The sequence below is a fragment of the Rhizobium sp. EC-SD404 genome, from assembly GCF_902498825.1.
Classification (GTDB): Bacteria; Pseudomonadota; Alphaproteobacteria; order Rhizobiales; family Rhizobiaceae; genus Georhizobium.
Genome location: NZ_LR701459.1, coordinates 1086489 through 1141695 on the forward strand (window position 1 = coordinate 1086489; position 55207 = coordinate 1141695).

The window sequence follows — 55207 nt, forward strand, 5'->3', positions numbered from 1 at the left end:
CACCCTTCACAAACCGCGCCTGCGCAGGACCGTCTGGCTGCCGCGCGGCAGCATCCGGATGCTCTGCATCTGGGTGCTGATAGTCCTGTTCGTCACCGTTCCGCTCGCTCTGGCGACACCGGGGGAAGTGGCAGGCGAAGGCGGGTCGACCGCCTCGCCTGCCGCGCGCTACGGCGACCTGTCGCAAACCGAGCGGATCCAGGCCATTCGTGGCTTCATCGAGCGGGGGGACCTCGATACGGCGCAACTGCTTCTCGCCAACTCCCGTTTCGATGAGGGCGACCTCGGCTATCAGGCGGCTTTCCTTCAAACCGTCGTGCTTGAGCGGCGGGGCGAACTGGCCGAAGCAGAACGGCTGTCCCGTGCGATCCTTGCCGAAAGACCGGATTTCGATCTCGTCCGGGTCCACCTCGCACGCATTCTTGCCCGGCAGGGAAATTCGACCGGCGCCACCTATCATCTGCGCCTGCTTGCCGAATCCAGCAGCGACCGCACATCTCGCGAACGGTTCGAAAGCTTCATCGATGCGCTGGATGCGAGCCGGCCTTTCACGGTCGGCGGTTTCATCTCCTTTGCGCCGAGCACCAACGTTAACAATGGCAGTTCGGGCACGCAGGTCATGCTCGGTGGTCTGCCGTTCACGATCGACGAGGGCGGGCGGGCGCAGTCCGGCATGGGCGTCCGCGCCGGTCTGAACGCCGGCTATTCGCATGCGCTGAACGAACAGTTCACGCTCTACACCGCCGGCTCGGCCGTGTTTTCGGATTATTCCGGCAAGGATTTCGATACGCTGGTCGGCGACCTGCGCGTCGGCATGCGCTACCGCACGGCAAGCAGGATGCTGAGCGCAGAGTTCATCGCCGACCGGCGGTGGTTTTCGACCACGCCGTCGGACTACGGCATCGGCGGACGCATTTTCGGCAGCCAGGCGCTGATGCCGAAGCTCATCGCCTCCGGCGAGCTGCTCTTCATCGATCGGACCTATGACGACATTCGTCGGCGGCAGCCGAGACGGTCCGGGCAAGCGGAAGGCTGAGCTACTATCCGAGCGCCGCGTCGTCCGTCTTTGCGGGGGCCGGCGGCGAATGGGAAGATGTGGACGGCCGGCGCCACAACGCCTTCGACGGCGCCTTCGTCGAAATCGGAGCGACCCGGCAGTTCGCCTACGGCATCACCGCATCCCTGCAGGCCAAGGTCGGCAAGCGGGACTACGAGGCGGATTTTCCCGGCTTGACCGAGCCGCGCAAGGACGACTATTTCGAGCTGCGCAGCGGCTTCGTGAAGCGGGACTGGCAGTTCCACGGCTTCACGCCGCAATTGGCCGTCAGCTACTACGACCAGTCAAGCAACGTCGTCTTCTACGACTACGACAAGCTCGGCTTCGACATCACGTTGACCAAGGAATTTTGAGGTCGATCAAAATCCTGTTGAGTGGATGCAAGAATTGGCACAGAGTTTCCGCATGGGGTTGTATTGGGGGCGGTGCCGGGGCGCCGTATTTCGCCTGTGACGCTGGTTCAGCGCTTTTCACTGGCCTTGACGATCGTCGCGCTGGTGACAGCGCTGACGATGCTTGTCGCCATGCGCAATCCGTATCTCGGGTTGCTGCTCGAATTGGATGGCGACGCCGGCACCGTGTTGGTTGCAGGCTCCGGCAATCCAGCCGCAGTTGCAGGCATCACACCCGGTTCGCGGCTGATCTCGATCGCACCCGTCGACGATCCGGCGGCCGCGATCCTGCTCGAGCCGCTTGACCTGATCGATGAGCCCGACACCCTCGATTATGCGACCTATGATCGCTTCGTCGATCGGCAGGGTGCACTGCATGGCGTGCTGTCCGCGGGACCGGTTGCCATAACGGTTGCCGAGCCGGATCAGGATCAGCGGTCGATCGCAGTTCAGGCAACCGCATGGCGACCGATATCGGCCTTGCCTTTCGCTTTCTGGTACCAGATCGCCTGCGCCGTCATCATTTGCGTCATCGGAGCCTGGGTCCAGTGCCTCAGCCCGAGAGATGGCAAAGTCCGCTTCTTCGCCTTCGCCGGATATGGGGTCGGTCTGGCTGTCTTCAGCGCGGCCGCCTATTCGACCCGTGAAATCGCGCTGTCCGAACCGGTCTTTCGCAGCCTGACCATCCTGAACAACATCGGCGCGATGTCCTTCGGCATCGGCATGATCGGACTTTTCGCCCGCTATTTGGTCGATCTGAAAATCGCGCGTCTCACCAACGGCCTGATCGGCCTCTTCGTTCTGTGGATCTTCGCGACCCATCTGCGGATTTTCTACGACGTCGGCCTCGGCACGGTCGGCTACCTCGGTATCCTGTGCGAGATGATCGCAATCATCGTTCTGACCGGCGCGCAATATGTCGCGACGCGGCGCGATCTGCCGGCCCGCCGTGCGCTCACATGGCTGGGCGTCAGTGTCATCCTGGGCGCGGGTGCCTTCGTCCTGCTCGTCGCGGTGCCGTTGCTGGTGGGACTGAACGTTGTCCTCCCGCAGGGCTATGCATTCGGCTTTTTCGTTCTGATCTATCTCGGTGTCGCGCTCGGGCTGACGCGGTACCGGCTTTTCGAGCTCGATCGCTGGGCGTTTTCGATCTTCACCTATGTACTCGCCGCGTTTCTGTTCGCTGCCATCGACTTCACCCTGATAGGCATGCTGGCGCTGACACCGGCGGTATCGCTCGGCATCACGGCGGTGCTCGTCGGACTGCTTTACCTGCCCGTGCGCAATTTCCTGATGGCCAGGTATATGGCCCGCAAGGAACTGGATCCGCTGGCGCTCTATCGTGCCTCGACGGAAATCGCGCTGCAAACCTCGGGCGAAGCCCGTGCCGAGCGGTGGCGCCAAGCACTGGTCGACTATTTCGAGCCTTTGCACGCAGATGTGCCGGAGGGTTTCGCGCAACGTCCCGCCATTCGCGATGACGGCGCGACGCTCATCCTTCCGGCCTATGACTGGTCGCCTCCGTTGCGGCTGCGGCATCCCAAGCGCGGCCGCGCTCTGTTCGGAACGCCGCATCTCGCCATCGTCGAGGACTTCGCGCGGCTCGTGGCGGCTGCGGAAGAACAGCGCGATGCCTATGACCGGGGCGTCAAGGAGGAGCGCGGGCGCAGCGGCCGCGACCTGCACGACAGCGTTGGCGCGCGGCTTCTGTCGAGCTTGCGCGCCACCGACGACACGGATGCTCGGCAGATGGTGCGCAATGCGCTCGGAGACATTCGGGAGATTGTCGGCGGCCTGTCGGACCGCCGCGAGACGCTGGCGAACATCATCGCCGAATTGCGTGCCGAGACGATGGAGCGGCTGGATGACGGCACGGCCGAGTGGCCGCTGTCCGATGCCGACCGCTCGGGGATCGTGCTGCCATATCTGGTGTTCCGCAATTTCACCTCGGCGCATCGCGAGCTGGTGACCAACGTCATCAAGCACGCGCCGGGCGCGGATATCACGGTGACGACGCAGCTTGTCGGCGATCGCCTTGTCCACACGGTGGAGAATGCGCTGCCGGGCGCGGCATCGCAGGCGAACCGCCGGGCCTTTTCCGGCAATGGGCTTGAAAACATTGCCGCGCGGGCTCGCCAGACCGGCGGTCATTTCGATTATGAAGTCACGCCCAATGCGTTCATCGCGACGATCAGCCTACCGGTCGCCATGGGAGCCGTCGCCGCATGAAGGTGGAACGCGTTCTTGTGATCGAGGACAATGCGCGCGCCCGGCAGTGGATGGTGGACTGTGTCGCTGTCGGATTTCCGGGAGCGCAGGTCAGCGAGGCGTCCTGCCTGGAAGATGCGCGGCGCTGCCTGCGCAATGCCGCGGTCTGGGCGCGGGCGCACGGTCTTCCCAGTGCGTTCGATCTGGTCCTGATCGACATCGGCCTGCCGGATGGGTCGGGTATCGATCTCATCGAGGAGATCAATACGAGCGACAGTCATTGCGCGCCTGTCATCACCACGATTTTCGATGATGCGCAGCAGATATTCGACGCGATTTCCGCCGGCGCGCGCGGCTACCTTTTGAAGCACCATGACACCGACCGGTTCATCCAGCTGATGAAGCGCATCATCGACGACGAGCCGCCGCTGTCACCCGCCGTCGCGCGCCACGTCATGACGGCGCTGCAATCCCTGAACGCGCGCATGGTGCCGGATGCCGCGCTGACGGCGCGTGAGGAGGAGGTGCTTACCCTGCTGGGCCGGGGCTTTCAGCTGAGCGCGGTGGCGAAGACTTTGACGATCTCGCAGAACACCGCCTCCACCCACGTGAAGTCCATCTACCGCAAGCTCAACATCAAGACGCGCGCCGAGGCTGCCCTTGCGGCTCGCGATCGCGGGCTGCTTCAGCGCGAACACTGACCGAAGGTAGCGCCAGCCCGAGGGTTGACGCGCGCGGCCAGCCGGCCAACATGCCGGTCTTTCGGAGAGATGTGCGCAATGCGATGGATCGTCGGGGCCGCTGTGGCCATTCTTTTGGCAACACCGTTTCTAAGCTTACCGGCGGCAGCCGATTTTCGTGGCCATGGCGGGCCGATCCGGGCTCTGGCCGTATCTTCCGATGGGTTGCAGATCCTGTCCGGCTCTTTCGATACGACCGCCATTCTATGGAACCGCGACACCGGCGCCGCAATGTCCGTGCTGCGCAGCCACGACGAATCGGTCAACACCGTCGCACTTCTGCCTGACGGCGGAATGGTCACCGGCGGCCAGGATGGCCGTATCGTCGTCTGGAGCGCCGCTGGCGAGCCGCGTGAGCTCGGCCGGCATGATGGCCCAGTGGCGAGCCTCGCCCTGTCGGCGGACAATGCCACCGTCGCCTCGGCCTCGTGGGATGGGACAGCACGGATTACCCCTATCGACGGCAGCGACTATCGCACGCTGAGCGGCCACCAGGGCAACGTGAATGCGGTCGCGTTCCTGCCGGACGGTCGGGCAGTGACGGCGGGATACGACGCAACGCTGCGCATCTGGCCGCTGGCAGATGGTCCTGCGCAGGTGGTCCCGGTCAATGCACCGCTGAATGCACTCGCAATCCTACGTGACGGAACGATCGTCGCTGCTGGTGTCGATGGCCGGCTGCGGATCCGCGCCGGCGATGGGGCGCTGAGCGAAATCGAGACGGCGCCCGTTCCGGTGACGGCGCTTGCCATCTCACCAGACGAGGCGACGATCGCCTCCGCCGCGATCGATGGCTCGATCTGGCTGGTGGACCGCGCAAGCGGCACGGTTCGCCTGACGCTCCAGGGCGCAGACAGTCCGGTCTGGTCGCTCGCATTCGATCCCGACGACGGCAGCCTTTTTGCCGGCGGGGGCGATCGCGTGATCCGCCAATGGGACGCGGCAACCGGCGAACGGCTGAACCGGGATGACCAAAGCGAGACGACAGAAGAGTTCGGCGACAGCCGAGGCGCTCAGGTCTTTGCCGCCTGCCAGGCCTGCCACACATTGTCGGAGGATGCCGGCAATCGCGCCGGCCCGACGCTGCACGGCATTTTCGGCCGCCGCATCGCGACTGCGCCTGGCTACAATTATTCCGAAGCGCTCCAGGGCATGGATATCGTCTGGACCCCGGAAACGGTCTCCGAACTCTTCGACGTTGGCCCCAACCACTATACGCCCGGCACCAAGATGCCCGAGCAGCGCATCACCGACCCTGCCGATCGCGCCGCCCTCATGGAATTCCTCGAGGAGCGGACTCGGTAGGCTTCTGGGATTTTTGCGATCGGTCTAGTGCCGGCTCTGGTTTCGTTCTTCGCGCTCGCGCAGATAGTCGTCCGTCGTGCGGATCGTGCGTGTCTCGGCCTGATGCGGATCGAAGCTTTCCTTGACGACGACGGCGACGCGGCAGTCCTCGCACATTTCCAGAACCCGCCGGCGCTGTTCGCCCTCCGGCCCTGAGAACATCCAGTGGCTTTCGAGCTTTTCGATCACGCGATTGATCGTCGAGCGCGTGCCGAACGCCTTGCCGCATTCGATGCACTCATGCGGCTCTTCTTCCTTCAGCAGGCGCTTGGGCTCCGCCCAGGCCGTGAAATCCAGCCGCGGCTGCAGCGTGATGACATCTTCCGGGCATGTCGCTTCGCAAAGCCCGCACTGCACGCAGAGGCTTTCCGAAAAGCGCAGCGTCGGACGATCTGGGTTGTCGGTGATGGCATTGGCGGGGCAGGCGGAAACGCAAGCCAGGCAGAGCGTGCAACCAGCCACGTCTACCTCGATGCCCCCGAATGGCGCACCACGTTCGAGCGCGATCACGTCGACCGGCGACGGCGCTGCGCGATGCAATTCGCGGAAAGCCAGTTCGAGGAGCCCGCGCTTGTCCGGCGGCGGAAGGAACCCGGCAGGCGCCGCGGCCCTGGCCGGCATCGCGCCGGGCGCGGCAAGCGCTGCACCAAGCTGGTCGGGATCGTCCGTCTCGACCAATTGGACCAGATCATTGCCATAGCCGAGCTCTGCGAAAATGCGGTTGGTCATCGCGAGGATGCTCGTCAGGCCCGACACGTCATGCTTCGCTCTTGCGCGGGACGCGATAAAAATCCGGTCCGCGCCATAGGAGACGGCAGCGGCCAGGAGTTCTGGACCGGTCTGCGTGATCTCGTTGAGCAGCAGCGGCATTACCCGCGCCGGCAGGCCCTGGCCGAAGCGCGCGAGCGCATCGATGAGCGGTGCGCCGTGGTCGCCGTCATGCAGCAGGATTGCGGGCCTCGTGCCGCCGGCCTTGAAATAGGCCGAGAGCATGACGCGCAGTCGCTCGGTGACGGCATCGACCGGCGGCAGCGCGTAGGAAACGGCACCGGTCGGGCAGGCGCCGGCGCACTGGCCGCATCCGGCGCAGATTGCTGCGTCGATCGCGACATGGTCGCCGGCCGGCGTGATCGCGCCGGTCGGGCAGAGATCGAGGCAGCGTGTGCATCCGGTGATCGTCGAGCGCGAATGGGCGCAGATCGACGCATCGAAATTCACGTAACGCGGCTTGTCGAAAATACCGACAAGGCCGGATGCTTTGAGGATCAGTCGTTCGATGGCCGCCCCGTCGCGCGGATCGACGCGGAGATAGCCGTCACGCAGGTCGTCGGCCGAAAAGAGAGGCTGGTCGCCCGTCAGGTCGATGATCAGGTCGCAGGTGGATTCCGCGCCGTTGCGGGCCGACCCGAAGATCAGCTTCGAGCGCGATGAGGGTGATGGAAGCGCATAATCGTCGATGGTCAGCTCGAACGCACCAAGATGACCCGAGGCATTTCGAACCCGGCCCTTGAGCACCGGAAACACCGTTTTAGCCGGCGGCGTCACGTCCTGAGGATCGACGAGGAGCACGGTGATGTCGAGATGATCGGCAAGCCGTGCCGCGACCTCGATCGCCGTTTCGTCGCGACCGAGCACGAGCGTTACGCCCTGCGATTCGAGCGATACCGTCGAGATGGGGGGCATGCTGACCGAAGCTGCGGCCAGAAGCGCTGCCATCTTCGGGCCCGCCTCGCGCCCTTCGGCCGACCAGCCGGCCTGTTCGCGGATGTTGATGAAGGAAAGCGTGCCGGTGAAGCCCGCATCCTCGGCCATTTCGGCGAAGAGCGGCTCTTCCTGCGTGCAGGCGACGGTGATCGGGCCGGTTTCCTGCAAGGCTGCTGCAAAGCGCGTGCTCTCGTGGCGGCACAGCTGATCTGCGCGTTCGAAGGTGCCTGCGCAGCCGCGCGCGATCGAGCCCTCGTCGAGCGCCATTGTCTTTTCGCACGAGCAGATGAATACACGGCGCTCGGAAGCGCGGCGCCTTGTCTCGGTCATTCCGTCAAACCTCCAGGCCAGTCCGTCGGCGTGCGATGACGCCAAGTCCGGCCTTGCATTGCCCTATCGGGCACCCTTACTTTTGAGCGGTTCTAACTTAGCCCCAGAGGAATGTCACGAATGCTGAGTGCAGCCGGGGAGGGCCCATTGGTCCTGCCGCCGCTTTTTGAAGCCGTTTTCATCGCCGATCCCAGCGACGTGCACGCCCATGCGTGCCGAATTGCCGCGCAATCGGGGGCCGGAACGCTGGTTTACGCGATTTCGGATGAAACGGTGGCGCTCGCCATCGTGCTGGAGCCGGATAAGCCTCTGGTCGCTGCGCGCCTCGCCTTTTTCGCCGGCATGGCGGCGATGGGCGATTCGCTGGCCTTCCATTGCGTGCCCGAACGGCAGGTCGCTTTCGCCTGGCCCGACGAATTCCTCTTCGACCTTGCCCGGTTGGGCGGAGCCCGGCTCGCCTGGCCCGAAGGCATCGGCGAAGAGGACGTCCCGGAGTGGATGGTCTTTTCCGTCGAGCTCATTCACGAACGACCGAGCCTTGACGATCCGGGGTCGCATCCGGGGTCGACGTCGCTGATCGAGGAAGAGTTCGATCCGCCGGAAGCGATCATCGAGAGCTTCACCCGACACCTGATGCGCGCCTTCGACGCCTGGGCCACGGAAGGCATTTCGGCCGTTACCGCGGCCTATCTGGAACGCCTGCAGGCCAATACCGACCGCGACTGGATGATCGATGGGCGCGGCGATCTCCTGCAGCGCGGCGAACCCGGCGCCGCCCCGATCCGGCAAAGTCTCTCGAGCGGCTTGGCTGCCAGCCGCTGGTATGATCCCGTCCGCAAGGCGCCGCTCCTGTGAACGCATTGGTGAAGCTGCCGCGCACGATCCGCATGGATCCGTCCGATACATTCGTGTTTGCAAAGGCGGCCGAGCCCGGCGAATGGGCGGTCGCGGGGACGTTTCTTTTCCATGGTGCGAAGATCGCCGATCTCGGCCCCAAGCAGCGAACCGCCTTTCGGGCGGGATTTCTGGGGATCGAGAGCTTTGGCCATTCAACGCTTGCCGTCGTTTCGGAGGTCGTCGACAACGAGCTGGAAGAGGCGACCCACAGCCTTGCCGCGCAACTCGTCAGCCAATGCGGGGCGCCGAGCCTGGACGTGGCGTTGCCGGCGGCGCGGGAAGAAATCGCTTTCGCGGCCGATCTCTGCCGTGACCATGCGATCGGCACATTGCTGGCGCTTCACCGCGCAGAAGAGGACGGCCAGATCCGCGAGCGGTTTCGCACCTTGCGTCCGCGCGCCGAAACGACGATGGCAGGGCCGGGGTTGAAGGGGCTTGATCGCGCCTTCCTGGTGATCGAAACGGATGACGACGAAGACCAGCCGGAAGAGCAAGTCGATCTTCTGTCGCTTGGAAAGGAATAGAGCGCGTGCGGGAATTTTGGGTATCGAGCGGCCATCACATGGTGCGTCGCCGCGACGATGGACGGCTTTCGGTGACCGACGAGTTGCTGCTGACCTATCTGGCGCGTCCTGAGATCGTGCCGCCGCAAGACGCGTGCGTGGTGGAGCGGGCGCTCTATCAACAACTGAAGGCATCGCCGCGGGCTGCGGTGGACGCCGCAACGATCGCCTCCATCGCGGATCCCGATGCGCGCGAGAACTGGCAGTTCCTCATCGCCTACCGCGATCTCCTCATTCGTGAACAGACGATCGAGGGCGCCTATCTGGCCATCGTCAGGGAGCGGATGGCCGTGCCGCCGCTTTTCCTGAACCAGCTGGTGCATCTCATCCTGCGCAATGCGCTCGAAGGCTGCAGCGATCCCTTCGTGCTGCGCGCCGCTGAACTGATGTTCAGGCCACAGCGTGCGTCCGTCTCGGAAGGCGCTCTGTTGCTCGCCGATCAGGAGCTGGTCGAAGAGCGGGAGCGCGAGCAGCACGACAAGCCCCTGGCCGCGATGTTTGCCGGCGAGCCGGGAAGCGAGCTCGACGTGCTCGATGACGACAACGCCTGGACCTATTGGAGCCGATCGGACGCGCATTCCATGGCGCTCAATTTCGGCGGTGATCCAAAAAGCCGCACCGGTCTGGCCGTGGCCTTGACCGTCTTCATCCACCATCTGCTCGGAACGAAGGTGACGATCGAGCCTCTGGTCGACGTCAAGGAAGTGGATTTCCGCTGGTTCGTGGGTCTTGATCAGGACGCAACGACGCTCGGAAATCGCCTTTGGCGCGGCGAACAGGTACCATCCGATCTGACGGAGCGACTGATCGGCCTGTTTCGGCTCGACTTCGCCGAGGACGACGGGGAGCAGAAACAGTCTGAAGGGCCGGTCTATCTTTTGATGACGATGAGCCCGGACAAGACCGTGCGCCTGAAGCCGCAAAATCTCGTTACGGGCCTGCCGCTCGCCGAGGACCGACCGGCCGCGTGAACACGGGCAGCGATCAAGCGCTGTCGGAAAGGACGATCCATGCCCAAGCTCTTCTGCCGTCTCGGTATCGTCACCGTGTCGAGAAAGCCGGTGACGCGATGGGGCAGGCGCGGCTTTGCCCCGCACTCGGTTCTTCCCGACGTGCCGGCGACGCCTGCGGGTGAACGCTTGAGCCCGCCCGGCGATGTCGAGCTCTATTACGCCGGCGATTTTCAGCTGATGCTCTATTCGGGCGAAGCGGCGCATTATCGCGACAATCTCTTGGCGAAGCCGACCTTGTGGGTGGCCATGCGCCCCGACGACCCGAAGGGTGTCGTCATGCTGACCGCCGATCCATACGAGGGCGAGGCCCGGGCAGGCGACGAAGCCCTTGTCGTTGCCGGCTTGCCGATGCCGCCGAGCGTCGCCCAGTGGGTGGAGGGCTTCATGGCGCTTCACTACAAGGAAGAGGTCTTCGTGAAGCGCAAGCGCAAACGCGCCGATCCCGATGCGCTCACACGCGGTGCCAAGCGTGTGCTCGACAAGGACGAGTTTTTGCCATGACCGGGAGCCAGAGGCGATGAGCGGCAAGGACGAGGACGACGGCTTCCTGTCACGCTGGTCGCGTCGCAAACGCGCCGCAGCCGCCGAGGAAGAGCCAGCCGCCAATCTTGAGATCGAGCCCGAGGACGCCACTTTCGCCGAGGCCAACGATACGATTGCCCTGAGCCCGGCTGAAAACCAGGATATCGGTGCACTCGCCGGCGAGCCCGATCCCGATGAGACGCTGAGCGCGGAAGAGATCGAGGCGCTTCCACCGCTGGACACGGTCACGTCGCGCGAGGAACTGCAGCTCTTCCTGCGCAAGGGCGTGCCGAAAGACCTGCGGCAGGCGGCTTTGCGTAAGGTCTGGATGATGAACCCGAAGATTTCCGGCTATCTCGATGTCGCCCGTGACTATGCGTACGACTGGAATGTCGCAGGTGGCGTGCCAGGCAACTCCGGTACGCTGTCGCCAGGCGAAGCACTGCGGATGGTCGACAAGTTTTTGCAGAGAAAGCCCGAAGAGACGAACGATCTTCCGGAAAGCGACAGCCCGCCTGCGATAGCCGAAACTTCGGCCGAAGAGATGGAAACGACCGCCGAATTTTCACAGCCCGATATCGACGCGGACACTGTCACCGATAATCCACAGGATACGACTTTGGTCGCAGACCTTGGTCAGGGCGAGACGGATGGAACAGCATCGACCGATCTTGCCGCCCCAATAAAGCGGCACGGGGGTGCGATTCCCCGCTAGTTTCGCCGCTGTGCGATTTGGTGGAATTATGCGTTCTAGCCTGAGATGACGGTGGATACCCGATCTTCGGAATTCATGCATGATAATGCATTCTTTTGCGTCTGACGCGCTGTGCGTGGCGCCGATGTCTTCGAGGAAATGTAGTCTCAAATCATCAGGTTTTATACTCCGGTCGCGTGCCGCATTTCGGTTGCGCTCATCGTTGCGTTCCCTCATCTTTTGTAACAACAAGAAACGGTTGGGATCGAATCCCGATCTACTAGGGCAGTGGGAGCATGGCGCTTTGAGCGCAACTGAGCGGACACGGACAAGCGATTTGGCCGACGAAGTCGATTTTCTGCGTGCGCAGGAATACCGGCTGCTCGCGGCGCTTCTGCGTGGCGCACCAGGCGCTGATCTGCTTGCGGATCTGTCGATTCTGCGTGGCGACGAGACGCCGCTTGGTTCGGCCCACACCGCGCTCGCCTCGGCAGCCGCCAAGGCTGACCCTCTCGCAGTCGACCGCGAGTTCTTTTCGCTCTTCGTCGGTGTCGGTCGCGGCGAGCTTCTGCCCTACGGGTCGTTCTACCTGACCGGTTTCCTGAACGAGCGGCCGCTCGCTGCCGTTCGCCACGACATGGCGAAGCTCGGACTGGAGCGGGCGGAGGGGCAGTTCGATCCTGAAGACCATATCGCGATGCTGTGCGACGTGATGGCGGCGCTGGCTTCGGGCGAAGTCTCCTCGCAAGCCGTCAGCGAAGCCGATTTCTTCCGCTGGCATCTGGCACCGTGGGTCGACCAATTTTTTACGGATCTGAAGACGGCACCTTCAGCATTTTTTTACCGGCACGTGGCGGAAGTCGGGTCTGTCTTCATGGCTGTGGAGCGTGAAGCGTTCGCCATGGATGCCGCCTGAATCAATACCGGTCGCGCAAGTGGCCCAAGAGACTGAACTCGAAGTGTGGGGCCAAAGCCCCGATGGGAGATTGAGATGACGATCCAGGATGACCAGAAGGGTCTCGGGCGCCGCGGTTTCCTCGGCGCATTCGCCGGCGTGGGTGCCGCTGCGGCCGCCGTTGCCGTTGGAACCGGTGGCGTGCAGGAAGCCGCTGCCCAGGAAACGGACGATGAGAAGCGCAAGGCGCGCTATCAGGAGACCGACCACGTCAAGGCTTTCTACCGCACCAACCGCTACTGAGGGGAGGGCGTCATGCTCGTCAAACGTAAAGCCGGCGCAGCTTCGCGCAGCAAACTGCAATCCGTCGTCGCCGGGCTCGCTTCCGCCGCGCTCGACCGCCGCTCGTTCCTGAAGCGCTCTGGCATCGCTGTCGGCGGCCTTGCTGCTATTGGATCGCTCGGCGCGGGCTCGATCCGCAAGGCTGAAGCCGGTCCGACGATGGAAGGCGTGGAAATCGAGATCCGCAAAAACGTCTGCACCCACTGCTCGGTCGGCTGCACGGTCACCGCGGAAGTGCAGAATGGCGTTTGGACCGGCCAGGAGCCGTCCTGGGCAAGCCCGATCAACCGCGGCACCCATTGCGCCAAGGGCGCATCGGTGCGCGAAATCGTCCATGGCGACCGCCGCCTCAAATACCCGATGAAGAAGCAGAACGGCGAATGGGTGCGCATCACCTGGGATGACGCCTTCTCTGAAATCGGTGCGAAGCTCGGCGAGATCCGCGACGAGTCCGGTGCCGATTCCGTCTACTGGCTCGGCTCGGCCAAGTTCTCCAACGAGGGCTCCTATCTCTGCCGCAAGCTTGCAGCCTTCTGGGGCACCAACTCGGTCGACCACCAGGCACGCATCTGTCACTCCACCACTGTCGCAGGTGTCGCGAACACCTGGGGCTACGGCGCGATGACGAACTCCTACAACGACATCCGCAACTCCAAGACTGTCATCTTCATGGGGTCCAACGCGGCCGAGGCGCACCCTGTCTCGCTGCAGCACATCCTGTCGGGCAAAGAGCAGCAGCGCGCGAACGTGATCGTTCTCGATCCGCGCTTCACACGCACCGCCGCCCATGCCACGGAATATGTACGCATGCGTTCCGGCACCGACATCGCGGTGATCTGGGGCATCATGCACCACATCTTCGCCAATGGTTGGGAAGACCAGGACTTCATCGATGCCCGCGTCTACGGCATGGATCAGATCCGCGCCGAATGCGACAAGTGGACACCGGACGTCGTCGAACGCGTCACGGGCATCCCGGGCGAGCAGCTGCGCCGTGTTGCCGAAACCTTCGCGACACAGAAGCCCTCCACCTTCATCTGGTGCATGGGTGGCACGCAGCACACGGTTGGAACGGCCAACGTGCGCGCCTATTGCAATCTGCTTCTGGCAACGGGCAATGTCGGCGGCAACGGCATGGGCGCCAACATCTTCCGCGGCCACTGCAACGTACAGGGCGCGACCGATCTCGGCCTCGATATCACCAACCTGCCGCTCTACTACGGTCTGGCCGAGGGCGGCTGGCGTCACTGGTCGCGCGTCTGGGACGTGCCGTACGAGTACTTCGTCTCGCGCTTCGATGAAGTTCCGGCAAAGGATGGCCGCGAGGGCCGCACGCGCGAGCAGAACATGCAGACGCCGGGCATCCCTTCGACCCGCTGGTTCGATGCAGCGACGATCGATCCCGAGCAGATCGACCAGCGCGACAATATCCGCGCCATGATGGTTCTGGGCCACGGCGGCAACACCGTGCCGCGCCAGGCTGAAGTGAAGGCCGGCCTCGAAGCACTCGACCTCCTCGTTGTCGTCGATCCGCACCCGACCTCGTTCGCTTCGCTGCATGCGCGCCCGGACAACACCTACCTGTTGCCGGCAGCGACGCAGTTCGAATGCTCAGGCTCGCGCACCTGCTCGAACCGCTCGATCCAGTGGTACGAAAAGGTCGTGGATCCGATCTTCGAATCCGCCAACGATTACTGGATTCTCTACCGCTTGGCCCAGGAACTCGGCTTTGCCGACGAGATGTTCAAGAACATCGACCTGGTCGAGGGCAAGTTCGGCCCCGAGCCGCAGCCAGAATCAGTCATGCGCGAAATCAACCGCGGTGGCTGGTCGACCGGCTATTGCGGCCAGTCGCCCGAGCGGCTCAAGGCGCACATGGCCAACCAGGACAAGTTCGACCTGGTGACGCTGCGTGCACCGGCCGACGACCCGGAAGTCGGCGGCGACTATTACGGTCTGCCCTGGCCATGCTGGGGTACCCCGGAAGTGCGTCACCCCGGCACGCATATCCTCTACAACACCAACCTCCATGTGATGGACGGCGGCGGCAATTTCCGTCCGCGTTTCGGACTTGAGTACGAAGGCGAGACGCTGCTGGCAGAGGGCATTTCGTCGGTCGGCGCCGAGCTCGATGACGGCTATCCGGAATTCACGATGGCCGTGCTGAGGGAACTCGGCTGGGATGCCGACCTGACAGCCGCTGAACTGGCGCAGATCGAGCGCCAGGGCGGCGCCAATGTCGACACCGTTTCCTGGTCGACCGATCTTTCGGGCGGCATCCAGCGAGTGGCCATGCTGCATGGCTGCGTGCCCTTCGGCAACGGCAAGGCCCGCGCGGTTGCGTGGAATCTGCCCGATCCGGTCCCGCAGCACCGCGAGCCGATCTACACGTCCCGGCCGGATCTCGTCGCCGAGTTCCCGACTCGCGACGACGCCCGCGAATTCCGTGTGCCGAACATCGGCCGCACGCTTCAGCAGGCGGCAGTCGATCGCAACATCGCGCAGGCCTTCCCGATCGTCCTCACCTCCGGCCGTCTGGTCGAGTACGAAGGCGGCGGCGAGGAAACCCGCTCGAACCGTTGGCTGGCCGAACTGCAACAGGACATGTTCGTCGAGATCAACCCGGCAGACGCTTCCGATCGCGGCATTGCCGACGGCAGCTGGGTCTGGGTGAAGGGGCCTGAAAACGACAGCCGCGCCCGAATGAAGGCATTGGTCACGGAGCGCGTCGGCAAGGGCGTTGCCTTCATGCCGTTCCACTTCGCCGGCTGGTTCCAGGGCGAAGATCAGCGCGGCAACTACCCGCAAGGGGCCGATCCGATCGTGCTCGGCGAAAGCGTGAACACCATAACGACTTACGGTTACGACCCGGTCACCGGCATGCACGAAGGCAAGGCCACGCTTTGCCAGATCGAAGCCGCGTAAGGGGAGGATGAGCAAATGGCACGAATGAAATTTCTCTGCGACGCGGACCGCTGCATCGAATGCAACGCCTGCGTTACCGCCTGCAAAAACGAACACGAAGTGCCGTGGGGCATCAACCGCCGCCGCGTCGTGACCATCAATGACGGCCTGCCGGGCGAGCGCTCGGTATCGATGGCCTGCATGCACTGCACGGATGCGCCCTGTGCCTCGGTCTGCCCGGTGGATTGCTTCTATACGACTGCGGATGCCGTGGTTCTGCACTCCAAGGATCTTTGCATTGGCTGCGGCTATTGCTTTTACGCCTGCCCGTTCGGCGCGCCGCAATATCCCAAGGTCGGCAATTTTGGTTCGCGCGGTAAGATGGACAAATGCACCTATTGTGCCGGCGGTCCGGAAGCCGACATGACGATGGCCGAGTATGAAAAATACGGCGCCAACCGTCTGGCGGAAGGCAAGTTGCCGCTCTGCGCCGAGATGTGCTCCACCAAGGCGCTTCTCGCAGGCGACGGCGACATCATCGCCGAAATCTACCGCGAGCGCGTGACCACACGCGGTTACGGATCGGGCGCCTGGGGCTGGCAGACAGCCTACCAGGAAAGCATCAACGTTTAAGGCGCGTGCGTGCCGGCCGCGTGGGTGCGCGACCGGCCAACAGGCAAGGCTGTAAGGAGACCGGAAATGGTCGCTCAATCTTATCTCGCCCGCATGACGCTCGCGCTTGCGATGCTGATTGCGGTAATGTTCGTGGCGCCGGTCGCCGGCGCGCAGGAACCGATCAACCCGACCGCAAGCTCCGTGCAGGAGCAGCAGCTCCTCGAGGCGCTTCAGGGTGGCGATGCCATCTCCGGTCGTGTGTCCATTCCCGATCAACGCTCCGCCGAACTGATCAAGCCGGAAGGCCGCGACTGGTCCGGCACGCATAACAGCACGGTCTACTGGGTATCTGCTGCGGTCATTCTCGGCATGCTTGCTCTCCTGGCCGTGTTCTATTTCGTGCGCGGACGCATCAAGCTGGAGCATGGTTTTGCCGGCCGCACGATCAAGCGCTTCAATTCGTTTGAGCGCTTCGCCCACTGGCTGACGGCAGTCTGCTTCATCCTCTTGGCTCTGACAGGCCTGAACCTGATCTTCGGCCGCTATGTGCTGATCCCGCTTTTCGGCGCCGATGCATTTGCGACGGCGACTCAGCTCGGCAAGGTCGTTCACAACTACATTGCCTGGCCCTTCATGCTCGGCATCGCGATCATGCTGATCGTCTGGATCAAGGACAACATTCCAGGCCGCATCGACCTTGACTGGATCAAAGCCGGCGGCGGTATGCTGAAGGGTGGTGGCCATCCGCCTGCCAAGCGCTTCAATGCCGGTCAGAAGATCATCTTCTGGTCCGTCATTCTCGGCGGGGCAGCACTCTCCTTCACCGGCGTCCTGCTCCTCTTCCCGGCGCTTGCAGGCGAACCTGGCAACTGGCAGCTGGCGCAGTTGGCGCACGCGATTATCGCCGCCGTCATGACCGCCGTCATTCTGGCGCACATCTATATCGGTACGCTCGGCATGGAAGGCGCGTTCGATGCCATGGGCACTGGCCAGGTCGATGTGAACTGGGCGCGCGAACACCACTCTCTCTGGGTGGCGGACCGTGACGGCACCGTCGAAGGCGAGCCGCGCGGCCATGTCGCTCCGGCCGAATAGCGCGTCGTCGACCAAGGGCGTATGATAAGGGGAGGGCTGTCGTGAGACGGTCCTCCTTGTGAATGTATCAGTTGCGCGTTGCGACACTGATCTATCTGGGGGTCCGCTCGGATGCGCCACCGCGGCATCTGAGCGTGAAGGGAGAAAAAGACGATGAAAACGTTCCTTGTATCGGCCGTCACTGCTGGGGTTCTGGCGTACGGAGCCTATTTCATTCTCAACAGCAACTGGCAGGCAACGTCCGCGACCGCCTATACGACGTCCGGCGCACGCGTCGGCGATCCGGGTGGAAATCTGATGGGGACGGACTGGCCGGCCGCAGCTGAATCCGAACAGGACAGCTGATCAATTCGATTCACGCTCGCACCGCAATTTGCGGCGGTGTGAGCGGTGACGCGCCTGGACGTGCAGGAAACTGTGCGCAACGAACAGACGCAATCATATGGACTGTCGAGTAACACTCCGGTCGATATTACCCCGCCCAAGAAAAGATCCATTCAATGAAGTCGCTTCAATCGTTTGAATCAAACGATTGGCGGTCACTCATTTATTGTGCACTGCAGCGATCTTTGTCTTTAGATCTACGACTTTGGTTGCACTGCGTTTGCTTCGGAAAATGTGGCGAAAATAGTTGATTGATCGGGGGTGATGGCTATGATCCCCGCCAACAACAAGAACAACGAGAACAGCTTGTTTGCTTCAATGGGAGAGAGAAATGACTTCAACAGATTCAAAGACCGTATCGCGTCGTAGGTTCCTCAAAGGCACTGCAGTCATCGGTGGTGCAGCTGCCGGCTCTACGCTCGCCGCGCCGGCCGTACTGGCTCAGGCACCGCTGGTCGTGCGCATGCAGAGCTCCTGGCCAGCTTCCGACGTTTGGCAGGAAATGGCGCAGCATTACTGCGATCGCGTGGAAGCCATGTCGGGTGGCCGCATCTCGATGGAACTGCTTCCCGCAGGCTCGGTCGTCGGCGCGTTCCAGGTTATGGACGGCGTGTCCGACGGCGTCATCGACGTCGCTCACTCGGTGTCCGCCTACTGGTACGGCAAGCACAAGGGCGCTTCGATGTTCGGCACCGGCCCCGTGTTCGGTGGCAACCCGCACACGATGCTCGCCTGGTTCAATGCCGGCGGCGGCAAGGAACTCTACCGCGAGCTCACGCAGGACGTACTCGGCCTCGACGTTGTCGGCTTCATGGGCATGCCCATGCCGGCACAGCCTTTCGGCTGGTTCAAGGGTGAAGTGAACACGGTCGACGACATCCAGGGCTTCAAGTACCGCACCGTCGGTCTGGCCGCCGATCTGCTGCAGTCCATGGGCATGAGCGTTTCGCAGCTTCCGGGCGGCGAAATCGTTCCTGCAATGGAACGCGGCGTTATCGATGCCTTCGAGTTCAACAACCCAACGTCGGACCGTCGCTTCGGCGCCCAGGACGTGGCCCAGAACTACTATCTGGGTTCGTATCACCAGGCATCGGAATGCTTCGAGTTCATCTTCAACCGGCCCTTCTACGAAGATCTGGACGAAGACCTGCGCGCAATCCTCGAATACGCAGTCGAAGCTTCTGCCACGGCGAACTTCGCCACGGCTCTCGACAACTATTCGCGCGACTTGCAGGAACTCGCTGCAGGTGGCGTCAACGTACGCCGCACGTCCCCGGAAATCCTGGAAGCCCAGATCGGTGCCTGGGATACCATCATCGCGGATCTGGAAGGCGACGAATTCATCTCGAAAGTCATCGCCAGCCAGCGCGAATGGGTCGACCGCGTCACCTATTACGAGCTGATGAACGCGCCGAGCTACGAGGCAGCTTACGAGCACTACTTCCCAGGCAAGCTGGCTCTCTAGTAGCAGCCTGACATCCTATCGGACCCGGCAGTGTGAAAGCACCCTGCCGGGTCTTTGCAACATGGATTGGGTGGTTTCATGATCCGCTATATCGCGTTCGCCGACAGTCTATCGGCGTGGTTCGGCAAAGCCTTTGCATGGTTGATCATCTTGATGACCGTCGGCGTAAGCTACGAAGTGGTCGTTCGGTACATCTTCAATGCGCCCACCCCATGGGCTTTCGATCTGTCTTTCATCATGTACGGCTCGCTGTTCATGATGGCCGGGGCCTATACGCTTTCGCGCAATGGTCATGTGCGTGGCGACTTCATCTACCGGCTCTGGAAGCCGCGGACGCAGGCCTTGGTAGAGCTGACGCTCTACATCCTGTTCTTTTTCCCTGGCGTCATCGCGCTGGTGGTGACGGGCTGGAAATATGCAGCCAGATCCTGGGGTTACGCAGAGGTCAGCATCAACAGCCCGGCCGGTATCCCAATCTACCAGTTCAAATCCGTCATTGCCGCCGCCGGCATTCTTCTTCTCATCCAAGGCATCGCCCAGGTGTGCCGCTGCATCCTGTGCATGCGGGAAGGTTTCTGGCGCCAATCGGAAGAGGATGTCGTCGAACTCGACGCACAACTCCTGAAAGAGCATGAAATGGAAATGCAGAAGCAAGGCGCAGCCCGATGAGCGAGCAAGTCGTCGCCATTTCTATGCTTTTGATGCTGCTGCTCGCCATTTTTCTTGGCTTTCCGGTGGCGTTCACTCTCATGGCACTCGGCGTTGCCGTCGGTTATTACGCTTATTTCGATCCGTCGCGCATGTGGCGCGAATATTTCCGGCTCGATGAGAGCGCGGGCTCGTTTGAGTCCATGCAGCTCTGGCTGGACGGTTTCTTCAACAACCGCATCTTCGATCTTCTGGTGAACCAGACCTTCACCGTCATGTCGAACGACGTTCTGACGGCGGTGCCGCTGTTCCTCTTCATGGGCTACATCGTCGAGCGCGCCAACATCGTCGACCGGCTGTTCACCACACTGTTCATCGCCACCAAGCGCGTTCCTGGATCGATGGCGGTCGCCGCACTGATCACCTGTACGCTGTTTGCAACGGCGACCGGCGTCGTCGGCGCGGTCGTGACGCTGATGGGCCTGCTTGCCTTCCCGGCCATGCTGAAGGCCCGCTACAACGTGTCCTATGCGGCTGGCGTCATCTGCGCGGGTGGCACCCTCGGCATTCTCATCCCGCCGTCGATCATGTTGATCGTCTATGCGGCGACATCCGGTGTTTCGGTGGTGCGCGTCTATGCGGCCGCACTCGTCCCGGGCCTGCTGCTCGCCGGGCTCTACCTCATCTACGTGATCACGCGCGCTGTTCTCAATCCGAAGCTGGCTCCAAAGCCGGCCAAGGATGAACTGGGCACGCACACCACGGCCGAGGTCGCCTGGATGCTGTTTACATCCTTCGTGCCGCTCGCCTTCCTCATCCTCGCCGTACTCGGTTCGATCCTGTTCGGCTTGGCAACGCCATCCGAAGCGGCGGCCATCGGTGCGCTCGGCGGTATCGTCCTTGCCGCAGCATACCGGTCGCTCACTTGGCAGCGCCTGAGGGAGTCGGTCTACCTGACGGCGCGCACCACGGCGATGGTCTGCTGGTTGTTCGTCGGTTCGGCGGTCTTTGCCTCGATCTTCGCTTATCTCGGCGGTCAGCAGCTGATCTCGGATTTCGTGACCAGCCTCGACATGTCGCCGGTTATGTTCCTGATCCTTGCGCAGGTCATCATCTTCATCCTAGGCTGGCCGCTGGAATGGACCGAGATCATCGTGATCTTCGTGCCGATCTTCCTGCCGCTGCTCGACCAGTTCGGCATCGATCCGCTGTTCTTCGGCATCCTCGTTGCGGTCAACCTGCAGACGGCGTTCCTGTCGCCGCCCATGGCCATGTCTGCCTACTACCTGAAGGGCGTTTCGCCGGCTTACGTCACGCTGGTCGACATCTTCAGAGGTATGATGCCATACATGGCGATCGTCGTGGTCTGCATGGTGCTGATCTACATCTTCCCATCGCTCGTCTACGGCTTGCCGAACCTGCTGTACGGCCAGTGACATGAACAAGCGTATCGCGGAAATTCCCCATCTCTCGGCCGCCGAGTTGCGGCAGAGACTTGCCACCGGTGCCTTGCGCGCCGTGCAGGTGGCCGAGGCCTTCATCGCCCAGATTCGTGCGGTGAACGGTGGGGTGCACGCCTTCGCCTGGTTCGATGAGGATCATGTCATGGACCAGGCGCGGCGCCGTGATGCCGAGCGCGGCACGGGAAAGCCTGTCGGACCTTTGTTCGGACTGCCGGTCGCGATCAAGGACATCATCGACACGAAGGGCGTTCCGACCGAACATGGCACGGCGATCGACAAGGGGCGGGTGCCGTCCTCGGATGCCGTGATCATCGACCGCCTCAAGCAGGCGGGCGCCGTGATTTTCGGCAAGACGGTCACCACGGAACTCGCGTTTCTCACGCCTTCCAAGACCCTCAATCCGCACAATCCCGAGCACACGGCCGGCGGGTCTTCCTCCGGATCGGCGGCAGCGGTCGCCGCACGCATGACGCCGCTCTCCATCGGCTCTCAAACCGGCGGATCGGTCATCCGTCCGGCATCCTACTGCGGCGTCGTCGGCTTCAAGCCGAGTTTCGGAGCAATCCCGCGCACGGGTATGCTGGCGCAGGCGCCGACGCTCGATACGGCCGGCGTTTTCGCCAATTCCGTAGAGGATGCAGCACTTCTATGCGATGTCCTGTTCGGCTTTGACCCGCTCGATCCTGCGACGTCGCACAACCCGCCGCCACGCCTGTTCGAAACCGCCTCCTCGGCGCCACCTCTGAAGCCGGTCTTCGCTCTCTACAAGCCGCCGGGCTGGGATCAGGCCGCGCCTGAGATGCGTGCGGCAATCGAAGAAGCCGTGGACATTCTCGGAGACCAGTGCTTCGAGATCGATCTGCCATCCGCCTTTGCCGATGCCGACGAGCAGCGCAAGATCATCCATTTCGCGGAAATGGCGAAGTTCTACTACCGCTTCGAGAAGCGTGCGCCCGAGCTGCTCGGATCGCTGCTGCAGGAGACGATCAATCGCGGCAAGGCGACGCCCGCGCGCGATTACATCGCTGCGCTCGATTGGCGTGCGATGCTGAATGCCGGGCTCGATGAGGTCTTCGAGCGCTGTGATGCGATCATCACGCCGGCAGCGCTTGGCCCGGCACCGCGCGACCTCTCGACCACCGGCGATCCCATCTTCAATGCCGTGTGGACGTTGTGCGGAACACCGGTGGTGACGCTGCCGTTGTTCGCCGACGACCATGGCATGCCCATGGGACTGCAACTGATCGGGCGCCGCGATAACGACGCGCGCCTGCTTCGTACCGCCCGCTGGCTCGTCAGCGAACTCGCGGCAACTGCCACATCGGAAGTGGAAGGATATAAGCATGGATAAAGTGCTGGCGTTTTTCGCATTCGCCGTCTTCGTCGTTTTTCTCGGCGTCCTTGTCGTCAATGTGCCGCGGATCGACCTTGGCGTCGTGATCGTCTTCACGATCCTTCTGGCGGCCTACGATTTCCTCACGTCTGCACACAAGAAGCTGCCGAAGCCCGTACCGGTCGCTCCCGGTGAAGCCATGGATCGACCGACCGAGTGACGCGGCCATCGCTTCTCATCACGCGGCGGCTGACGGATGCCGTGCTTAAGCGTGCCGCGCGTGATTACGACGTGCAGCTCAATGCCGACGATCACGTCTTTTCGCGCGAGGAGCTGCTCGACCATTGCCGGACCGTTGATGCGGTCCTGCCTTGCCATTCCGAGCGGTTCGACGCCGAAGTGCTGGCGCAGCTACCCGATCGCCTTAAGATCATCGCGAACCATTCCGTCGGGACCGATCACGTCGACCTGAAGGCGGCAAAGGCGCGCGGGATCGTCGTCACGAACACGCCCGACGTGCTGTCGGACGCCACGGCTGAAATCGCGATGCTGTGCATGTTGGGCGCGGCGAGGCGTGGTGCCGAAGGCAACCGAATGGTGCGTGAAGGCAAATGGAATTTCTGGTCGCCTGCCTTCATGGTCGGCCGCCAGGTGACCGGCAAGCGCTTTGCCGTTCTGGGCATGGGCCGCGTGGGGCAGGTGGCGGCCGAGCGCGCCCGTGGCTTCGGCATGGAAATTCACTACCACAATCGCCGCCGCCTTCCAGCGGAGCTGGAAAAGGGCGCAAACTTTCATGACAGCGTGGAGTCGTTGCTGGCCGTGGCCGACGTGCTTTCGCTGCATTGCCCGACCACGCCGGAAAGCATCGATCTGATCAACGCCGAACGGTTGGCGCTGCTGCCGGATGGTGCGATCCTGGTCAACACGGCACGTGGCGCGCTGGTGGATGAGCGAGCGCTCGTCGATGCGCTGAAATCCGGCAAGCTGTTCGCGGCCGGACTGGATGTGTTCAAGGACGAGCCAGGCGGCAATGCCGAGATCGCGGCCTTGGACAACGTGTTCCTGCTGCCGCATATCGGCTCGGCGACATTCGAGACGCGTGATGCGATGGGCTATCGTGCGTTGGATAATCTTGATGCATTTTTTGCGGGAAGGGAGCCGACAGATCGCGTCGCTTGACGTGTCCTGCCGGCTCGACCCTCAGCAAAGACGCCCCCAGCCTCTCTGCCCAGCCCGAAAGCTGATGAGCAACAATGTTGCCGGATCGGGGTCAAATGCAATGGGTTTGAACCCATGCGAGCGCGATTTGCTTCAAAAGCTGCAAAGTTGCAACAATCGGCCGATGCGCGTTCAGCGGGCCGTAACCACGACCGGTCAGGAAAACCGCTCGACAGCGATCGCCGTCGCCTCGCCGCCGCCGATGCAGAGCGTCGCCACACCCTTCTTCAGATCATGGCTCTGCAAAGCAGCCAGCAAGGTGACGAGGATGCGTGCGCCGGACGCGCCGATCGGATGGCCGAGTGCGCAGGCGCCGCCATGGATGTTGACCTTCTCGTGAGGGAGGTCGAGCTCGTGCATCGCTGCTAAGGCGACGACGGCAAAGGCTTCGTTGATCTCGTAAAGATCGACGTCGCTGGTCTGCCAGCCAACCTTGTCGAGCAGCGATTGCACCGCGCCGACGGGTGCGGTTGTGAACCACTGGGGCTGGCGTGCATGGCCCGCGTGGCCGCCGATGACCGCAAGCGGGGTGATGCCACGCTTCTCCGCCTCGGATCGCCGCATCAGCACGAGCGCGGCGCCGCCATCCGAAATCGAGGATGAATTGGCAGCCGTTACGGTTCCCTCGGGGCGGAACGCCGGCTTGAGCGAAGGGATCTTGTCGGGGCGCGCCTTGCCGGGCTGCTCGTCGACCGCAACGCTCCCGGATTTGGTCTCGACCGCAACGACCTCGTCGTCGAAGCGTCCGGCCAGGATCGCAGCCTGCGCCCGCTCCAGCGACGCGAGCGCGTAGTCGTCCTGAGCCTGGCGGGTGAACTGGTAGTGCTCGGCCGTATCCTCGGCGAACGTTCCCATCAGCCGGCCCTTGTCATAGGCATCTTCCAGGCCGTCCAGGAACATGTGATCGACCATGCGGCCATGCCCGAGCCGGTAGCCATTGCGCGCTTTGTCGAGCAGGTAAGGCGCGTTCGACATGCTCTCCATGCCGCCCGCGACCACGATGGTCGCGCTGCCGGCGACGATCAGGTCGTGTCCGAGCATCACGCTCTTCATGCCGGACCCACAGACCTTACTGATCGTGGTGGCCGGCGTGCTTTCCGGAAGTCCGGCGCCGATCGCCGCTTGGCGCGCCGGCGCCTGGCCGACGCCGGCGGACAGGACGTTGCCCATCAGCACCTCGTCGATGTCAGACGGCTCCAGGCCTGCCCGTTCAACGGCGGCGCGGATGGCGGCTGCGCCAAGCGCCGGCGCGGCCACGCCCGAAAGCGCGCCCTGGAACCCGCCCATGGGCGTTCGCGCCAGTGAAACGATCACGATCGGATCTGCAGTCATGTCTTCTCCAAGCACAGGCTACCCATTGGCTGAGAAGATAGACGCGGCGATCCCCTGTGACCAGATGGCCTAAAAAAGGGCCACGGTGGAACGCTCAGGCGGCCTTGATCCGCTCAGCGAGCGACAGCGCGGAGAGGCAGATGTCCTCGATCCGGTTCGTCGCCGTCCAGTCGCCCGTCGCTGCCAGGCCATGGTCGACATCGAGCCAGGGGCCGCCGCGCTGCGGCGCGTCCACGAAAGCAGCACCCCAGCGATGCGCCTTTAAAAGCGCTGGTTCCGGGAGATCCAGGGACAGCGAAGCCTTGAGCGCCTCGAACAGCAGGGGCGCGAGATGCGGAGCGGCAATGTCGACATGATGCCGCGACCAGTCGTTTTTTGTCTGGGCGACGAGCGTGGTAACCGAACGGTCCCGGCCGGGCTTGGTGCAGTCGACGGAGAGCCAGTCGAGCGGGCCATCGATGATGCGTGCTGCGATCCAGTCCTCATCCCATGGCCGGTCGAAGGCCACCATCAAGGCATGGCAAGGCCGCATGGCGACGTCCCGCATAAAGGGCGCCTCCTTGGCTGCCGCGGGAAACAGCATCCGAGCGTGGCGGGCAACGGATGCCGAGATCACGAGATCAAAATCACCGAGCGCTGTACCCGCCGCATCGAACAGAGCGTGAGGACCATTCCCCGACGCGATTGGAGCGACGTCGATGCCACTCCTCAGGTTTATGCCATCGGCGAGTGCCTTGGTGATGGCGTTCATGCCCGGCACCGCGACATGGTGGAGCTCGTTCGAATAGCGCGGTCCGAGCACTTTGCCGTGAGACAGCGTCAAGAGCGGTCCTGTCCATTCCGCGACGAGACCATCGTGGCGGAGCGGTTCAAGCCAGTCGGCGAATGCCGGGGTGCGGACGGTGAAGGACTGCGCCCCGTGATCGAACGCATACTGGCCTTCGCGCCGCGTCGACATCCGTCCACCGGCGCCGCGTCCTTTCTCGAACACGGTGATATCGCAATGATCCTTGAGGGCGTGGGCAAGCGTCAGCCCACCGATCCCGGCGCCAACGATGGCGATGCGCTTCATGCAGTCACTCCAAGCAGGATACAGGCCGTCGCGACGGCAGCCGTCACTGCGAGGCGGAGGCGAAAGAACCAGGATGGCAGAATGCCGTCCCTGTAGAGCAGTCGATCGATCAGAAGCAGTGCGGTAAATACGACCGCCAGAAGGAAAAAGCCGATCTCAGGTGCAATGAGGGCTCCGATCCACGCCAACAACGCCATGACGTTGCTGACGACCAAGAGCGATGGAGCCATGCGCGGTGCAGCGAACATCGCGGCGCCCCAGTGGATCCCTGAGACGAACGACGCGATCACCGCGCCGTATATCTGCACCGTGATCAGCCAAGACCCATCGCTGACCAGTGTATCGAGGAGACCGCCCGCAAACGGCAGCGCTCCGGCAGCCGTGAGACCGACGGCGACCAGGCGTGTGCTGTCGTCATCTAACGGAGGACTGGATGGGTGAAGCTGCATCGCCGCATTACGCTGGGGAAGGCCAGACCGATCAGTCAGCCGGCCATCTTTTTGCTGATGCCCAACGGACCGACCGATTCCGACTATTCGCAACTCATTTTGCCGCGTCGAAAATTGGCCCAAAAATTTCGGAACGGACACGCCTTGCGTGCATTCTCCAGAAAAGTGATGGGGAATGCGCAATGAAAAATCTACTCGCGATACTCGGAGGATTTGCTGTTTCGCTCGGCATGTTTGTTGGTGGTCTCGCCGTAGCAACCTATTTCCTCGCAGTCGATCCGGTGGCCGAACCTGCCCGTGCCGGCGACGTTGCTGAAATTTGGGCAGTCGAGCCGCGCCGCGTCGATACGGCATCTCAGGACTATGAGCGGATTGGCGATCCGGTCGCAGCACCGGATGATATGATGCTGGCCATGGCGGATACGGGCACCCTGACCGACGCAGGCGGATCGCCGCTTGAGAATGTTGGGTCCAGCGGCTCGTTCGAAGTGGCGAGCCTTTCCGACGAAGTCGAATTGGAACAGCCGGAAACGATGGTGTTGCCGGCCGCGCACGTCGCCTGGTGCTCCAATCGGTACCGGTCCTATCGCGAAGAAACGAACACCTACCGCCCCTATAGCGGCGGCGAACAGACTTGCGTTTCGCCCCATGCCGATGAGCAGGCAGTCGCTGAGCGGGAGGAAACGCTCGTTCAGACCGCGGAGGTAGCCACGATGGCCGGTGGGCGTTCTGAAAGCCATGTCCGCGATTGCCAGAGCCGCTACCGCTCCTACCGTGTTTCCGACAATTCCTATCAGCCTTACGGTGGTGGCCCGCGCCGCCAGTGCTGATCGAATGCTTGGGTAAGCGTACCGTCCCTAAGGGTCGGCGCCTCAACTTCTCCAGAGCGAGTTCTGCTCCTGCTGCATGATCAATTGTGCCAGGCTTCGGAACTCGCTTTCGACGAAGCGCTTGAAGCGCCGGATCGTGGGGCGCACCTCGACATCGCCCTTTGTCAGGATGCCAAGGCTGCGTTCCGGATGTCCGATGCGCACCGATAGCGCAGCCAGCATGCGCTGCCGTCGCGCCATGAACACCACGGAATAGGGCAGAACGGTCAGGACGTCCGACTGCGACAGGATGTTGGTGATCGAGGCCAGCGACCCTCCAGAAAATGAAATCTTGAAATCCGTGACGCCGATCTCGCCCAGCACATGGCGCATGTCCTGATAAAGCGGGCTCGAAGCAGGCGGGGCGATCCACGCATAGGGAGCGATGTCGGTCAGGCGCAACGGTCGCTTCATGAGGAGCGGATGGTTGATGCCGCAGGCAATGACGTTGCGGCCCGGCAGGACCGGCTGGAAGGAAAATCCGGCAGGGATGGCGGCAGGATTGAGCGGACAGACCGCGAGGTCCAATGTGCCGGCATCGAGTTGAGACATCAGTTCGGCCGCATAGGCATAGGACTGCTCGATCCGCACCTGTGGGGATGCGCGCTGGAATTCGGCGATGATCGATGACACCACGCCATCCATGAAGACCGGCGTTCCGCCGATGCGCACGATGCCGCGGTGTCCAGCCTTGTAGGTCCCGACGATTGCAGACGCGGTTTTCCCCGCGCCGCCGATCTTGCGGCCCTCGACGGCGAGCGCCTGGCAAAGCTCTGTGGGGACCAGCGGGCGCCGGCCTTTTTCGAAAAGAGGTGCTCCGATGCGTTGCTCCAACATGGCGACAGTGCGCGAAACGCTTGGTTGGGTTCGCCCCAGCGCGGTCGCACCTTCGGTGAGCCCGCCCTGGTCGACGATGGCAGCAATGATTTCGAGATGGCGCGGATCGAGCTTCATAGCAATAAGTTATGTTATGACCCGGCAATCTGATCAAGCTGGTATGTAGTTTACGCTATTGTCCGCACATGCGCTGGTTGGAGGATCGGCGCGGGAGGATCAGATGCATTTCCAGCCAGAGTTCGCTTTCGACGGTCAGCCCGTGCGCGTGCGCTTCGCACCGGGTGTTCGTCGTTGCACGGGCGAGGAAATCGCCCGGCTCGGCTGCTCGCGTGCGCTGGTGCTCTCGACGCCGCCCCAGGCGGATGCGGCCATGGAAATGGCGCAGGAAATCGGCGATGCGGCCGTCGGCGTTTTCACCAAGGCAGCGATGCACACCCCGGTCGCGATCACCGAGGAAGCCGTTCAGCATGCACGTGAGGTGCGCGCGGATTGCATCGTGGCGATCGGCGGCGGCTCGACGACCGGCCTCGGCAAGGCCATCGCGCTGCGCACCGACCTGCCGCAGATCGTGATCCCCACCACCTATGCCGGTTCCGAAGTGACGGCGATCCTCGGCCAGACGGAGAAGGGCGAGAAGACGACGCTGACGGATCCCAAGGTCCGCCCCGAAGTCGTGCTTTACGATGCCGAACTCGTTCGCAGCCTGCCGGTCGCGATGACCGTGACGAGCGCGCTCAACGCAATGGCCCATGCGGCCGAGGGCCTTTATGCGCAGAACCGCAATCCGGTTTCGACGCTGATGGCAATCGAGGGGCTGGAGGCCTTTGCGGTGTCGCTGCCGGAGGTCGTGCGCGAACCCCAAAATCTGCAGGCGCGTGGCAAGACATTGTATGGCGCCTGGCTTTGCGGCACCGTGCTTGGCCAAGTCGGCATGGCGCTGCACCACAAGCTTTGCCACACGCTCGGCGGCTCCTTCAATCTGCCGCACGCCGAAACGCATGCCGTCGTGCTGGCTCATGCCATCGCCTTCAATGCCCGTGGAGCCGGTCGCGAGCTCGAGCCGATTTCCCGCATTTTCGGCGCCGAAAAGCCGGGGAAGGCTCTCTACGAATTCGCCAAGGGGCTCGGCGCGCCGCTGTCGCTGCGCGAGATCGGCATGAAGCGGGAAGACCTGGAACGGGCAGCCGATCTGGCTGCGGCCAAACCCTATTGGAATCCGCAGCCGGTCAGTCGCGACGAGATCTTCAAGTTGCTGGAGGCCGCCTGGGCAGGAGACCCGCCGGCCTTTTGACCCACAATCTTTGGCCAATCATCTTTGGGAGGAGAACCAAAACCATGATCACGCGTCGTACATTGTTGCAGGCTTCGGCCACCACGGGGCTTATCGCTGCGGCGGGAAGCTTCCCCATGCCGGCGATCGCGCAAGGCGCGCGCATCAAGCTCGGCTATGTCAGTCCGCAGACCGGCCCACTCGCCGCGTTCGCCGAGGCTGACAATTTCATTCTGGCAAACTTTGCCGAAAGCGCCGCCGCGGCCGAATTCGAGATCATCGTCCGCGACTCGCAGTCGAACCCGAACCGTGCCGCCGAAGTGGCGCAGGAACTCATCATTTCCGACGAAGTCGACCTGATGCTCGTTGCCTCCACGCCGGAAACGACAAACCCGGTGACGACCACGGCTGAAGCCGAAGGCATTCCGGTCATCTCGACCGTCGCGCCTTGGCAGCCATGGTTCATCGGCCAGCAGGGCAATCCCGGTGCGCCGGACAGCTGGCGGCCTTTCGACTACGGCTTCCACTTCTTCTGGGGTCTGGAAGACGTCATCTCCGTCTTCACGGCCATGTGGAACCAGCTCGAAACCAACAAGGCCGTTGGCGGCCTGTTCCCGAACGACGGCGACGGGAATGCCTGGGGCGATGCGCAGAACGGCTTCCCACCGGTGCTGACCGAGCAAGGCTTCACGCTCATCGATCCGGGCCGCTACCAGAATTTGACGGACGATTTCTCCGCGCAGATCAACGCGTTCCGGCAGGGCAATGTCGAGATCGTCACAGGCGTGCCGATCCCGCCGGACTTCACCACGTTCTGGACGCAGGCGCGCCAGCAGGGCTTCAACCCGAAGGCGGCGTCGATCGGCAAGGCGATCCTGTTCCCGCAGGCTGTCGAAGCACTGGGCGATACCGGCCACAATCTGTCGTCGGAAGTCTGGTGGTCGCCGAACCACCCCTTCAAGTCGTCGTTGAACGGCCTGTCCGCCGGCGAGGTCGCGGCCGCTTACACGGAAGCCACGAGCCGCCAGTGGACCCAGCCGATCGGCTTCGTCCACGCTCTGCTCGAAGTTGCCGTCGACGCCATGGGCCGGACGAGCGATGTCACCGACCGTGACGCGGTCGCCGAGGCGATCGCCGCGTCGGACCTGCAGACCATCGTCGGCCGTGTTGCTTTCGACGGCGCGGGCCTGCCGCCCTTTGCACAGGCGAACGTGTCGAAGACCCCGCTCGTCGGCGGTCAGTGGCGCCTGCGCGATGGCGGTGGCTACGACCTCGTCATCGTCGACAACACCGGCCAGACGGACATCCCGACTGCCGGCACAATGGAAGCAATCGGCTGAGAAAGGCTGACCCGGGCGCTGAGACGCCCGGGTCGCCGGCCGGAAAAAGCATCATGGCAATCATCTCGCTCGACAGGGTCAACCGAAGCTTCGGCGCGCTCACCGTTGCCGACGACGTCACATTCGACGTCGCCGAGGGCGAAGCCTTGGGCATCATCGGTCCGAATGGCGCAGGCAAGTCGACGCTCTTCAATCTGATCGCGGGCAACATCGCGCCCGATAGCGGCACGATCCGCTTCATGGGCGAGGACGTGACGAAGACGCCCGCCATGCGCCGCTGCATCGCCGGCATGGGTCGCTCGTTCCAGATCCCGCAACCGTTTTCCAAACTGACGGTGTTCGAGAACCTTCTTGTCGCCGGCGCTTTCGGCCGCAACCGCTCGGAACACGACGTCGCGAAGGATTGCGCCGAAGTGCTCAGCAGGACCGGCCTGCTGGGAAAGGCGAACACGGTTGCCGGTTCGCTCTCGCTTCTGGAGCGCAAGCGGCTCGAACTTGCCCGTGCGCTCGCGACCGATCCGAAGCTTCTGCTCCTCGATGAGATCGCCGGCGGCCTGACGGAAGGCGAATGCGGCGAACTCGTCGAGACGATCAAGGCGATCCACGCCCAAGGCGTGACGATCATCTGGATCGAGCACGTGCTGCACGCGCTGAACTCCGTCGTCGAGCGTCTGCTCGTGCTGCATTTCGGCAAGGTGATCGGCATCGGCAAGCCCGATGCGATCATGGCGTCGGCCGAAGTGCGCGAAATCTATCTGGGCATCGAGGTCTGATGACGCTTCTCACCACCCACGGGCTGACCGCCCACTACGGCCAGTTCCAGGCGCTGTTCGGCGTCGATGTGGAACTTGCCGAAGGCGAATGCGTCGCGATCATCGGCTCGAATGGAGCGGGCAAGACGACGCTGATGCGCTCCATTTCGGGCGTGCTGCGCAACGAGCCATCCTCCGTCCGCTTTCGCGGTGCGGACATTGGCGCGCTGCCGGCCGACGAGGTGATGAAGCGCGGCATCGCCATGGTGCCGGAGGGCAGGCGGCTTTTCCCTTCCTTGAGCGTGGAAGAAAATCTCCTGATCGGCGGCCAGATGCGCAAGGGGTCCGGCTACTGGACGCTGGAGCGCATCTACGCGCTTTTCCCGATCCTTGCCGAGCGCCGCCGCAATTCCGGCACGGCACTGTCCGGCGGCCAGCAGCAGATGGTGGCGATCGGCCGCGCGCTGATGGGCAACCCCGAAGTTCTTCTCTGCGACGAGATCTCCCTCGGCCTCGCGCCGGTCGTCATCCGCGACATCTACAAGGCCGTTCCGCTCATCCGCGAAAGCGGCGCCTCGATGATCATCGTCGAGCAGGATATCGGCCAGGCCCTGAAGGTCGCGGACCGCGTTTATTGCATGATGGAAGGCAAGGTCACGCTGACCGGCCGCCCCGACGAACTGACGCGTGAAGCGATTCACGCGGCTTATTTCGGGGTGCACGCATGAACTGGCTCGACACCATCGTCCAAGGCGTGCTGCTCGGCGGCCTTTATGCTCTCTTTGCAGCGGGTTTGAGCCTCGTTTTCGGCATCATGCGGCTGGTCAATCTCGCCCATGGCGACCTGATCGTGCTGGCCGCCTACCTCATCCTCGTCATCGTTTCGGTGCTGGGCATTTCGCCATTCCTCGCAGTGGCCATCGCTCTGCCGATCATGTTCGCGGTCGGCTACGTGCTCCAGCGCGTCGTCCTCAATCGCGTTCTCGGCGAAGACATCCTGCCGCCGCTGCTCGTCACCTTCGGCATCTCGGTCGTGCTCCAGAACGCACTTCAGGAAGCGTTTTCCGCAGATACGCGCCGCCTGCCGTCCGGAGAGATCGGCACGGCATCGCTGCAGATCGGCGGACTCAATATCGGCGTCATGCCGCTTCTGACCTTCGCGTCGGCCGTCATCGTCATCGTCGTGCTCAACCAGATTTTCTACCGCACGGCACTCGGCCGCGCCTTCCGCGCGACGTCGGACGATGCGACGACGGCAAGCCTCATGGGCATCCGCCCCGCCCGCATCTTCGCGCAGGCGACGGGCATTGCGCTGGTGATCGTCACCATCGCCGCGCTCTATCTCGGCATGCGGGCGAATTTCGATCCCTCGATCGGTCCCGCCCGCCTGATCTATGCCTTCGAGGCGGTCATCATCGGCGGGCTCGGCTCACTGTGGGGAACGCTTGCCGGCGGCGTCATCATCGGCGTCGCGCAGACGGTGGGTGCCGCGATCAACCCGGAATGGCAGATCCTCGCCGGTCACGTCGCTTTTCTGCTCGTCCTTCTCGTCAAGCCGCGCGGGCTCTTCCCGCGGGCGGTGGATTGAGGGCCGCGCCATGACCACGCACGCCACTCCCGCCGCCCGTGTCGAGACCCGCACCCGCGCATCGACGATCGCTCTCGTCGTGGCGGTGCTGATCATTGCGGTCGCCATCGTGCTCCCCGCCTTTGCCTCGCGCCGCCTCGTGCAGGAGCTGTTCTTCATCCTGACCATGCTGACGCTCGCGCAGTTCTGGAACCTGCTCGCCGGCTATGGCGGGTTGGTCTCGATCGGCCAGCAGGCATTCGTCGGCATCGGCGCCTATGCGCTCTTCGGCTCAGTCATTCTCGGCACGGTCGATCCGCTGACGGCCATCCTGATCGGCGGCGTTGCGGCGCTCGTGCTTGCCGTGCCGTTCGCCTTTTTCGCCTTCCGCCTGAACGGGGCTTATTTCGCGATCGGCACCTGGGTGCTGGCCGAAGTCGTCCGGCTTCTGGTGGCGCAATGGCGTGCCGTTGGCGGTGGCACCGGTACGTCGTTGCCACGCGAGGCAACCTCGGCGATCCCCTTCACCGGCGCGATCGCCACGCTCTTCGACGTGCGTGAGCCGGCCGCGCGCGACATTCTGGCCTACTGGCTGGCGCTCGCCCTCGCGATCGCCGCCATCGGCGGCATCTACTGGCTGTTGCGCACCAAGCGCGGCCTCGCGCTCGCCGCCATCCGCGACAATGCCGAAGCCGCCCGTTCGGTCGGTGTCGACGCCGATCCGATCAAATGGTTCGTGTTCCTCACGGCCGCCTTCGGCACCGGGCTCGCCGGCGCACTGATCTACCTGCAAAAGGCGCGCATTTCTCCCGACGCCGCATTTTCGGTGAACGACTGGACCGCCTACGTCATCTTCATCGTCGTGATCGGCGGCATCGGCACGATCGAAGGGCCGATCATCGGCGTGATCGTCTTCTTCCTGCTCCAGTCGCTGCTGGCACAATACGGCACCTGGTACCTCATCGCGCTCGGCACCATCGGCATCGCGGTCATGCTGTTTGCGCCCCGCGGCATCTGGGGCCTGATCAGCGACCGCACGGGCCTTCAGCTCTTTCCCATCCGCCGGCGCCTCGTCGTCGGCGACGTTTCAAAGCAACCATCTGCCTCCAGGGAGGAATAGACATGGCTGACATCAAGACCGACGTTCTCATCATCGGCACCGGTCCGGCCGGCTCCGCGACCGCAGCGCTGCTTTCGACCTATGGCGTCGAGAACATGGCGGTGAACCGCTATCGCTGGCTCGCCAACACGCCGCGCGCGCACATCACCAACCAGCGCACCATGGAAGTGCTGCGCGATCTCGGCCGCGAAGTGGAAGCGGAAGCCTATCTGCATTGCACCGAGCAGGAACTGATGGGCGAGAACATCTTCTGCGAGAGCCTGGCGGGAGAGGAAATCGGCCGCATGAAGAGCTGGGGTAATCACCCGCTCTCGCGCGCCGAGCACCAGCTGTCCTCGCCCTGCATGATGAACGACCTCCCGCAGACATTCATGGAGCCTATCCTCTTCAAGACGGCCTGTTCGCGCGGCACCCAGCCGCGCATGTCGACGGAATATCTGCGCCACGAGCAGGACGCCGACGGCGTGACGACGACCTGCCTCGACCGGCTGACGGGCAAGGAAATCACCATCCGCTCGAAATATCTGGTGGGCGCCGACGGCGGCAATTCGCGCGTCGCAGAGCATGCCGGACTTACCTTCGAAGGCCAGATGGGCGTCGGCGGGTCGATGAACATTCTCTTCCGCGCCGATCTCTCGCGCTATGTCGCGCACCGACCTTCGGTGCTCTACTGGGTCATGCAGCCCGGCGCCGATGTCGGCGGCATCGGCATGGGCCTCGTGCGCATGGTGCGCCCGTGGAACGAGTGGCTGATCGTCTGGGGCTACGACATCAACCAGCCCGCCCCGGTGGTCGACGACGCCTTTGCCACAGAAGTTGCGCGCCAGCTGGTCGGCGATCCGGAGCTAGAGATCGAGCTGATCTCGGCCAACACCTGGACCGTCAACAACATGTACGCGACCCACATGCAGAAGGGCCGCGTCTTCATCATGGGTGACGCCGCCCACCGGCATCCGCCATCGAACGGACTGGGCTCCAACACCTCGATCCAGGACGGCTTCAATCTCGCCTGGAAGCTCGCCGCCGTCGTCAAGGGCCAGGCGGGTCCTGGCCTGCTCGAGACCTTCTCGGTCGAGCGTGCGCCGATCGCCAAGCAGATCGTGACGCGCGCCAACCAATCGATCGGCGAGTTCGGCCCGATCTTCGAGGCGCTCGGCATGACGGGCGGCACGGATGTGGAGAAGATCCAGGCCTCGATGGACGCCCGATGCGACGCGACGCCCCAGGCCGAGCGGCAACGTGAAGCGATTCGCCAGGCGATCGCCTTCAAGAAATACGAGTTCGACGCACACGGCGTGGAGATGAACCAGCGCTACAAATCGAGTGCAACGGTGACGGAAGGCCAGATGGAACCGGCCTTCGAACTGGACGCCGAACTGCACTACCAGCCGACGACATGGCCGGGTGCGCGCATTCCCCATTGCTGGATCTACGACCAGGCGGGCAAGAAGCACTCGACGCTTGATCTCACCGGCAAGGGCCGCTTCACGATCCTCACCGGCATTTCCGGCGAGGGCTGGGCTGCCGCGGCGGCCAAGGCCGGCAAGGCGCTCGGCATCGATATAGCAACGGTCGTCATCGGTCCGCGCCGCACCTACATCGACCATGAGGGCGAGTGGGCGCGCGCCCGCGAAGTCGGCGACAGTGGTTGCGTTCTCGTGCGGCCCGACCAGCACGTGGCTTGGCGGGCAGAGGAAATGGTAGCCGATCCGGCGGGCGAACTCACCCGGGTACTTTCGACCATCCTCGATCGCAACAGCGCGGCCGCCAGACAGGCAGCGGAGTAAGTCTGATGAGCGAAGAATTCGGTATCGACTATTTCACGGAAGGCCGATCCGAGGAGGTCGTCAACGCGCGCATGGCAGCGGACATCGATCCGCGGCTCGCCACCGTCATGGCCTCTCTCGTCAAGCACCTGCACGCCTTTGCCAAGGATGTGGAACTGACGCAGCCAGAATGGGCGGCCGCGATCGACTTCCTGACCCGGACGGGCCAGATGTGCGACGGCAATCGGCAGGAGTTCATCCTGCTCAGCGACGTGCTGGGCTTCTCGATGCTCGTCGACGCGATTAACCATCGCCGCCCCTCGGGCGCGACGGAAAACACGGTGCTTGGGCCGTTCCATGTGCCGGACGCCCCCCGCTATCCGATGGGGCACAATATCAGCCTTGATGGCGAGGGCGAGGGCTGCCTTTTCGAGGGCCGCGTTCTCGACCTCGACGGCAACCCCATCGAAGGTGCGACGATCGATGTCTGGTCGGACAATGCCGAGGGCTATTACGACGTCCAGCAGCCGGACATTCAGCCCAAATGGAACAATCGCGGCATCTTCATTACCGGACCTGACGGCGCCTACAGCTTTCGTGGCATCCGCCCGGTGTCCTATCCGATCCCGGATGATGGCCCCGTCGGCCAGATGCTGACGGCTCTGGGGCGCCATCCGAACCGCCCTGCGCACATGCACTTCCTGGTGGGCGCGCCTGGCTACGCCACCATCGTGACGCACACCTTCGTGGACGGCGATCGCTGGCTGTCCTCCGACGCCGTCTTCGGCGTCAAAGCCTCTCTGATCGCAGCGATCGAGAAGGGCAGGCCGGGCGACACCGACTGGCTCTCCCGCTTCGATTTCGTGATGAACAGGCTCGGATCGAGCACGGACTGATCGTCGGCTCGAAACGTCGGACACTGGGCGAGCACTGGTCCCAAGAATGGTTCCGCCTATAGACCGCGACGAGGCTGCATTTCGAACATGTTAAAACGGCGAACCCATTGGCGAGCGCGCCGTTTTGCAGAGCCTATGCGCGAGCGAACGTTCCCGTCAGATCGCGCTAATTGGTGGCATCAGAACTGAACGCCACGCGTCAGCGCGCCATCGATCACGAGGTTGGTTCCGGTGATGAAGCTCGCGGCAGGGCTTGCGAGGAACACGGTGCCGTTGGCGATTTCCTGGGGCGTCGCCATCCGTCCGGTCGGGTTCAGCCCAAGCGCGGTCTTATAGAGCTCGGGATTGCCGGTCTCGATCTGCTGCCAGATGCCGCCTTCGAAATAAGTGTTGCCTGGAGATACTGAATTGGCGCGGATCATCTTGCCGGCCAGCTGATAGGCGAGCCCCTGCGTATAGTGGATGATCGCCGCTTTCATCGTGCCATAGGGGCCGGCGGCAAAATCGATTTCTCGGCCTGAGACGCTGGAAATCGTGACGATCGAAGCCTTGCCGCTGTTTTCGAGAAACGGCATCGCCGCGTCGACCAGATTGACCGTGCCCAGCATGTCCGTCTCGAACGACTTGCGCCAGCTTTCTTCATCCGGCCCGATGGAGAGCGCGCTGACATTGGCGATGACGATGTCGATCCCGCCGAATTCAGAGGCGACGGACGCGACGAAATCCCGAAGCGCAGGGCCGTCCGAAACGTCGACAGCTGAGCCGGTCGCACGAACGCCCTTGGCGGTCAGCGCCTGAACCGTGGGGCCGATGTCGCCGGCGCTGCGCGCGCAGATTGCGACGTCGGCGCCTTCGGAAGCCAGTGTTTCGGCAATCGCCCGGCCAATTCCCTTGGTGCCGCCGGTGACGATGGCGCGCAGCCCCTTCAAGCCCAGATCCATGATGATCTCCCTTTAAAAATGTTCTGATTTTGACGGTTCGGTTCCGGCATCGAGAGCGCCGACGTGAGGCGCGGGCTCTGGTGCGGACGGCACAGCGTTGGGCCGATGACGGATGCAAGTCGCACCCGCAATGCGGGTAATGTCCGCGAAATCGCCGGTGGACGCAAGCGTCGTCTGGCGCGCATTTTCATTGCGAATCTTACGCTAGGGTTGCTTGACAAGATAAGGATGTTGCGAGAAGCTGAATATTAGGCGCAGAGCAAGGATGCTCAATTTTGCGCCAAAGATTTCACATCAGGACTATGGCGACGCCGCCCGCAGCACATGTGCTGACGGGCTGTTTTTGTTTTGGGATTGCGAATGACGGTTCCCACATACCCGATCGGCATACTTGTTTCCACGACCGGTACCTATGGCACCGTCGGGCGCTCCATGCTGAACGGGGCGTTGCTCGCCTGCTCCGAAGTAAACGCCGACGGCGCCATCCGGCTGGAGCCCGTGCACCGCGACCCCGCCGGGCAGCCGGCAGCCTATGCGGACGCGGCCCAAAGCATGATCGACGAAGGGATGCGCCATATCGTCGGCTGTTACACCTCGTCGAGCCGCAAGGAGGTCATACCGCTCGTCGAGAAACACGATGCGCTGCTTTGGTATCCGACCCATTACGAAGGCTTCGAGAGTTCGACAAACGTGGTCTATACGGGTGCCGCGCCCAACCACCACATGTCTCCACTGGTCGACTACCTGATCGACAATCACGGCGCCCGCGCGTTCTGCGTCGGGTCGAACTACATCTGGGCCTGGGAAAGCAACCGCATCCTGCGCGACTGCATTCACGCCAAGGGCGGCGTGACGATTGCGGAGCGTTATCTGGCCGTCGGCGAATGCGATGTCGATCAGGTCATCGATATGATCTTCGACAGCGAACCGGACTTCGTGTTCAACACGCTCATCGGCGGTTCGGCCTACGCGTTCTTCGAGAAATTCCGTCGCGCCTGCGTCGAGCGCGGCATCGACCAGGCTGCTCGCTATCCGGTTGCCAGCTGCAATCTCTCCGAACCCGACCTGTCGGAAATCGCCGTCGACTGCCGTGACGGACATCTGAGCTCGAGCGTCTACTTCGCTTCGCTCGAGAGCGCCGAAAACAGGCGCTTCGTCAACGACTATCACGCGCAGTTCCCGCAAGGACCGGCGATCTCCGCAGAAGGCGAGGCGGCCTATATCGCGACCCATCTTCTCGCCAAGGCACTCGCCATCGCCGGGTCGGAAGCGTGCGGCGATGTCTACGCCGCAGTTGCGGGTCTCGCCATGCAGGCGCCGCAGGGTCGGGTCGCGATCGATCGCGAAACGCATCACGCCTTCCTCACGCCGCGCCTCGGCCTGTCGCGTGCCGACGGCGCCTTCGACATCGTTGCCGAAGCGCGCGCGGCTGTCCGGCCGGACCCGTACATGGTCCGCGCGTCGCAGCCCCTGCAGCACGCTCCCGCCGTTTCATCTCAAGGACAAACCGCAAGGCCCAGCCAAAGGCCCAATTTGAGGCCCAATTTGAGGATTGTGCCATGACCGCCCCCCGCTTCGTGCAGAATTTCAGTCAATGCCGGGCGACCATCGTATCGCGCGATGCCCGCGCCCTCGACATGCTGGAGCGCACATTGATGAAGCTCGGCCTGGCGGTCGCCTATGCGGTGCTGGACGGCGACAAGGCCAGTCTCGGTGCCGAAACGCTTGAAGCAGGGCGGGACATTCTTTTCGTCGACGGCGATCTCGACAGTCCGCTCGATATTCCCGTCACCGCGGTCGGAGAAAACCCGATCGTGCCGGTCGTCGGCCTGATCGGCGTCGAGGCGCCGAGCCGCCTGCGGCAGCTCGTGCAGATGGGCGCCAGCGCCTATCTCCGCAAGCCCGTCCATGGCGCGACGGTCTACTCCGCGCTGGTGCTCGGCGTGAATGCGTTCAACCGCAAGCAGACGCTCGAACAGTGCCTGGAAACGCACGAAACGCGGCGGCGCCAGCGACGCTACGTCATCAAGGCCGTCATCGAGATCATGCGCTCCGACGATGTGGACGACGACGAAGCCTACGCACGGCTTCGCCGGATGAGCATGCGCAACCGCATGAGCGTGGAAGACTTCTGTGAACACTTCGTCCGGCTGCGGGCGATGGTGAACCCGCGCGATTCAAGCCCCGACAGAAGGCGCGAGATCGCGACGTAAAACCCCAAGAGGAGACTGCATATGAACGGAAGAATGAAAAACGTCGCATTCGCGGCGGCGGGTTCGCTCGCCCTGATTTCAGGGCAGTTGCCCACAGCGGCGCTGGCCCAGGAAGGCGAGCCGATCAAGGTCGGCGTGCTTGAGGATCAGTCGGGCGACTTCGCGGCCGCGACCATGGTCAAGGTCCACGCGATTGAGCTTGCCGCCGAAGAGATCAACGAGGCAGGCGGGATTGCCGGACGTCCGGTCGAGCTGGTCATCTACGACACGCAGTCCGACAACACGCGCTACCAGGAATTCATGCGCCGCGTGCTCCAGCGCGACCAGGTCGACGTTGTGTTCGCCGGGTTCTCGTCCGCCTCGCGTGAGGCCTACCGGCCGATCGTCAACCAGTTCGACGGCTTCGCCTTCTACAACAACCAGTATGAAGGCGGTGTCTGCGACGCGAACATGGTGGTGACGGGCGCGGTGCCCGAGCAGCAATTCTCGACGCTCATTCCGTGGATGATGGAAGAGTTCGGCCCGAACGTCTACACGATCGCCGCAGACTACAATTTCGGTCAGATCTCCGCCGAATGGGTCCGCAATATCGTTGCCGAGAACGGCGGCACCATGGCGGGTGAAGAGTTCATCCCGCTCGGCGTCTCGCAGTTCTCCCAGACGATTCAAAACATCCAGGCGGCCCAGCCGGACTTTGTCGTGACGCTGCTCGTCGGCACTGCGCAGGCCTCCTATTACGAACAGGCGGCATCGGCCGATCTGGCTCTGCCGATGGCGTCTTCGGTCAACGTCGGTCAGGGTTATGAGCACAAGCGCTTCACGCCGCCGTCGCTCGCCAACATGTTCGTGACGACCAACTACATCGAAGAAGTCGATACGCCCGCAAGCGCCGATTTCCTCGAGCGGTTCCGCGCCAAGTTCCCGGACGAGCCTTACATCAACCAGGAAGCGGCCAACTCCTACATCGCGCTCAATCTCTACAAGCAGATGGTGGAACGCGCCGAAGGATCGACCGACCGTGAAGAACTGCGCTCCGTGATCGCTGAAGGCGATGTCTGCTTCGACGGACCGTCCGGCAATGTCTGCATCGATCCGAAGAGCCAGCACATGTCCCACACGATCTATCTGGCCAAGGTCGAGGAGGATCACTCGATCTCCTTCCCGACCGTGTGGGAAGACATCAAGCCCTACTGGCTTGGCGAAGCCGGTTGCGACCTGACGGTCAGCGACCCGAGCGAGCAGTACACGCCGTCGAGCCCTCCGACTGCCGCCAACTGATCGCTTGAAAAGCGGCCCGGCATCCCATCGCCGGGCCGCGACCTACCTCCAGCCCGTTTGGGACGTGTCAGTTCATGGAATTTCTTAGTTCACTCTTTGCCGCCTTCTACCAGTTCGGCGACGCCTTCGCTTTTCTGGTGCTGTCGGCCTGCGGTCTCGCCATCATCTTCGGCATGATGGGCGTCATCAATCTCGCCCACGGCGAATTCATCATGTGCGGCGCCTACGTGACCGTGATGGCGACGCGCGCAGGCATTCCCTTGCCGCTCTCCATCCTTCTGGGCTCGCTCGTGGCCGGCATCATCGGCATGGCGCTGGAGCGCCTGGTGATCCGCCATCTCTACGGACGGCCGCTGGACACGATCGTCGCCACGTGGGGCGTCAGCCTGATCGCGACGCAAGGCACGCTCATCGTGCTCGGATCGACCATGCAGGGCGTCGGCACGCCGCTCGGCTCGTTCGTCGTCGGTAATCTGTCCTTCTCAACCTACCGCATCGTCCTCATTTTCGCGGCCCTTGCCGTGCTCGGCGGTCTTTATCTGCTGTTCAACAAGACGCGTTTCGGCATCCTCGCCCGCGCGACCATTCAGGTGTCGCACATGGCGGAAGGCCTCGGCGTCAACACCCGTCATGTCTACGCGCTGACCTTCGGTCTCGGCGCGGCGCTGGCCGGACTGACCGGCGGGCTCTACGCGCCGACCATGACGATGGTGCCTACCATGGGGGCGACCTTCATCGTCGAAGCCTTCGTAACGGTGGTCGTCGGTGGCGCGGATGTCTTCCTCGGCACAGCCCCGGCCGCCGTCGTCCTTGCCGTCGTGAAGGCGGGCATGACGTCGTGGCAAGGCCAACTCTTCGGACAGATCGCGCTTCTCGTCGCAGTCATCCTGGTCATCCGGCTGCTGCCACGCGGCATCTCCGGCTTCATTCTCAAGGAACGTGCCTGATGACGCTCAGTGACGTGCAACCCCGGCGGCGCTCGCGCCTTGCCGCCGCATTCAGCCGGCTGGAAGGCCCGCAGACGATGGGGCGGGGTCCGGGCTTCTGGGCTGGCTTCCTGGTCGTGGTCGCCCTGGCATCCGCCTATCCGCTTTTCTCCGATGGGTACACCGTCGGCAACACGGTCTACTTCTTCACCTGGACCTTCATGGCCATGGGGCTCAGCCTGATCTGGGGATATGGCGGCGCTCTCTCTTTCGGGCAGACGGCATTCTTCGGACTGGCGGGCTACACCTACGGCGTACTGACCATCAATATCGGCGCCGAGTACGGCTTCACGCTCGTCGCGCTTCTGCTTGCGATGCTGGTTGCCGGTGCGCTGGCTGCGCTCATCGGGTACTTCCTGTTCTTCGGCCGCATCACCGGCGTCTTTCTAGGCATCGTGACGCTGTCGATCACGCTCGTCTTCGAGCGATTCATGGCCCAGACGGCCGGCCCGCAATGGGCGATCGGCTCGGCGAGGCTCAACGGCTACAACGGCATGAGCGGGATGCCGCCGCTCACCATTCCATGGCCGTCCGGGGACATCGTGCTCTATCCGGACATCGCGCTTTACTACGTGGTGCTGGGGCTCGTCGTTCTCGTCTATCTCGGTCTGCGCATGCTGGTGAATTCGCGCTTCGGCAACGTGCTGGTGGCGATCCGCGAGAACCCCGAGCGGGCCGAAATGCTGGGCTATGACATTCGCAAATATCAGCTCGGCGCCTTCGTCATCGGCGCCATGCTCGCCGGCCTGTCCGGCGTGCTCTATACGGCCTGGGGCCAGTACATCACGCCATCCAGCATGAGCATTACGGCGGCAGCACTTCCCATCGTCTGGGTCGCCGTCGGCGGCCGCTCCGACCTGACGGCAACGCTCGTCGGCACGCTTGTGGTGCTCGGCGGCTTCCAGGCGCTGACCATCTATGGCAGCCAGTATGCGTTGATCGTCATGGGCGCGCTCTTGGTCGCAACGGTGCTCGTCGCGCCGGAGGGCATCATCGCGGCCATCTCAAAGCTGCCGGCGCGACTGAGGGCGCGGTCTCAGAAAGGGGAGGCGGTCTGATGGCGCTTCTCCGCACCAGCGGTCTCAACAAGCATTTCGGCGGGCTGCACGTCACCAACGACGTGAACTTCGATCTGCAGGCGGGCGAGATCCATTGCCTGATCGGCCCGAACGGGGCCGGTAAGAGCACGCTCTTCCGCCTGATCCTCGGCGAGCACCTACCCTCCAGCGGCACGATCCATTACGACGGCACCGACATCACGACGGCCAAGCCGTTTCAGCGCATCCGCAAGGGCATCAGCGTCAAGTTCCAGGTGCCCGGCATCTTCAAGGCGCTGAACGTGCGCCAGAACCTTGAAATCGCCCTTCAGCACCATCTCGAAGGCCATTCGCTCGGTGAGGAAATCGATCGTCTTCTCGAGTTCCTGAACCTGACCGACGCTGCCGATCAGCTTGCCGGCAATCTCAGCCACGGCCAGAAGCAGTGGCTCGAAATCGGCATGGCGATCAGCCTCAAGCCGAAGCTTCTGCTGCTCGACGAACCGACCGCCGGCATGACGCCGGACGAGACCTTCGCGACAGGCGAGATGGTGCAAAGGCTGAATGCCGACGGCGTGACGGTTCTGGCCGTAGAGCACGACATGGCGTTCGTTAGGCAGATCGCGCAGCGCGTCACGGTCCTGCATTTCGGCCGTATCTTCGCTCAAGGCACGATTGACGAAATCGTAGCCGATGAGCGCGTCGCGGCGATCTATCTCGGCGAGGGCCACCATGACTGACATTCTTCTGAAGACCGACGGCCTGTGGGCCGGATATGGCGGCAAGCCCGTTTTGCAGGGTGTCGACCTCGCCATCGGCAAAGGCGAGATCGTCGCCGTCATCGGCCGCAACGGTGTCGGCAAGTCGACGCTCATGAAGAGCCTGATCGGCCTCTTGCCGAGCTTCAAGGGCGGCATCACCTTCGGCGATACGGACATTCGGAAGCTGCCGGCGCACAAGCGGGCCCGCCTCGGCATCGGCTACGTGCCGCAGGGGCGGGATGTCTTCCCGCGCATGACGGTGGAGGAGAATTTGAAGGTCGGCGCGTCGATCGCGCCGGGCGCAAAGGTGGATCCGGCGATCTACGACGAGATCTACCAGTACTTCCCGATCCTCGCCGAACGCCGCAATCAGCGGGCGGGAACGCTTTCAGGGGGGCAGCAGCAGCAATTGGCGATCGGCCGGGTGCTTGTCGGGCGCCCGTCGCTGATCCTGCTCGACGAGCCGTCGGAAGGCATCCAGCCGTCCATCGTGCAGGATATTGCGCGCATCGCCGTCGAACTCAATCGAACGACCGGCGTCGCCATCGCCTTCGTTGAACAGAACATCGACATGATCCGGGCCATGGCGCAGCGCTGCTACGTCATGGACAAGGGCCGCATCACGGCCGAACTGACGCCTCAGATGCTGGATAGCCGCGAAACGGTGCGGCGCTATCTAGCGGTCTGAACGACGTGAACGAGAAAAGCAGTCTGAAGGAGGACGCCAATGAGCTGGTTTGACGAGTCCATCATGGCACGGAAGGCCGTCGCCAAGGGTAAGCCCGGCGAGCACCACACCATCACCGAGGCGGAGCAGGGCATCTATCACTATGTCTACGGCGCTTTCGTCGAGCCGAAGCTGCACGTCCAGCCGGGCGCCGTCATCTCCGCCGAAACGCACGACGCGTTCGAAGGCAAGATCAAGCACGAGACCGACAAGCCGTCCGAAATTCTGAACTTCCCCTACCTCAATCCCCAGAACGGACCGATCTACGTCGAGGGCGCCGAAAAGGGCGATACGCTCGCCGTCTACATCAAGGAGATAAAGCCGCGTGGCGAGCAGCCCTCCGGCACGACCGTGCTGCTGCCGGAATTCGGTGGCCTGGTCGCGACGGGCGACACGGCCATGCTCAACCCGCCTCTGCCGGAGCGCGTGAAGAAGCTTCACGTCGATGCGGAAAAGGGCGTGAAGTGGAACGACCGCATCACGCTGCCCTACGAGCCGTTCATCGGAACCATCGGCACATCGCCCGAGATCGAGGCGATCTCCTCGCTCGTGCCGGACTATTACGGGGGCAACATGGACTTGCCGGACGTCGCACCCGGTGCGGTCGTCTACCTGCCGGTCAACACCAAGGGCGCCTATCTCTATCTCGGTGACTGCCACGCAGCCCAGGGCGACGGCGAATTGTGCGGCGTCGCGATCGAACACCCGACGGTCACGACGATCCAGGTCGACCTGATCAAGGGCTGGACGATCAAGACCCCGCGCCTCGAAAACGAACAGTTCTACATGACCATCGGCTCGTCGCGCCCGCTAGAGGACGCCGCGCGTCAGGCCTACCGCGAGCTTACCCGTTGGCTCGCAGCGGATTTCGGCTTCGAGGAACTCGACGCCTATATGCTGCTGACCCAATGCGGCCGCATGCGCCTCGGCAACATGGTGGACCCCAAATACACGATGGGCGCCTCGATCCTCAAATCGATCGCAGGTCCCTACCAGGGCTAGACAAAAGCCAGAAATGGCGAACGGCCGGACCCGGTAGAGATCGGGTCCGGCCGCTTGGCGTGTGCGTGCTTTGAACGATTACATGCTTGGCATGATCACGGCGTCGATGACGTGGATAACGCCATTGTCGGCCGCGATGTCCGCCTGGGTAATATTGGCTTCATTGACTTTCGCGCCGCCTTCGAGCGTGAAGGTTACGTCGCTGCCCTCGACGGTCGCAGCCGTCATGCCTTCGGTCAGGTCGGACGAGGCGACGGCACCCGGCACGACGTGATAGGTCAGAATCGACACCAGCTGGTCTCGGTTCTCCTCGAGAAGCAGATCTTCGACCGTGCCTTCAGGCAGCGCTGCAAAGGCCTCGTCCGTTGGGGCGAAAACGGTGAATGGGCCTTCGCCCTTCAGGGTCTCGACCAAGCCGGCTGCTTCGACTGCGGCGATCAGCGTCGTGAATGTCCCGGCTTCGGCGGCAGTGTCCACGATGTCGGCGGCCAAGGTGGACGTCGTCATCGTGATGGCGGCTGCTCCGGCAATGAGAATGGTCTTCAGCATCGTCATGTCCTCGTCTGGGTTGGGAGCGATCGTCATGACCGTCTCCAGCCCTGGTTACGTGCTCCCCGTCGGCCCGGTTCAGGCCGATTCCGCCGACCGCCATCACGTCTCCGTCAGGCGATTTTGATCCAGATCGACAAAAAAATGTCATCCGGAAGAACCGAACGCGGTAAACTATGATGGATTTCGTCAGTTGTGCGGATCAACTCTGGTATAGTCGCAACCAAATTGAACCTCTCCAGGTGCTGGCATGAGCGTCGCGTTCGTCAAGGAAGAAAGTGCCGAGGCCGCATCGGAGACCGTGCTGCCGGCTCGGCCTATTTCGGACCGAATCAATCTTGTGACCAATGAGGGTCTGAAGATGCTTGAGGACGCCTATTCGCAGGCGCATCAGGCTCTGGAAGCGGCCAACGCCCTCGACGATATCAACGAGCGCCGACGCCAGTCGGCGGTTCCGGCGCGCGATGTGCGGTACTTTTCCGAGCGCCTCAGAACTGCGCAATTGACGGCGCCACCAACCAGCACCGATGCGGTGGCATTCGGCCACACGGTGACCTTCGAGCGCGATGACGGTCGCACCCAGACCTATCGCATCGTCGGCGAGGATGAAGCAGATCCGTCCAAAGGCTCGATTTCGCACGCATCGCCGGTTGCGATGGCGTTGTTCGGCAAGAGCGTCGGCGATGTGGTGCAACTGGGCAAGGATGAACTCGAGATAATCGCCATCGCCTAGGCGATATCAGACACGCCGGCATTGATGACGCTTCGCGGCGCCCGATATAGGCCAAATGACCGATCTCCCGCGCGAAAACGTCCAGTCCTATCCCCGTCCTCCGGCACTCCAGGCCGTGCCGCAGCGCATTATCATCCGCCTCGGCGGCGCTGTCGTTGCCGATACCAACCGTGCGATGCGCGTTCTGGAAACGCACCATGCGCCGACCTATTACATTCCGCCCGACGATGTGACGGCAACGCTGCGACCAGCGGCCGGCACGAGCTTCTGCGAGTGGAAGGGCGCTGCCCGTTATTTCGATGTGCTGGCGGGCGACAAGATCGCAACACGGGCGGCTTGGGCCTATGACCGTCCTACTGGTCGGTTCGAAGCCATCGCAGGATTTGCAGCCTTCTATGCCGGTCTGATGGATGAAGCCTGGGTCGGATCGGATCGCGTCGTGCCGCAGCCCGGCGATTTCTATGGAGGCTGGGTTACGTCGAACTTGGAAGGCCGAATCAAGGGCGCGCCCGGCACCACGCACTGGTAGGCCCTCGCGAAGCGATACAACCAGAATTTACAGAACTGGGTGCGTCGAAAACCAAAAGTTGACAAACGGCGCTTTGCCGTCTATTGTCAGGCCATCGATATTTGCTTGCCGAGCTTTGGTTATCGCGCGATTGGCACCGCGTTCTCAACGGATCTCCCTTTCAAAAATCGTTCTCATCCGCGCCGCACCTGCGTCGCGGTATCTCAATGCGCTATGAAAGGGTTCATCATGACCACTGGCACAGTAAAATGGTTCAATTCCACCAAAGGCTTCGGCTTCATTCAGCCTGACGATGGCGGCCCGGACGCATTCGTCCACATCTCGGCTGTCGAGCGCGCTGGTATGCGCGAAATCGTTGAAGGCCAGAAGCTTGGCTACGACATGGAGCGCGACAACAAGTCGGGCAAGATGTCGGCTTGCAACCTGCAGGCTGCTTAAATTCGGGGTCCGCTTTCCTTTGACCACGGATGTACTGGCATTGTTGAGAGCATGATACCGACGAGGGTCAGGCAATTTGCCTGGCCTTTTTTTGTGCCGCTGATTGACCGCCATACGGGAATTCGACGATCATGACACAGACCTACAACAAGTCTCGCCAACAGGCGGAGATCGCCTTTGACAAGGCGCGTTCGCAATCGCTTGGTAAGACCCGCGTCGTGGAAGAGCTCGACACCGTCGTACAGGCACGCGAGCAGAAGACGGCACGACTGAAGAAGGCACGCTTGGAAAAAGAGATGCAGGATCTCGCTGCAAAGGCGAGTGAAACCTCCAAGAAGAGCGGCAAAAAGGCCTGAAAGGCCGACAACGACACATTCGACGGAACAAAGATTTTGAAGAACAGCAGAAGCAATGATCTCGCCGACCGCCGCGAGGCTGCCAATAAGGCAAAGGCGGCCCTCCTCGAAGCACACCGCGCCATAAAGGCCGCCGCTGAGCCGAACCTGCAGGAAAAGCAGGCCGAGCGCCTTGCGATCGCCGAGGCGCGCGAAGAGCGCAAGGCTGAGCGCGAGCGCGTGAAGCGCGAGGAAAAGGAACGCATCGAAGCCGAGGCGGCGGCCCGTCAGGCCGAAGCAGAAGCGCTCGCCAACGCCGAAGTGGAAGCACGCGAAAAGGCCGAGAAGGACCGGATTTCTCGCGTTTTCGAAGACGAGGCTGCGCGCAAGGCCGAACGCGATCGGCGCTACGCGAACCGTAAGGCCCGTCAGCGCTAGATCCAACAAACTGACTGACATTGAAAGCACCCCGAGGCCGGTGAACGGCCTCGGGGTGCTTTTTTGTGTCTGGACCATGCCAAATGCTGCCTCGACCAACTCTCCGAAAATCGACGCCGATTCGGATGGCGGCCTTGCAAACCATCTGAAGACCAGCCACTTACCATCCAGAAGGATGTGAGACATGCCCAAGCGCGCCAGCAGTTCGAGTGAGAAATCCGGCGAGATGGAAAAGATCACCGTCAACCTGGGCTATGTCGACCTGGGCCGGATCGATCTGCTCGTACGGGAAGGCTTCTATTCCAACCGTGCCGACTTGATCCGCACCGCGATCCGCAATCAGATCGAGGTGCACCACAGCACCGTGGCGCAGACCATCGAGCGGCACACGCTGGAATTGGGTCTGCGCGTCTTCGACAAGGCTGCGCTCGAATCGGCAAAGGCCGAAGGGGAACGGCTTCATATCAAGGTCATCGGCCTGGTTCGCATCGCCGATGACGTCACCCCGGAACTCGCTTTGGCGACGATCGGATCGATAACGGTACTGGGTGCTCTTCAAGCCAGTGCCAAGCTCAAGGCCGCCTTGGCGGACCGTATCCGGTAGGCGCGCGTCGCCACCGTGGAAAAAGGCCAGCACCATGAACGAGAATTTCGCCACGGCCATGCGCCAGGCAACAGAGCACACGCGGGCAGCCAATCTGACCGAAGCGACCCGCATCATTCAGGAAGCGCTCGCCGGTCGATCCAGCATCCCAGCCAATGACGCGTCAAAGGCCGACATCGTGCCCGCAGCCACTCAAGGTGCACGCACGCCATTCAAGGCCGATCCGAACGCCGAAATCATCGAGCCTGTGGTTGGATCCAAGCCCAAGCCTGCGCAACCGACCACCGAGGCACCGTTCTCAGCAACACCGAGCGCAGCAAAGGCGTCCCGGATGAGAATGCCCCTTGCCGAGACACTGCGCGTCCTGCGCGACGGAAAAGCGGGTTTCAGTGCTCCTGATCTGTCCAGCGCATTTGCGCCGCTCGGACGCCAGGCGAAAGCCTCGGTGGAAATCCCGGTTGGTGCGGCTTTCGAGACGCGATCGTTTTCGTGTCAGGCGGGCACGCGGACCTACAAACTCTATCGTCCCGCTTCACTGTCCGGCGCACCAAACGGGATCATCGTCATGCTGCATGGCTGCAAGCAGGATCCAGATGATTTTGCCGTTGGCACCGGCATGAATGCTTTGGCGGAAGAGCACGGACTGATCGTGGTCTATCCCGGCCAGACATCCGGTCACAACGCGTCGTCCTGCTGGAACTGGTTCCGCCCGGGCGACCAGATGCGTGATCGAGGCGAACCAGCCATCCTCGCAGGCCTGACGCAGGAAATCGCCAAGGAATTCGGGGTGGGTCGCGATCGCACCTTCGTCGCCGGCCTGTCGGCAGGTGGCGCAATGGCTGCCATCATGGGGGAAATCTATCCCGATATCTTTGCGGCCATTGGTGTCCATTCCGGTCTTGCCTATGGTTCGGCGAATGACGTCGTGTCCGCCTTCGCCGCCATGCGCGGTGATGCCGGCCGAACGCCGACGGTTTCCAGGAACTTCGCGTCGGCCACGCCGCCGGTGCGGACCATCGTCTTTCAAGGCCGCGCAGATCACACGGTTCATGCGTCCAACGCGGAGCGCATCATGACAATGGCGACGTCCCGGATGGAAAGCCATGTTCCAGAGGCCTCCAACGGTCGCTCCAGCGACGGCCGAAGCTTCGAGCGCAAGGTAGTGAAGGACGGAGCAGGGCGGATCGTAGCGGAATGCTGGATGATCGATGGCGCCGGACATGCGTGGTCCGGTGGGGACGCAAAGGGTTCCTATGCCGACCCGAAGGGCCCCGATGCGTCGCGCGAAATGACCCGGTTCTTTCTGGACTCGAAGAATTGACCGAGGGCTTCCCTGCGCGGGTCGCCCATCCTCGCAAAACTGCCAGAATATCTCGTTGTTTAGCCCTTTCGAACGACCCTGCGCCTTGATTGAAACGCAATAGAGGCGCATGGTGAGGCTTCGCAGATTTGGCCACTTTGGCTTCCGCAGTGCCGACCTGGTCGGCCTGCCGATATCCTCCGAATTTTCGACAGCTTGAAGCGTGCCCTTCCGCCAGACGTCGACATGTACGCCGTCGCGACGGAGGCCCTTCGAAACGCCGATATACCTTAAAGGCGATCGACAGGTCCGGCGCGAAAAACTTGGCAGTCACCGCAGCCAATGCGGAGAAACGGTTTAATGACCACGCGCACGAGCCAGACTGTCTTTCGCTTCGAAGCGCCGTTCCGGCTGCCCGGTTTCGATGTCAGCCAGCCAGCCGGCGAATACCGTGTCGACTACGACGAGGAACTGCTTGAAGCGGGCTCCAGGCTCGCATGGCGGCGTGTCGGCGCATTCATCCATCTCCCTGCGATCGGGGCACATGGGGCCACTCAACAGATGGTCCCGGTCGATCCGGCCGCCCTCGACGCAATGAAACAAAAGGACCAGCAACAATGACAACTTCAACGATCGGGCGGCCGCATGCCCGACAGGTGCGTGCCCAAGTCGCGGCGCACCGTTACGAGGTCGGCCAGGTCGTCCAGATCAAGAGCGGTCTGGCACGCACGCAGACGCCCGCAACGACCTATCATGTCACCGCAACGCTCCCGCCACGCGGCAACGCCCTGCAGTACCGCATCCGCAATGATGAAGAGCGTCATGAGCGGGTTGTGACGCAGGACGACATTGAGCCGGCAGGCGACCAGCAGACCCCATCAACGCTCATGGAGAGGACGTTCGGACATGGCTAAGGGACAGAAGAAGAGCAACAAGGAAATCCGGAAGCCGAAGCAGGAGAAATCTGCTGCTGCGAAGACCGAAAGCACGTTCGGCAGCCAGATGAAGACTGCTTCCAGCGCCAATGCGACCGGCAACAAGTCGAAGAGCTAGATCGTTAGCGCTTGCCGCCCACACCAAAAAAGCCCGCTGCTGATGCCGCGGGCTTTTCGTTGCCCGGAGGGCAGCACCAGGATGAACGCCACTTGCATCGCGGCGAGCTTTTCCAGCGCCTACCGCGACTGCGTTTCAGCCATCGGCTTCATCTGTTCAAGCGCCTGCGCGCATTGCATTGCACACGCGATCACCGTAGGCAGAACGTCATAAGGAGACTACGACATGCCCAGAGCGCCCAATTACAATCACGAACGCCAGGAACGCGACCGCGCAAAGGCGAACAAGAAAGCGGAGAAGCTCGCTGCAAAGGCGGCCGCCAAGGAGCGGGGCAGCGACGAGGCTGCAACCGGTCCGGACGAGCAGTCCGAGGACTAGCCTGAAACGGGCATCGTTTTCGGATCGACGAAAACGCCTGCCTCGCGGGCCGCGGCGACGAATGCTCGGCGCGCGCCCATAGGCGGCTTGCCGCCATTCTCAACGTCTGAGCAGGCCTGGATCGCAGCCCGGTGCTTCTCGGTGCGCTTGCCGGGCCACTGGTTAAGCAGGAAATCGGACGTATCGCGGGCGGTTTTGAGCGTGAGCAAAGTGCCCGCCGCATCCACCTTGACGATGATGGGGGTGTCGAATTGATCTTTTTGCATTGCCGCTCTTACGGCAGTCCGAGCCAATAAGCGAGGAAATTGGGTGTTGCTGCGCGCGCTTGTCGCGCATAGTCCCGCGATCCTCCCGCCCTTTTGCCCGTCAGCGACATCACAAAATCGTGGCCGCGATGGCGCTGGACGTGATTGGTCCTAATTCCTCCAGAAACTACGTTTACTGAAAACATGAATGCGCTTCCTGGCTCATACAGCCGCCAGATCCGAAAGGAAGACCCCATGAGCCGATTTCAGTTGAACCGCCGGTCGTTGATCGTTGCCGGTGCTGCGATGGGAGCAGCCTCGTCGCTCGGCATCGCTGGCCTTGCGGTCCCGGCGCGCGCGCAGGGTCTTGCCCCAACGCAGACAATGCGAGGCGGTGCCAACAATTACCTGCCCGGCGCTCCGGTCGTCGAACGTATCGGCGGCGGTGGGTTCTGGATGTCGGGCACCGTGCGTCGCGCCGGTGATGGCGCGCCGCTGGAGGGCATCCGGATCCAGATCTGGGCACACACCACCGAGGGCCGCGAGCGCGACCCGCATAGCCATGGCGCGACCCTCACGGGTGCTGACGGCACCTTCCGTCTGGAAATGCCGCAGATCGTGCCCGTTTTCGGCCAGCCGCACGGCCATCTGGCCTATGACGACGACGCGTTCGAAACCGTTTTTCTTCGCCCAGTCATGGGAAACGCGAGAGATACGAGTCTCAGCGCGGATTTCGTTCTCCAGCCGGCTTGATCCGGGTGGGTTCAGTGCGTGCCGTTCTGATCTGGCTTGGTGTCGCCTTCGCCGTGATCGTTCCTATCGCCGTCGCGGCAGCAAGTCCGCTGCTGCAATGGCGCGATCCGATCTATATCGCCGCCTGCTTTGCCGGGATCGTCGCGATTGCACTGGTGTTTGCGCAGCCATTGCTTGCGGGCGGGTATCTTCCCGGCTTGCCGATCCGCAAGGGCAGGCGGATCCACTCCGTTGTCGGCATGGTGCTTGTCGCCGCGGTTCTCGTCCACGTGGTCGGGCTTTGGATCACCAGCCCGCCGGATGTGGTCGACGCGCTTCTCTTCAGATCGCCGACCCCGTTCTCGGTCTGGGGCGTCATCGCCATGTGGGCAGTTTTCGCAGCCGCCATTCTGGCCGCCCTGCGCATCCGCCTTCGCCTGTCCCCAAGGCTCTGGCGGCTTGGGCATACGGGCCTGGCTGTGGTTACCGTGATCGGCAGCGTCGTCCACGCCGTGCTGATCGAGGGCACCATGGGAACTGTTTCCAAGGCTCTGTTGTGTGCCCTTGTGCTGGGCGCCACCCTGAAGGTGGTTCTCGATCTCCGGACGTGGACCTTGCTTACCCGCGCGCGGCGGTGATTAATCGTCGGCTGTATGGTGCCGGGTGGGAAAATCGATGGGCGAGATCCGTGTCTTTGGGCCACGCCTTCTGGCAGCAGTCGTGGGAGCGGTCCTCTGCCTTTTCGGTGTGTGGAACCTGGAATCCGCCCGGTCCGGCCTGACGATCGAAGCGCTCAACGTCGGAACGACGCCTGCCACAGTCTATCGTCGCAACGATGTCGACGCGGCGCCGGCGATCGTGATTGCCCACGGATTTGCCGGATCGCGCCAACTCATGGAAGCCTACGCACTGACCTTGGCGCAGACGGGCTACGTCGCCGTTTCCTTTGATTTCGAAGGGCACGGCCGAAATCCGATACCGATGTCCGGCGACGTGACGCGGGTTGACGGCACGACGCAGCTCCTCATGGCGGAAGTCGGTCGGGTCGTCGATGCTGTGCTGGCGCTGCCTTCGGTTGATGGGCGTATCGCCTTGCTCGGGCATTCGATGGCGTCCGATATCATCGTGCGCAATGCCATCGACGACCCGAGAATTGCCGCGACGGTGGCGATCTCGATGTTCTCCGAAGCGGTCACCGCGACCGAGCCGCGCAATCTGCTGATGATCTCCGGCGAATGGGAATCGTTCCTGCGCGAGAATGCCCTCCTCAATGCGCGGCTGATCGACCCGCAGGCAGAGGAGGGCGAAACCATCGGCAATCCGGCCGGCGACGGCGGGCGCCGCACCGTTTTCGCACCGAATGTCGAACATGTCGGCGTGCTCTATTCGCCGACGGCGCAGCGCGAGGCGCGTGACTGGCTCGACGCGGTTTTTGCGCGCACCAGCACGGGGCCGATCGCCGCGACCGGGCCTTCGATCGTGCTGCTCCTGTCCGGGATCGTCATTCTGGCCTGGCCAATGTCGCGTTTGCTGCCAAGACAGGAAGCGCACCCGGCTGTTCTGCCGTGGCGTAAATTCGTCCTCGCCGTCGGTCTTCCCGCAGTCGTGACGCCGCTCCTGCTCACCCTCGTCGAGACGGGTTTCCTGCCGGTGCTTGTGGCCGATTATCTCGCCGTGCATCTGTTTGTGTTCGGCCTGTTGTCGCTCGGACTGCTGGCGTGGAGCGGTGTTCGCCTGGGCCGGGTCGCGTGGTGGGTGGCTTTGGTGTTGGCGGCCTACGGGATCTTCGTCTTTGGCGGCGCGCTGGATCGCTACGTGGCCTCCTTCATGCC

At 62.9% G+C, this 55207-nt stretch carries 61 protein-coding genes (2 of these 61 only partly in view); 53 read left to right on the forward strand and 8 right to left on the reverse strand.

Annotation, left to right across the window (positions count from 1 at the left end; all coding sequences use genetic code 11):
• The 5 genes from GC125_RS06180 to GC125_RS06200 all read left to right on the forward strand — a co-directional run.
• On the forward strand, nucleotides 1-1036 hold the 3' portion of the coding sequence (locus GC125_RS06180; RefSeq protein ID WP_199864469.1) for a surface lipoprotein assembly modifier. 8 nt of this gene lie to the left of the window's left edge; 1036 of the gene's 1044 nt are visible here — the last part of the coding sequence; the start codon falls outside the window, past its left edge; its stop codon occupies nucleotides 1034-1036.
• Nucleotides 1033-1410, forward strand: a complete 378-nt coding sequence (locus GC125_RS06185) for a surface lipoprotein assembly modifier (protein ID WP_151984642.1) — start codon at nucleotides 1033-1035, stop codon at nucleotides 1408-1410. Before GC125_RS06180 ends, GC125_RS06185 begins: the two co-directional genes overlap by 4 nt.
• 21 nt (nucleotides 1411-1431) lie before the next feature.
• Nucleotides 1432-3678 (forward strand): sensor histidine kinase, encoded by a 2247-nt coding sequence (locus tag GC125_RS06190; protein ID WP_151984643.1) that lies wholly within the window; start codon nucleotides 1432-1434, stop codon nucleotides 3676-3678.
• Nucleotides 3675-4358, forward strand: a complete 684-nt coding sequence (locus GC125_RS06195; RefSeq protein WP_151984645.1) for a response regulator transcription factor — start codon at nucleotides 3675-3677, stop codon at nucleotides 4356-4358. The genes GC125_RS06190 and GC125_RS06195 overlap by 4 nt, the downstream gene beginning before the upstream one ends.
• 78 nt (nucleotides 4359-4436) lie before the next feature.
• Nucleotides 4437-5702, forward strand: a complete 1266-nt coding sequence (locus GC125_RS06200; protein ID WP_286165387.1) for a c-type cytochrome — start codon at nucleotides 4437-4439, stop codon at nucleotides 5700-5702.
• Nucleotides 5703-5726: 24 nt separating this feature from the next.
• Here the strand turns inward: GC125_RS06200 and GC125_RS06205 are convergent, their stop codons facing one another.
• Nucleotides 5727-7775: a 4Fe-4S binding protein gene (locus GC125_RS06205; protein WP_286165388.1), complete on the reverse strand. Its 2049-nt coding sequence runs from the start codon at nucleotides 7773-7775 to the stop codon at nucleotides 5727-5729.
• 120 nt (nucleotides 7776-7895) lie between these two features.
• On the opposite strand from GC125_RS06205, the gene GC125_RS06210 reads away from it, so the two are divergent.
• The 17 genes from GC125_RS06210 to GC125_RS06290 all read left to right on the forward strand — a co-directional run bounded on the left by GC125_RS06210 (nucleotide 7896) and on the right by GC125_RS06290 (nucleotide 23787).
• Nucleotides 7896-8630, forward strand: a complete 735-nt coding sequence (locus GC125_RS06210; RefSeq protein ID WP_199864470.1) for a biotin/lipoate--protein ligase family protein — start codon at nucleotides 7896-7898, stop codon at nucleotides 8628-8630.
• A gap of 5 nt (nucleotides 8631-8635) precedes the next feature.
• On the forward strand, nucleotides 8636-9196 hold the full coding sequence (locus GC125_RS06215) for a DUF6505 family protein (protein WP_286165606.1): 561 nt from the start codon (nucleotides 8636-8638) through the stop codon (nucleotides 9194-9196).
• A 5-nt stretch (nucleotides 9197-9201) separates the two neighbouring features.
• Nucleotides 9202-10206 carry a DUF6352 family protein gene (locus GC125_RS06220; RefSeq protein ID WP_151984650.1) on the forward strand — a complete coding sequence of 335 codons (1005 nt, stop codon included), beginning with the start codon at nucleotides 9202-9204 and terminating at the stop codon, nucleotides 10204-10206.
• Nucleotides 10207-10245: 39 nt separating this feature from the next.
• Nucleotides 10246-10749, forward strand: a complete 504-nt coding sequence (locus GC125_RS06225) for a DUF3305 domain-containing protein (protein WP_151984652.1) — start codon at nucleotides 10246-10248, stop codon at nucleotides 10747-10749.
• Nucleotides 10750-10765: 16 nt separating this feature from the next.
• Complete coding sequence (locus GC125_RS06230; RefSeq protein WP_199864471.1) at nucleotides 10766-11485, forward strand: DUF3306 domain-containing protein; 720 nt, start codon at nucleotides 10766-10768, stop codon at nucleotides 11483-11485.
• Between the two features lie 316 nt (nucleotides 11486-11801).
• Nucleotides 11802-12380, forward strand: coding sequence for a TorD/DmsD family molecular chaperone (locus GC125_RS06235; protein ID WP_286165389.1), 579 nt, complete (start codon nucleotides 11802-11804; stop codon nucleotides 12378-12380).
• 75 nt (nucleotides 12381-12455) lie between these two features.
• On the forward strand, nucleotides 12456-12662 hold the full coding sequence (locus GC125_RS06240) for a hypothetical protein (RefSeq protein ID WP_151984656.1): 207 nt from the start codon (nucleotides 12456-12458) through the stop codon (nucleotides 12660-12662).
• 12 nt (nucleotides 12663-12674) lie between these two features.
• Nucleotides 12675-15626 carry a formate dehydrogenase subunit alpha gene (locus GC125_RS06245; protein ID WP_151984658.1) on the forward strand — a complete coding sequence of 984 codons (2952 nt, stop codon included), beginning with the start codon at nucleotides 12675-12677 and terminating at the stop codon, nucleotides 15624-15626.
• 15 nt (nucleotides 15627-15641) lie between these two features.
• Nucleotides 15642-16238: a formate dehydrogenase FDH3 subunit beta gene (gene fdh3B, locus GC125_RS06250; protein WP_126011546.1), complete on the forward strand. Its 597-nt coding sequence runs from the start codon at nucleotides 15642-15644 to the stop codon at nucleotides 16236-16238.
• A 66-nt stretch (nucleotides 16239-16304) separates the two neighbouring features.
• Complete coding sequence (locus GC125_RS06255; RefSeq protein ID WP_210251652.1) at nucleotides 16305-17315, forward strand: formate dehydrogenase subunit gamma; 1011 nt, start codon at nucleotides 16305-16307, stop codon at nucleotides 17313-17315.
• A gap of 153 nt (nucleotides 17316-17468) precedes the next feature.
• Nucleotides 17469-17660, forward strand: a complete 192-nt coding sequence (locus GC125_RS06260) for a hypothetical protein (protein WP_151984660.1) — start codon at nucleotides 17469-17471, stop codon at nucleotides 17658-17660.
• Between the two features lie 370 nt (nucleotides 17661-18030).
• Nucleotides 18031-19164 (forward strand): TRAP transporter substrate-binding protein, encoded by a 1134-nt coding sequence (locus tag GC125_RS06265; protein ID WP_151984662.1) that lies wholly within the window; start codon nucleotides 18031-18033, stop codon nucleotides 19162-19164.
• Between the two features lie 78 nt (nucleotides 19165-19242).
• On the forward strand, nucleotides 19243-19833 hold the full coding sequence (locus tag GC125_RS06270) for a TRAP transporter small permease subunit (RefSeq protein WP_151984664.1): 591 nt from the start codon (nucleotides 19243-19245) through the stop codon (nucleotides 19831-19833).
• Nucleotides 19830-21248 (forward strand): TRAP transporter large permease, encoded by a 1419-nt coding sequence (locus GC125_RS06275; RefSeq protein ID WP_151984666.1) that lies wholly within the window; start codon nucleotides 19830-19832, stop codon nucleotides 21246-21248. Before GC125_RS06270 ends, GC125_RS06275 begins: the two co-directional genes overlap by 4 nt.
• A 1-nt stretch (nucleotide 21249) precedes the next feature.
• A complete protein-coding gene (locus GC125_RS06280; RefSeq protein WP_151984668.1) occupies nucleotides 21250-22626 on the forward strand; it encodes an amidase in 1377 nt (458 codons plus the stop codon).
• Nucleotides 22619-22828 (forward strand): hypothetical protein, encoded by a 210-nt coding sequence (locus GC125_RS06285; protein WP_151984670.1) that lies wholly within the window; start codon nucleotides 22619-22621, stop codon nucleotides 22826-22828. Before GC125_RS06280 ends, GC125_RS06285 begins: the two co-directional genes overlap by 8 nt.
• Nucleotides 22825-23787, forward strand: a complete 963-nt coding sequence (locus GC125_RS06290) for a 2-hydroxyacid dehydrogenase (protein WP_151984672.1) — start codon at nucleotides 22825-22827, stop codon at nucleotides 23785-23787. The genes GC125_RS06285 and GC125_RS06290 overlap by 4 nt, the downstream gene beginning before the upstream one ends.
• A 195-nt stretch (nucleotides 23788-23982) precedes the next feature.
• Here the strand turns inward: GC125_RS06290 and GC125_RS06295 are convergent, their stop codons facing one another.
• From GC125_RS06295 to GC125_RS06305, 3 genes are all read right to left on the reverse strand, one after another.
• On the reverse strand, nucleotides 23983-25158 hold the full coding sequence (locus tag GC125_RS06295) for an acetyl-CoA C-acyltransferase (protein WP_151984674.1): 1176 nt from the start codon (nucleotides 25156-25158) through the stop codon (nucleotides 23983-23985).
• A 94-nt stretch (nucleotides 25159-25252) separates the two neighbouring features.
• Nucleotides 25253-26230 carry an NAD(P)/FAD-dependent oxidoreductase gene (locus GC125_RS06300; protein ID WP_151984676.1) on the reverse strand — a complete coding sequence of 326 codons (978 nt, stop codon included), beginning with the start codon at nucleotides 26228-26230 and terminating at the stop codon, nucleotides 25253-25255.
• Nucleotides 26227-26679, reverse strand: coding sequence for a DUF3429 domain-containing protein (locus GC125_RS06305; protein WP_151984678.1), 453 nt, complete (start codon nucleotides 26677-26679; stop codon nucleotides 26227-26229). Before GC125_RS06305 ends, GC125_RS06300 begins: the two co-directional genes overlap by 4 nt.
• A gap of 182 nt (nucleotides 26680-26861) precedes the next feature.
• Between GC125_RS06305 and GC125_RS19950 the strand changes: the two genes are divergently transcribed.
• Nucleotides 26862-27509, forward strand: coding sequence for a BA14K family protein (locus GC125_RS19950; protein ID WP_199864473.1), 648 nt, complete (start codon nucleotides 26862-26864; stop codon nucleotides 27507-27509).
• Between the two features lie 42 nt (nucleotides 27510-27551).
• Here GC125_RS19950 and GC125_RS06315 read toward each other — a convergent pair whose 3' ends face one another.
• Complete coding sequence (locus GC125_RS06315) at nucleotides 27552-28502, reverse strand: LysR family transcriptional regulator (RefSeq protein ID WP_151984680.1); 951 nt, start codon at nucleotides 28500-28502, stop codon at nucleotides 27552-27554.
• 103 nt (nucleotides 28503-28605) lie between these two features.
• On the opposite strand from GC125_RS06315, the gene GC125_RS06320 reads away from it, so the two are divergent.
• From GC125_RS06320 to GC125_RS06355, 8 genes are read left to right on the forward strand one after another with little or no spacing between them, the layout of a single operon-like run.
• The gene (locus GC125_RS06320) at nucleotides 28606-29676 is read left to right on the forward strand and encodes a maleylacetate reductase (RefSeq protein ID WP_151984682.1); all 1071 of its coding nucleotides are present in this window, start codon (nucleotides 28606-28608) and stop codon (nucleotides 29674-29676) included.
• Between the two features lie 44 nt (nucleotides 29677-29720).
• The gene (locus GC125_RS06325) at nucleotides 29721-30995 is read left to right on the forward strand and encodes an ABC transporter substrate-binding protein (RefSeq protein WP_151984684.1); all 1275 of its coding nucleotides are present in this window, start codon (nucleotides 29721-29723) and stop codon (nucleotides 30993-30995) included.
• A gap of 53 nt (nucleotides 30996-31048) precedes the next feature.
• Nucleotides 31049-31768: an ABC transporter ATP-binding protein gene (locus GC125_RS06330; protein WP_151984686.1), complete on the forward strand. Its 720-nt coding sequence runs from the start codon at nucleotides 31049-31051 to the stop codon at nucleotides 31766-31768.
• Nucleotides 31768-32475 (forward strand): ABC transporter ATP-binding protein, encoded by a 708-nt coding sequence (locus GC125_RS06335; protein ID WP_151984688.1) that lies wholly within the window; start codon nucleotides 31768-31770, stop codon nucleotides 32473-32475. The genes GC125_RS06330 and GC125_RS06335 overlap by 1 nt, the downstream gene beginning before the upstream one ends.
• Nucleotides 32472-33335 carry a branched-chain amino acid ABC transporter permease gene (locus GC125_RS06340; protein ID WP_151984690.1) on the forward strand — a complete coding sequence of 288 codons (864 nt, stop codon included), beginning with the start codon at nucleotides 32472-32474 and terminating at the stop codon, nucleotides 33333-33335. The genes GC125_RS06335 and GC125_RS06340 overlap by 4 nt, the downstream gene beginning before the upstream one ends.
• Nucleotides 33336-33345: 10 nt before the next feature.
• Nucleotides 33346-34434: a branched-chain amino acid ABC transporter permease gene (locus GC125_RS06345; protein WP_151984692.1), complete on the forward strand. Its 1089-nt coding sequence runs from the start codon at nucleotides 33346-33348 to the stop codon at nucleotides 34432-34434.
• A gap of 2 nt (nucleotides 34435-34436) precedes the next feature.
• Complete coding sequence (locus tag GC125_RS06350) at nucleotides 34437-36221, forward strand: FAD-dependent oxidoreductase (RefSeq protein WP_151984694.1); 1785 nt, start codon at nucleotides 34437-34439, stop codon at nucleotides 36219-36221.
• A 5-nt stretch (nucleotides 36222-36226) separates the two neighbouring features.
• Nucleotides 36227-37096 carry an intradiol ring-cleavage dioxygenase gene (locus GC125_RS06355; RefSeq protein WP_151984696.1) on the forward strand — a complete coding sequence of 290 codons (870 nt, stop codon included), beginning with the start codon at nucleotides 36227-36229 and terminating at the stop codon, nucleotides 37094-37096.
• Between the two features lie 179 nt (nucleotides 37097-37275).
• On the opposite strand, the gene GC125_RS06360 is transcribed toward GC125_RS06355, so the two are convergent.
• On the reverse strand, nucleotides 37276-38037 hold the full coding sequence (locus tag GC125_RS06360; RefSeq protein ID WP_151984698.1) for an SDR family NAD(P)-dependent oxidoreductase: 762 nt from the start codon (nucleotides 38035-38037) through the stop codon (nucleotides 37276-37278).
• Nucleotides 38038-38397: 360 nt separating this feature from the next.
• Between GC125_RS06360 and GC125_RS06365 the strand changes: the two genes are divergently transcribed.
• From GC125_RS06365 to GC125_RS06400, 8 genes are all read left to right on the forward strand, one after another.
• Nucleotides 38398-39600 carry a transporter substrate-binding domain-containing protein gene (locus GC125_RS06365; protein WP_151984700.1) on the forward strand — a complete coding sequence of 401 codons (1203 nt, stop codon included), beginning with the start codon at nucleotides 38398-38400 and terminating at the stop codon, nucleotides 39598-39600.
• Nucleotides 39597-40250 carry an ANTAR domain-containing response regulator gene (locus tag GC125_RS06370; RefSeq protein WP_151984702.1) on the forward strand — a complete coding sequence of 218 codons (654 nt, stop codon included), beginning with the start codon at nucleotides 39597-39599 and terminating at the stop codon, nucleotides 40248-40250. The genes GC125_RS06365 and GC125_RS06370 overlap by 4 nt, the downstream gene beginning before the upstream one ends.
• Before the next feature lie 33 nt (nucleotides 40251-40283).
• Complete coding sequence (locus GC125_RS06375; RefSeq protein ID WP_502706038.1) at nucleotides 40284-41528, forward strand: urea ABC transporter substrate-binding protein; 1245 nt, start codon at nucleotides 40284-40286, stop codon at nucleotides 41526-41528.
• A 74-nt stretch (nucleotides 41529-41602) separates the two neighbouring features.
• Nucleotides 41603-42475 carry an ABC transporter permease subunit gene (locus GC125_RS06380; RefSeq protein WP_151984706.1) on the forward strand — a complete coding sequence of 291 codons (873 nt, stop codon included), beginning with the start codon at nucleotides 41603-41605 and terminating at the stop codon, nucleotides 42473-42475.
• Nucleotides 42475-43572, forward strand: coding sequence for an ABC transporter permease subunit (locus GC125_RS06385; protein ID WP_151984708.1), 1098 nt, complete (start codon nucleotides 42475-42477; stop codon nucleotides 43570-43572). The genes GC125_RS06380 and GC125_RS06385 overlap by 1 nt, the downstream gene beginning before the upstream one ends.
• Nucleotides 43572-44291 (forward strand): ABC transporter ATP-binding protein, encoded by a 720-nt coding sequence (locus GC125_RS06390; protein WP_151984710.1) that lies wholly within the window; start codon nucleotides 43572-43574, stop codon nucleotides 44289-44291. The genes GC125_RS06385 and GC125_RS06390 overlap by 1 nt, the downstream gene beginning before the upstream one ends.
• Nucleotides 44284-45000: an ABC transporter ATP-binding protein gene (locus GC125_RS06395; protein ID WP_151984712.1), complete on the forward strand. Its 717-nt coding sequence runs from the start codon at nucleotides 44284-44286 to the stop codon at nucleotides 44998-45000. The genes GC125_RS06390 and GC125_RS06395 overlap by 8 nt, the downstream gene beginning before the upstream one ends.
• A gap of 39 nt (nucleotides 45001-45039) precedes the next feature.
• Nucleotides 45040-46041, forward strand: a complete 1002-nt coding sequence (locus GC125_RS06400) for an acetamidase/formamidase family protein (RefSeq protein WP_151984714.1) — start codon at nucleotides 45040-45042, stop codon at nucleotides 46039-46041.
• 78 nt (nucleotides 46042-46119) lie between these two features.
• On the opposite strand, the gene GC125_RS06405 is transcribed toward GC125_RS06400, so the two are convergent.
• Nucleotides 46120-46626 carry a fasciclin domain-containing protein gene (locus tag GC125_RS06405; RefSeq protein ID WP_502706039.1) on the reverse strand — a complete coding sequence of 169 codons (507 nt, stop codon included), beginning with the start codon at nucleotides 46624-46626 and terminating at the stop codon, nucleotides 46120-46122.
• A gap of 214 nt (nucleotides 46627-46840) precedes the next feature.
• Here GC125_RS06405 and greA point away from each other — a divergent pair, with 214 nt between their 5' ends.
• The 11 genes from greA to GC125_RS19960 all read left to right on the forward strand — a co-directional run bounded on the left by greA (nucleotide 46841) and on the right by GC125_RS19960 (nucleotide 52398).
• Nucleotides 46841-47323, forward strand: a complete 483-nt coding sequence (gene greA, locus GC125_RS06410; RefSeq protein ID WP_151984716.1) for a transcription elongation factor GreA — start codon at nucleotides 46841-46843, stop codon at nucleotides 47321-47323.
• Between the two features lie 55 nt (nucleotides 47324-47378).
• Nucleotides 47379-47852 (forward strand): DUF427 domain-containing protein, encoded by a 474-nt coding sequence (locus GC125_RS06415; RefSeq protein WP_151984718.1) that lies wholly within the window; start codon nucleotides 47379-47381, stop codon nucleotides 47850-47852.
• Between the two features lie 228 nt (nucleotides 47853-48080).
• The gene (locus GC125_RS06420; RefSeq protein WP_151984720.1) at nucleotides 48081-48290 is read left to right on the forward strand and encodes a cold-shock protein; all 210 of its coding nucleotides are present in this window, start codon (nucleotides 48081-48083) and stop codon (nucleotides 48288-48290) included.
• A gap of 131 nt (nucleotides 48291-48421) precedes the next feature.
• Entirely contained in the window at nucleotides 48422-48646 is a 225-nt protein-coding gene (locus GC125_RS06425; protein ID WP_151984721.1) for a hypothetical protein, read from the forward strand.
• A gap of 36 nt (nucleotides 48647-48682) precedes the next feature.
• Complete coding sequence (locus tag GC125_RS06430) at nucleotides 48683-49063, forward strand: DUF6481 family protein (protein ID WP_151984723.1); 381 nt, start codon at nucleotides 48683-48685, stop codon at nucleotides 49061-49063.
• Nucleotides 49064-49247: 184 nt separating this feature from the next.
• A complete protein-coding gene (locus tag GC125_RS06435) occupies nucleotides 49248-49667 on the forward strand; it encodes a ribbon-helix-helix domain-containing protein (RefSeq protein ID WP_151984725.1) in 420 nt (139 codons plus the stop codon).
• Between the two features lie 34 nt (nucleotides 49668-49701).
• Nucleotides 49702-50988, forward strand: a complete 1287-nt coding sequence (locus GC125_RS06440) for an extracellular catalytic domain type 1 short-chain-length polyhydroxyalkanoate depolymerase (RefSeq protein ID WP_151984727.1) — start codon at nucleotides 49702-49704, stop codon at nucleotides 50986-50988.
• Between the two features lie 339 nt (nucleotides 50989-51327).
• Complete coding sequence (locus GC125_RS06445; protein WP_151984729.1) at nucleotides 51328-51588, forward strand: hypothetical protein; 261 nt, start codon at nucleotides 51328-51330, stop codon at nucleotides 51586-51588.
• Nucleotides 51585-51881: a hypothetical protein gene (locus GC125_RS06450; RefSeq protein ID WP_151984731.1), complete on the forward strand. Its 297-nt coding sequence runs from the start codon at nucleotides 51585-51587 to the stop codon at nucleotides 51879-51881. The genes GC125_RS06445 and GC125_RS06450 overlap by 4 nt, the downstream gene beginning before the upstream one ends.
• Nucleotides 51874-52020, forward strand: a complete 147-nt coding sequence (locus GC125_RS19955; protein ID WP_199864474.1) for a hypothetical protein — start codon at nucleotides 51874-51876, stop codon at nucleotides 52018-52020. Before GC125_RS06450 ends, GC125_RS19955 begins: the two co-directional genes overlap by 8 nt.
• A 225-nt stretch (nucleotides 52021-52245) precedes the next feature.
• Entirely contained in the window at nucleotides 52246-52398 is a 153-nt protein-coding gene (locus GC125_RS19960) for a hypothetical protein (RefSeq protein ID WP_199864475.1), read from the forward strand.
• On the opposite strand, the gene GC125_RS06455 is transcribed toward GC125_RS19960, so the two are convergent.
• Entirely contained in the window at nucleotides 52395-52664 is a 270-nt protein-coding gene (locus GC125_RS06455; protein WP_151984733.1) for a DUF982 domain-containing protein, read from the reverse strand. The genes GC125_RS19960 and GC125_RS06455 overlap by 4 nt on opposite strands.
• A 234-nt stretch (nucleotides 52665-52898) precedes the next feature.
• Here GC125_RS06455 and GC125_RS06460 point away from each other — a divergent pair, with 234 nt between their 5' ends.
• The 3 genes in view from GC125_RS06460 to GC125_RS06470 are tightly spaced (at most 37 nt apart) and all read left to right on the forward strand, a layout consistent with a single transcriptional unit that may run on beyond the window.
• The gene (locus GC125_RS06460; RefSeq protein WP_151984735.1) at nucleotides 52899-53396 is read left to right on the forward strand and encodes a peptidase associated/transthyretin-like domain-containing protein; all 498 of its coding nucleotides are present in this window, start codon (nucleotides 52899-52901) and stop codon (nucleotides 53394-53396) included.
• A gap of 5 nt (nucleotides 53397-53401) precedes the next feature.
• Entirely contained in the window at nucleotides 53402-54013 is a 612-nt protein-coding gene (locus GC125_RS06465; RefSeq protein ID WP_151984737.1) for a ferric reductase-like transmembrane domain-containing protein, read from the forward strand.
• A gap of 37 nt (nucleotides 54014-54050) precedes the next feature.
• Nucleotides 54051-55207, forward strand: partial view of an alpha/beta hydrolase gene (locus tag GC125_RS06470; protein WP_151984739.1) — the 5' portion only. The gene runs 286 nt beyond the window's last position; 1157 of the gene's 1443 nt are visible here — the first part of the coding sequence; its start codon is at nucleotides 54051-54053; the stop codon falls past the right edge of the window.

Bases quoted from the DNA above. Each gene is read 5' to 3' on its own strand.
- GC125_RS06285 (WP_151984670.1), top strand. From the start codon at position 22,619: ATGGATAAAGTGCTGGCGTTTTTCGCATTCGCCGTCTTCGTCGTTTTT.
- GC125_RS06375 (WP_502706038.1), top strand. From the start codon at position 40,284: ATGAAAAACGTCGCATTCGCGGCGGCGGGTTCGCTCGCCCTGATTTCA.
- GC125_RS06305 (WP_151984678.1), bottom strand. From the start codon at position 26,679: ATGCAGCTTCACCCATCCAGTCCTCCGTTAGATGACGACAGCACACGC.
- GC125_RS06400 (WP_151984714.1), top strand. From the start codon at position 45,040: ATGAGCTGGTTTGACGAGTCCATCATGGCACGGAAGGCCGTCGCCAAG.
- GC125_RS06240 (WP_151984656.1), top strand. From the start codon at position 12,456: ATGACGATCCAGGATGACCAGAAGGGTCTCGGGCGCCGCGGTTTCCTC.
- GC125_RS06210 (WP_199864470.1), top strand. From the start codon at position 7,896: ATGCTGAGTGCAGCCGGGGAGGGCCCATTGGTCCTGCCGCCGCTTTTT.
- GC125_RS06330 (WP_151984686.1), top strand. From the start codon at position 31,049: ATGGCAATCATCTCGCTCGACAGGGTCAACCGAAGCTTCGGCGCGCTC.
- GC125_RS06440 (WP_151984727.1), top strand. From the start codon at position 49,702: ATGAACGAGAATTTCGCCACGGCCATGCGCCAGGCAACAGAGCACACG.
- GC125_RS06225 (WP_151984652.1), top strand. From the start codon at position 10,246: ATGCCCAAGCTCTTCTGCCGTCTCGGTATCGTCACCGTGTCGAGAAAG.
- GC125_RS06320 (WP_151984682.1), top strand. From the start codon at position 28,606: ATGCATTTCCAGCCAGAGTTCGCTTTCGACGGTCAGCCCGTGCGCGTG.
- GC125_RS06295 (WP_151984674.1), bottom strand. From the start codon at position 25,158: ATGACTGCAGATCCGATCGTGATCGTTTCACTGGCGCGAACGCCCATG.
- GC125_RS06420 (WP_151984720.1), top strand. From the start codon at position 48,081: ATGACCACTGGCACAGTAAAATGGTTCAATTCCACCAAAGGCTTCGGC.
- fdh3B (WP_126011546.1), top strand. From the start codon at position 15,642: ATGGCACGAATGAAATTTCTCTGCGACGCGGACCGCTGCATCGAATGC.
- GC125_RS06445 (WP_151984729.1), top strand. From the start codon at position 51,328: ATGACCACGCGCACGAGCCAGACTGTCTTTCGCTTCGAAGCGCCGTTC.
- GC125_RS06435 (WP_151984725.1), top strand. From the start codon at position 49,248: ATGCCCAAGCGCGCCAGCAGTTCGAGTGAGAAATCCGGCGAGATGGAA.
- GC125_RS06255 (WP_210251652.1), top strand. From the start codon at position 16,305: ATGGTCGCTCAATCTTATCTCGCCCGCATGACGCTCGCGCTTGCGATG.
- GC125_RS06195 (WP_151984645.1), top strand. From the start codon at position 3,675: ATGAAGGTGGAACGCGTTCTTGTGATCGAGGACAATGCGCGCGCCCGG.
- GC125_RS06335 (WP_151984688.1), top strand. From the start codon at position 31,768: ATGACGCTTCTCACCACCCACGGGCTGACCGCCCACTACGGCCAGTTC.
- GC125_RS06200 (WP_286165387.1), top strand. From the start codon at position 4,437: ATGCGATGGATCGTCGGGGCCGCTGTGGCCATTCTTTTGGCAACACCG.
- GC125_RS06325 (WP_151984684.1), top strand. From the start codon at position 29,721: ATGATCACGCGTCGTACATTGTTGCAGGCTTCGGCCACCACGGGGCTT.
- GC125_RS06245 (WP_151984658.1), top strand. From the start codon at position 12,675: ATGCTCGTCAAACGTAAAGCCGGCGCAGCTTCGCGCAGCAAACTGCAA.
- greA (WP_151984716.1), top strand. From the start codon at position 46,841: ATGAGCGTCGCGTTCGTCAAGGAAGAAAGTGCCGAGGCCGCATCGGAG.
- GC125_RS06395 (WP_151984712.1), top strand. From the start codon at position 44,284: ATGACTGACATTCTTCTGAAGACCGACGGCCTGTGGGCCGGATATGGC.
- GC125_RS06205 (WP_286165388.1), bottom strand. From the start codon at position 7,775: ATGACCGAGACAAGGCGCCGCGCTTCCGAGCGCCGTGTATTCATCTGC.
- GC125_RS06230 (WP_199864471.1), top strand. From the start codon at position 10,766: ATGAGCGGCAAGGACGAGGACGACGGCTTCCTGTCACGCTGGTCGCGT.
- GC125_RS06270 (WP_151984664.1), top strand. From the start codon at position 19,243: ATGATCCGCTATATCGCGTTCGCCGACAGTCTATCGGCGTGGTTCGGC.
- GC125_RS06455 (WP_151984733.1), bottom strand. From the start codon at position 52,664: ATGCAAAAAGATCAATTCGACACCCCCATCATCGTCAAGGTGGATGCG.
- GC125_RS06280 (WP_151984668.1), top strand. From the start codon at position 21,250: ATGAACAAGCGTATCGCGGAAATTCCCCATCTCTCGGCCGCCGAGTTG.
- GC125_RS06365 (WP_151984700.1), top strand. From the start codon at position 38,398: ATGACGGTTCCCACATACCCGATCGGCATACTTGTTTCCACGACCGGT.
- GC125_RS06340 (WP_151984690.1), top strand. From the start codon at position 32,472: ATGAACTGGCTCGACACCATCGTCCAAGGCGTGCTGCTCGGCGGCCTT.
- GC125_RS06345 (WP_151984692.1), top strand. From the start codon at position 33,346: ATGACCACGCACGCCACTCCCGCCGCCCGTGTCGAGACCCGCACCCGC.
- GC125_RS06460 (WP_151984735.1), top strand. From the start codon at position 52,899: ATGAGCCGATTTCAGTTGAACCGCCGGTCGTTGATCGTTGCCGGTGCT.
- GC125_RS06315 (WP_151984680.1), bottom strand. From the start codon at position 28,502: ATGAAGCTCGATCCGCGCCATCTCGAAATCATTGCTGCCATCGTCGAC.
- GC125_RS19960 (WP_199864475.1), top strand. From the start codon at position 52,246: ATGCCCAGAGCGCCCAATTACAATCACGAACGCCAGGAACGCGACCGC.
- GC125_RS06450 (WP_151984731.1), top strand. From the start codon at position 51,585: ATGACAACTTCAACGATCGGGCGGCCGCATGCCCGACAGGTGCGTGCC.
- GC125_RS19955 (WP_199864474.1), top strand. From the start codon at position 51,874: ATGGCTAAGGGACAGAAGAAGAGCAACAAGGAAATCCGGAAGCCGAAG.
- GC125_RS06405 (WP_502706039.1), bottom strand. From the start codon at position 46,626: ATGACGATCGCTCCCAACCCAGACGAGGACATGACGATGCTGAAGACC.
- GC125_RS19950 (WP_199864473.1), top strand. From the start codon at position 26,862: ATGAAAAATCTACTCGCGATACTCGGAGGATTTGCTGTTTCGCTCGGC.
- GC125_RS06260 (WP_151984660.1), top strand. From the start codon at position 17,469: ATGAAAACGTTCCTTGTATCGGCCGTCACTGCTGGGGTTCTGGCGTAC.
- GC125_RS06275 (WP_151984666.1), top strand. From the start codon at position 19,830: ATGAGCGAGCAAGTCGTCGCCATTTCTATGCTTTTGATGCTGCTGCTC.
- GC125_RS06370 (WP_151984702.1), top strand. From the start codon at position 39,597: ATGACCGCCCCCCGCTTCGTGCAGAATTTCAGTCAATGCCGGGCGACC.
- GC125_RS06265 (WP_151984662.1), top strand. From the start codon at position 18,031: ATGACTTCAACAGATTCAAAGACCGTATCGCGTCGTAGGTTCCTCAAA.
- GC125_RS06385 (WP_151984708.1), top strand. From the start codon at position 42,475: ATGACGCTCAGTGACGTGCAACCCCGGCGGCGCTCGCGCCTTGCCGCC.
- GC125_RS06390 (WP_151984710.1), top strand. From the start codon at position 43,572: ATGGCGCTTCTCCGCACCAGCGGTCTCAACAAGCATTTCGGCGGGCTG.
- GC125_RS06425 (WP_151984721.1), top strand. From the start codon at position 48,422: ATGACACAGACCTACAACAAGTCTCGCCAACAGGCGGAGATCGCCTTT.
- GC125_RS06415 (WP_151984718.1), top strand. From the start codon at position 47,379: ATGACCGATCTCCCGCGCGAAAACGTCCAGTCCTATCCCCGTCCTCCG.
- GC125_RS06360 (WP_151984698.1), bottom strand. From the start codon at position 38,037: ATGGATCTGGGCTTGAAGGGGCTGCGCGCCATCGTCACCGGCGGCACC.
- GC125_RS06350 (WP_151984694.1), top strand. From the start codon at position 34,437: ATGGCTGACATCAAGACCGACGTTCTCATCATCGGCACCGGTCCGGCC.
- GC125_RS06355 (WP_151984696.1), top strand. From the start codon at position 36,227: ATGAGCGAAGAATTCGGTATCGACTATTTCACGGAAGGCCGATCCGAG.
- GC125_RS06380 (WP_151984706.1), top strand. From the start codon at position 41,603: ATGGAATTTCTTAGTTCACTCTTTGCCGCCTTCTACCAGTTCGGCGAC.
- GC125_RS06300 (WP_151984676.1), bottom strand. From the start codon at position 26,230: ATGAAGCGCATCGCCATCGTTGGCGCCGGGATCGGTGGGCTGACGCTT.